57 protein-coding genes (2 of these 57 only partly in view) are annotated in these 53,187 nt (G+C 65.4%); 19 read left to right on the plus strand and 38 right to left on the minus strand.

Going from position 1 to position 53,187, the window contains the following annotated elements; genetic code table 11:
• From AC5P9W_RS08550 to AC5P9W_RS08600, 11 genes are all read right to left on the minus strand, one after another.
• On the minus strand, window positions 1-2,232 hold the 5' portion of the coding sequence (locus AC5P9W_RS08550; RefSeq protein ID WP_495219056.1) for an ATP-binding protein. 93 nt of this gene lie to the left of the window's left edge; the window shows 2,232 of its 2,325 coding nt (coding positions 1-2,232); its start codon is at window positions 2,230-2,232; its stop codon lies beyond the left edge, outside the window.
• Window positions 2,229-2,897 carry a LuxR C-terminal-related transcriptional regulator gene (locus AC5P9W_RS08555; RefSeq protein WP_495219057.1) on the minus strand — a complete coding sequence of 223 codons (669 nt, stop codon included), beginning with the start codon at window positions 2,895-2,897 and terminating at the stop codon, window positions 2,229-2,231. The genes AC5P9W_RS08550 and AC5P9W_RS08555 overlap by 4 nt, the downstream gene beginning before the upstream one ends.
• 180 nt (window positions 2,898-3,077) lie before the next feature.
• Entirely contained in the window at window positions 3,078-3,611 is a 534-nt protein-coding gene (locus AC5P9W_RS08560; protein ID WP_111102735.1) for a lipocalin family protein, read from the minus strand.
• A gap of 8 nt (window positions 3,612-3,619) precedes the next feature.
• Complete coding sequence (locus AC5P9W_RS08565) at window positions 3,620-4,693, minus strand: SAM-dependent methyltransferase (protein ID WP_021201796.1); 1,074 nt, start codon at window positions 4,691-4,693, stop codon at window positions 3,620-3,622.
• On the minus strand, window positions 4,690-5,475 hold the full coding sequence (locus AC5P9W_RS08570; protein ID WP_021201797.1) for a DUF1295 domain-containing protein: 786 nt from the start codon (window positions 5,473-5,475) through the stop codon (window positions 4,690-4,692). Before AC5P9W_RS08570 ends, AC5P9W_RS08565 begins: the two co-directional genes overlap by 4 nt.
• On the minus strand, window positions 5,472-6,017 hold the full coding sequence (locus AC5P9W_RS08575) for a DUF2878 domain-containing protein (RefSeq protein ID WP_019659667.1): 546 nt from the start codon (window positions 6,015-6,017) through the stop codon (window positions 5,472-5,474). Before AC5P9W_RS08575 ends, AC5P9W_RS08570 begins: the two co-directional genes overlap by 4 nt.
• Before the next feature lies 1 nt (window position 6,018).
• Entirely contained in the window at window positions 6,019-7,278 is a 1,260-nt protein-coding gene (locus AC5P9W_RS08580; protein WP_495219058.1) for a class I SAM-dependent methyltransferase, read from the minus strand.
• Complete coding sequence (locus tag AC5P9W_RS08585; protein ID WP_010485792.1) at window positions 7,275-8,042, minus strand: DUF1365 domain-containing protein; 768 nt, start codon at window positions 8,040-8,042, stop codon at window positions 7,275-7,277. The genes AC5P9W_RS08580 and AC5P9W_RS08585 overlap by 4 nt, the downstream gene beginning before the upstream one ends.
• Window positions 8,039-9,316 (minus strand): NAD(P)/FAD-dependent oxidoreductase, encoded by a 1,278-nt coding sequence (locus AC5P9W_RS08590; protein WP_021201799.1) that lies wholly within the window; start codon window positions 9,314-9,316, stop codon window positions 8,039-8,041. Before AC5P9W_RS08590 ends, AC5P9W_RS08585 begins: the two co-directional genes overlap by 4 nt.
• A gap of 1 nt (window position 9,317) precedes the next feature.
• Window positions 9,318-10,268, minus strand: a complete 951-nt coding sequence (locus tag AC5P9W_RS08595; protein ID WP_053496655.1) for an acyl-CoA desaturase — start codon at window positions 10,266-10,268, stop codon at window positions 9,318-9,320.
• An 81-nt stretch (window positions 10,269-10,349) separates the two neighbouring features.
• Window positions 10,350-11,117 carry a hypothetical protein gene (locus AC5P9W_RS08600; RefSeq protein WP_111098342.1) on the minus strand — a complete coding sequence of 256 codons (768 nt, stop codon included), beginning with the start codon at window positions 11,115-11,117 and terminating at the stop codon, window positions 10,350-10,352.
• A 131-nt stretch (window positions 11,118-11,248) separates the two neighbouring features.
• On the opposite strand from AC5P9W_RS08600, the gene AC5P9W_RS08605 reads away from it, so the two are divergent.
• The 3 genes from AC5P9W_RS08605 to AC5P9W_RS08615 are packed head-to-tail and all read left to right on the plus strand — an operon-like array spanning window position 11,249 to window position 13,247.
• On the plus strand, window positions 11,249-11,872 hold the full coding sequence (locus AC5P9W_RS08605; RefSeq protein WP_021201802.1) for a sigma-70 family RNA polymerase sigma factor: 624 nt from the start codon (window positions 11,249-11,251) through the stop codon (window positions 11,870-11,872).
• The gene (locus AC5P9W_RS08610) at window positions 11,869-12,543 is read left to right on the plus strand and encodes a ChrR family anti-sigma-E factor (RefSeq protein WP_021201803.1); all 675 of its coding nucleotides are present in this window, start codon (window positions 11,869-11,871) and stop codon (window positions 12,541-12,543) included. The genes AC5P9W_RS08605 and AC5P9W_RS08610 overlap by 4 nt, the downstream gene beginning before the upstream one ends.
• Before the next feature lie 11 nt (window positions 12,544-12,554).
• Complete coding sequence (locus AC5P9W_RS08615) at window positions 12,555-13,247, plus strand: Rossmann-fold NAD(P)-binding domain-containing protein (protein WP_031269078.1); 693 nt, start codon at window positions 12,555-12,557, stop codon at window positions 13,245-13,247.
• 2 nt (window positions 13,248-13,249) lie between these two features.
• Here the strand turns inward: AC5P9W_RS08615 and AC5P9W_RS08620 are convergent, their stop codons facing one another.
• Genes AC5P9W_RS08620 through AC5P9W_RS08630 form a run of 3 tightly spaced genes read right to left on the minus strand, consistent with a single transcriptional unit; the run spans window position 13,250 to window position 18,343 of the window.
• Window positions 13,250-15,649 (minus strand): hybrid sensor histidine kinase/response regulator, encoded by a 2,400-nt coding sequence (locus AC5P9W_RS08620; protein ID WP_021201805.1) that lies wholly within the window; start codon window positions 15,647-15,649, stop codon window positions 13,250-13,252.
• Window positions 15,642-16,109, minus strand: a complete 468-nt coding sequence (locus AC5P9W_RS08625) for a response regulator (RefSeq protein ID WP_019659676.1) — start codon at window positions 16,107-16,109, stop codon at window positions 15,642-15,644. Before AC5P9W_RS08625 ends, AC5P9W_RS08620 begins: the two co-directional genes overlap by 8 nt.
• Complete coding sequence (locus AC5P9W_RS08630) at window positions 16,106-18,343, minus strand: ATP-binding protein (RefSeq protein ID WP_021201806.1); 2,238 nt, start codon at window positions 18,341-18,343, stop codon at window positions 16,106-16,108. Before AC5P9W_RS08630 ends, AC5P9W_RS08625 begins: the two co-directional genes overlap by 4 nt.
• Before the next feature lie 249 nt (window positions 18,344-18,592).
• Between AC5P9W_RS08630 and AC5P9W_RS08635 the strand changes: the two genes are divergently transcribed.
• On the plus strand, window positions 18,593-18,886 hold the full coding sequence (locus AC5P9W_RS08635) for a hypothetical protein (protein WP_031269080.1): 294 nt from the start codon (window positions 18,593-18,595) through the stop codon (window positions 18,884-18,886).
• A 10-nt stretch (window positions 18,887-18,896) separates the two neighbouring features.
• On the opposite strand, the gene AC5P9W_RS08640 is transcribed toward AC5P9W_RS08635, so the two are convergent.
• Window positions 18,897-19,382, minus strand: coding sequence for a TspO/MBR family protein (locus tag AC5P9W_RS08640; protein ID WP_111102699.1), 486 nt, complete (start codon window positions 19,380-19,382; stop codon window positions 18,897-18,899).
• A gap of 72 nt (window positions 19,383-19,454) precedes the next feature.
• Entirely contained in the window at window positions 19,455-21,650 is a 2,196-nt protein-coding gene (locus tag AC5P9W_RS08645) for an AsmA family protein (RefSeq protein ID WP_495219062.1), read from the minus strand.
• Between the two features lie 133 nt (window positions 21,651-21,783).
• Here AC5P9W_RS08645 and AC5P9W_RS08650 point away from each other — a divergent pair, with 133 nt between their 5' ends.
• Both AC5P9W_RS08650 and AC5P9W_RS08655 read left to right on the plus strand, forming a co-directional pair.
• Window positions 21,784-22,263 carry a GNAT family N-acetyltransferase gene (locus AC5P9W_RS08650; RefSeq protein ID WP_180832630.1) on the plus strand — a complete coding sequence of 160 codons (480 nt, stop codon included), beginning with the start codon at window positions 21,784-21,786 and terminating at the stop codon, window positions 22,261-22,263.
• Window positions 22,264-22,858: 595 nt separating this feature from the next.
• Window positions 22,859-23,218: a DUF3653 domain-containing protein gene (locus AC5P9W_RS08655; RefSeq protein ID WP_080352922.1), complete on the plus strand. Its 360-nt coding sequence runs from the start codon at window positions 22,859-22,861 to the stop codon at window positions 23,216-23,218.
• A 37-nt stretch (window positions 23,219-23,255) separates the two neighbouring features.
• Here the strand turns inward: AC5P9W_RS08655 and AC5P9W_RS08660 are convergent, their stop codons facing one another.
• The 5 genes from AC5P9W_RS08660 to AC5P9W_RS08680 form a co-directional block, all read right to left on the minus strand.
• Window positions 23,256-23,735, minus strand: coding sequence for a hypothetical protein (locus AC5P9W_RS08660; protein WP_088430497.1), 480 nt, complete (start codon window positions 23,733-23,735; stop codon window positions 23,256-23,258).
• Between the two features lie 567 nt (window positions 23,736-24,302).
• Window positions 24,303-24,887 carry a hypothetical protein gene (locus tag AC5P9W_RS08665; RefSeq protein WP_495219065.1) on the minus strand — a complete coding sequence of 195 codons (585 nt, stop codon included), beginning with the start codon at window positions 24,885-24,887 and terminating at the stop codon, window positions 24,303-24,305.
• A gap of 30 nt (window positions 24,888-24,917) precedes the next feature.
• Window positions 24,918-25,691: a DarT1-associated NADAR antitoxin family protein gene (locus AC5P9W_RS08670; RefSeq protein ID WP_414715489.1), complete on the minus strand. Its 774-nt coding sequence runs from the start codon at window positions 25,689-25,691 to the stop codon at window positions 24,918-24,920.
• Window positions 25,612-26,259, minus strand: coding sequence for a DarT ssDNA thymidine ADP-ribosyltransferase family protein (locus tag AC5P9W_RS08675; RefSeq protein WP_080352925.1), 648 nt, complete (start codon window positions 26,257-26,259; stop codon window positions 25,612-25,614). The genes AC5P9W_RS08670 and AC5P9W_RS08675 overlap by 80 nt, the downstream gene beginning before the upstream one ends.
• 248 nt (window positions 26,260-26,507) lie before the next feature.
• Window positions 26,508-27,209: a hypothetical protein gene (locus AC5P9W_RS08680; protein ID WP_049414796.1), complete on the minus strand. Its 702-nt coding sequence runs from the start codon at window positions 27,207-27,209 to the stop codon at window positions 26,508-26,510.
• Window positions 27,210-27,379: 170 nt separating this feature from the next.
• Here AC5P9W_RS08680 and AC5P9W_RS08685 point away from each other — a divergent pair, with 170 nt between their 5' ends.
• Window positions 27,380-28,135, plus strand: coding sequence for a hypothetical protein (locus tag AC5P9W_RS08685; protein ID WP_329915330.1), 756 nt, complete (start codon window positions 27,380-27,382; stop codon window positions 28,133-28,135).
• Between the two features lie 60 nt (window positions 28,136-28,195).
• Here the strand turns inward: AC5P9W_RS08685 and AC5P9W_RS08690 are convergent, their stop codons facing one another.
• Window positions 28,196-28,720 carry a transporter gene (locus tag AC5P9W_RS08690; RefSeq protein WP_495219068.1) on the minus strand — a complete coding sequence of 175 codons (525 nt, stop codon included), beginning with the start codon at window positions 28,718-28,720 and terminating at the stop codon, window positions 28,196-28,198.
• Window positions 28,721-29,311: 591 nt separating this feature from the next.
• Between AC5P9W_RS08690 and AC5P9W_RS08695 the strand changes: the two genes are divergently transcribed.
• Both AC5P9W_RS08695 and AC5P9W_RS08700 read left to right on the plus strand, forming a co-directional pair.
• Window positions 29,312-29,668, plus strand: a complete 357-nt coding sequence (locus tag AC5P9W_RS08695) for a hypothetical protein (RefSeq protein ID WP_005416543.1) — start codon at window positions 29,312-29,314, stop codon at window positions 29,666-29,668.
• On the plus strand, window positions 29,669-30,139 hold the full coding sequence (locus tag AC5P9W_RS08700) for a hypothetical protein (protein ID WP_375367882.1): 471 nt from the start codon (window positions 29,669-29,671) through the stop codon (window positions 30,137-30,139).
• 30 nt (window positions 30,140-30,169) lie between these two features.
• On the opposite strand, the gene AC5P9W_RS08705 is transcribed toward AC5P9W_RS08700, so the two are convergent.
• The 9 genes from AC5P9W_RS08705 to AC5P9W_RS08745 all read right to left on the minus strand — a co-directional run bounded on the left by AC5P9W_RS08705 (window position 30,170) and on the right by AC5P9W_RS08745 (window position 38,753).
• A complete protein-coding gene (locus tag AC5P9W_RS08705) occupies window positions 30,170-30,805 on the minus strand; it encodes a nucleotidyltransferase family protein (protein ID WP_456115625.1) in 636 nt (211 codons plus the stop codon).
• On the minus strand, window positions 30,781-31,842 hold the full coding sequence (locus tag AC5P9W_RS08710) for an XdhC family protein (RefSeq protein WP_456115624.1): 1,062 nt from the start codon (window positions 31,840-31,842) through the stop codon (window positions 30,781-30,783). The genes AC5P9W_RS08705 and AC5P9W_RS08710 overlap by 25 nt, the downstream gene beginning before the upstream one ends.
• 9 nt (window positions 31,843-31,851) lie before the next feature.
• Window positions 31,852-34,056 carry an aldehyde oxidoreductase molybdenum-binding subunit PaoC gene (gene paoC / locus AC5P9W_RS08715; RefSeq protein ID WP_495219069.1) on the minus strand — a complete coding sequence of 735 codons (2,205 nt, stop codon included), beginning with the start codon at window positions 34,054-34,056 and terminating at the stop codon, window positions 31,852-31,854.
• Entirely contained in the window at window positions 34,056-35,006 is a 951-nt protein-coding gene (locus AC5P9W_RS08720) for an FAD binding domain-containing protein (protein WP_111128484.1), read from the minus strand. Before AC5P9W_RS08720 ends, paoC begins: the two co-directional genes overlap by 1 nt.
• Entirely contained in the window at window positions 35,003-35,650 is a 648-nt protein-coding gene (gene paoA / locus AC5P9W_RS08725; protein WP_019336581.1) for an aldehyde dehydrogenase iron-sulfur subunit PaoA, read from the minus strand. Before paoA ends, AC5P9W_RS08720 begins: the two co-directional genes overlap by 4 nt.
• 309 nt (window positions 35,651-35,959) lie before the next feature.
• Window positions 35,960-36,475: an Ohr family peroxiredoxin gene (locus AC5P9W_RS08730; RefSeq protein ID WP_111128481.1), complete on the minus strand. Its 516-nt coding sequence runs from the start codon at window positions 36,473-36,475 to the stop codon at window positions 35,960-35,962.
• A gap of 47 nt (window positions 36,476-36,522) precedes the next feature.
• Window positions 36,523-37,290, minus strand: a complete 768-nt coding sequence (locus tag AC5P9W_RS08735; protein ID WP_456115622.1) for an SDR family oxidoreductase — start codon at window positions 37,288-37,290, stop codon at window positions 36,523-36,525.
• Between the two features lie 126 nt (window positions 37,291-37,416).
• Window positions 37,417-38,448, minus strand: a complete 1,032-nt coding sequence (locus tag AC5P9W_RS08740; protein ID WP_134729277.1) for a LysR family transcriptional regulator — start codon at window positions 38,446-38,448, stop codon at window positions 37,417-37,419.
• Window positions 38,445-38,753: a sigma factor-like helix-turn-helix DNA-binding protein gene (locus AC5P9W_RS08745; RefSeq protein WP_456115621.1), complete on the minus strand. Its 309-nt coding sequence runs from the start codon at window positions 38,751-38,753 to the stop codon at window positions 38,445-38,447. The genes AC5P9W_RS08740 and AC5P9W_RS08745 overlap by 4 nt, the downstream gene beginning before the upstream one ends.
• Before the next feature lie 89 nt (window positions 38,754-38,842).
• Here AC5P9W_RS08745 and AC5P9W_RS08750 point away from each other — a divergent pair, with 89 nt between their 5' ends.
• The 3 genes from AC5P9W_RS08750 to AC5P9W_RS08760 all read left to right on the plus strand — a co-directional run bounded on the left by AC5P9W_RS08750 (window position 38,843) and on the right by AC5P9W_RS08760 (window position 40,739).
• Window positions 38,843-39,322 (plus strand): carboxymuconolactone decarboxylase family protein, encoded by a 480-nt coding sequence (locus AC5P9W_RS08750; RefSeq protein ID WP_134729273.1) that lies wholly within the window; start codon window positions 38,843-38,845, stop codon window positions 39,320-39,322.
• Window positions 39,323-39,377: 55 nt separating this feature from the next.
• A complete protein-coding gene (locus tag AC5P9W_RS08755; RefSeq protein ID WP_125436986.1) occupies window positions 39,378-39,782 on the plus strand; it encodes a cupin domain-containing protein in 405 nt (134 codons plus the stop codon).
• A gap of 75 nt (window positions 39,783-39,857) precedes the next feature.
• Window positions 39,858-40,739: an RNA polymerase sigma-70 factor gene (locus AC5P9W_RS08760; protein ID WP_329915348.1), complete on the plus strand. Its 882-nt coding sequence runs from the start codon at window positions 39,858-39,860 to the stop codon at window positions 40,737-40,739.
• Between the two features lie 114 nt (window positions 40,740-40,853).
• Here AC5P9W_RS08760 and AC5P9W_RS08765 read toward each other — a convergent pair whose 3' ends face one another.
• Window positions 40,854-41,774: an MBL fold metallo-hydrolase gene (locus AC5P9W_RS08765; RefSeq protein WP_164230081.1), complete on the minus strand. Its 921-nt coding sequence runs from the start codon at window positions 41,772-41,774 to the stop codon at window positions 40,854-40,856.
• Between the two features lie 481 nt (window positions 41,775-42,255).
• Here AC5P9W_RS08765 and AC5P9W_RS08770 point away from each other — a divergent pair, with 481 nt between their 5' ends.
• Both AC5P9W_RS08770 and AC5P9W_RS08775 read left to right on the plus strand, forming a co-directional pair.
• A complete protein-coding gene (locus AC5P9W_RS08770) occupies window positions 42,256-43,209 on the plus strand; it encodes an alpha/beta fold hydrolase (protein ID WP_005416558.1) in 954 nt (317 codons plus the stop codon).
• Window positions 43,210-43,446: 237 nt separating this feature from the next.
• Window positions 43,447-43,758, plus strand: coding sequence for a hypothetical protein (locus tag AC5P9W_RS08775; RefSeq protein ID WP_005416559.1), 312 nt, complete (start codon window positions 43,447-43,449; stop codon window positions 43,756-43,758).
• Between the two features lie 43 nt (window positions 43,759-43,801).
• On the opposite strand, the gene AC5P9W_RS08780 is transcribed toward AC5P9W_RS08775, so the two are convergent.
• The 3 genes from AC5P9W_RS08780 to AC5P9W_RS08790 form a co-directional block, all read right to left on the minus strand.
• Window positions 43,802-44,083, minus strand: coding sequence for a hypothetical protein (locus AC5P9W_RS08780; protein ID WP_005416560.1), 282 nt, complete (start codon window positions 44,081-44,083; stop codon window positions 43,802-43,804).
• A 281-nt stretch (window positions 44,084-44,364) separates the two neighbouring features.
• Complete coding sequence (locus tag AC5P9W_RS08785) at window positions 44,365-44,634, minus strand: hypothetical protein (protein ID WP_065196287.1); 270 nt, start codon at window positions 44,632-44,634, stop codon at window positions 44,365-44,367.
• Window positions 44,635-44,690: 56 nt separating this feature from the next.
• Window positions 44,691-44,906 carry a hypothetical protein gene (locus AC5P9W_RS08790; RefSeq protein ID WP_134955596.1) on the minus strand — a complete coding sequence of 72 codons (216 nt, stop codon included), beginning with the start codon at window positions 44,904-44,906 and terminating at the stop codon, window positions 44,691-44,693.
• A gap of 154 nt (window positions 44,907-45,060) precedes the next feature.
• Here AC5P9W_RS08790 and AC5P9W_RS08795 point away from each other — a divergent pair, with 154 nt between their 5' ends.
• Window positions 45,061-45,342: a hypothetical protein gene (locus AC5P9W_RS08795; protein ID WP_164093106.1), complete on the plus strand. Its 282-nt coding sequence runs from the start codon at window positions 45,061-45,063 to the stop codon at window positions 45,340-45,342.
• On the opposite strand, the gene AC5P9W_RS08800 is transcribed toward AC5P9W_RS08795, so the two are convergent.
• Complete coding sequence (locus AC5P9W_RS08800; RefSeq protein WP_456115618.1) at window positions 45,339-48,020, minus strand: excinuclease ABC subunit UvrA; 2,682 nt, start codon at window positions 48,018-48,020, stop codon at window positions 45,339-45,341. The genes AC5P9W_RS08795 and AC5P9W_RS08800 overlap by 4 nt on opposite strands.
• A gap of 177 nt (window positions 48,021-48,197) precedes the next feature.
• Between AC5P9W_RS08800 and AC5P9W_RS08805 the strand changes: the two genes are divergently transcribed.
• The 3 genes from AC5P9W_RS08805 to AC5P9W_RS08815 all read left to right on the plus strand — a co-directional run bounded on the left by AC5P9W_RS08805 (window position 48,198) and on the right by AC5P9W_RS08815 (window position 49,273).
• On the plus strand, window positions 48,198-48,476 hold the full coding sequence (locus tag AC5P9W_RS08805) for a hypothetical protein (protein ID WP_021202427.1): 279 nt from the start codon (window positions 48,198-48,200) through the stop codon (window positions 48,474-48,476).
• Window positions 48,477-48,599: 123 nt separating this feature from the next.
• Window positions 48,600-48,854 carry a hypothetical protein gene (locus AC5P9W_RS08810; RefSeq protein WP_111101965.1) on the plus strand — a complete coding sequence of 85 codons (255 nt, stop codon included), beginning with the start codon at window positions 48,600-48,602 and terminating at the stop codon, window positions 48,852-48,854.
• A complete protein-coding gene (locus tag AC5P9W_RS08815) occupies window positions 48,851-49,273 on the plus strand; it encodes a low affinity iron permease family protein (protein WP_021202425.1) in 423 nt (140 codons plus the stop codon). The genes AC5P9W_RS08810 and AC5P9W_RS08815 overlap by 4 nt, the downstream gene beginning before the upstream one ends.
• A 30-nt stretch (window positions 49,274-49,303) precedes the next feature.
• Here AC5P9W_RS08815 and AC5P9W_RS08820 read toward each other — a convergent pair whose 3' ends face one another.
• On the minus strand, window positions 49,304-50,794 hold the full coding sequence (locus AC5P9W_RS08820; RefSeq protein ID WP_456115640.1) for an FAD-dependent oxidoreductase: 1,491 nt from the start codon (window positions 50,792-50,794) through the stop codon (window positions 49,304-49,306).
• A gap of 224 nt (window positions 50,795-51,018) precedes the next feature.
• Here AC5P9W_RS08820 and AC5P9W_RS08825 point away from each other — a divergent pair, with 224 nt between their 5' ends.
• On the plus strand, window positions 51,019-51,267 hold the full coding sequence (locus tag AC5P9W_RS08825; protein ID WP_021202423.1) for a hypothetical protein: 249 nt from the start codon (window positions 51,019-51,021) through the stop codon (window positions 51,265-51,267).
• Here the strand turns inward: AC5P9W_RS08825 and ligD are convergent.
• Window positions 51,256-53,187 carry the 3' portion of a DNA ligase D gene (gene ligD, locus AC5P9W_RS08830; protein ID WP_456115617.1) on the minus strand. It continues 618 nt past the right edge of the window, so 1,932 of the gene's 2,550 nt are visible here — the last part of the coding sequence; its start codon lies beyond the right edge, outside the window; it ends in the stop codon at window positions 51,256-51,258. The two genes, AC5P9W_RS08825 and ligD, sit on opposite strands and share 12 nt — an antisense overlap.

Consider the following 53,187-nt stretch of genomic DNA (forward strand, 5'->3'; position numbering starts at 1 on the left):
CTGCTGCCCCAACTCCCACAGGGCGGCCGCGGTGCCGGCCTGGTCGATTGCCCGGCACATCTGCAACGTGCCCTGCAGGCGGTGCGCATGATGGCGCAATGTCGCGGCATCGGCGTCCTGCAGGGACTGTTCGATGCCGGCCAGCTCATGGGCGATATCCGCAGCGAAATCCGGGTCGGCGCCCCGCGCGCTACAAGGCGCGGCAGCGTGCGCCGAAGGCGGAAGGCCCAGCGCCTGCAGCAAGTCTGCCACCTGCAGCGGCTTGACCAGGACGGCGTCGAATCCGGCCCGGCGACAGCGCGCCACGTGCCGGCGCCCCATGCGGGCGGACAGGGCAATCACTCGCAGGGGCGCCTTTGCCCGCGCGCGCAGCTGCTGTGCCAAGCCGTAGCCGTCCCGGCCGTGGAGCCCGATATCCAGCACCACCGTGCCGCGCGGTCGCAGCGCCTGTTCGGCCAACGCGGTTTCCGCATCGGCAACCGCGCACACATCGGCACCCAGCCGACGCAGTTGCTCTGCCACGACGCGCCGGCTGAGTGCATGGTCCTCGACCAGGAGCAGCTCTGTGCCCGTCAACGGCGCCTGCTGCGGGCGCTCGATGGTGGGCGGATCGCGAGGGACAGCGCGGACCGGCAGTCGCAGGGTGAAGCGACTGCCGCGCCCATGTACGCTGTACGCGGACAGGTTGCCGCCCATGGCAATGGCCAGCCCGCGCGCAATCGTCAGGCCCAGGCCAGTGCCGCCGCACTTCTGGCCATCCTCTCCCTGCTGGAACGGGCGGAACAGTAGCGGCAGTTGCGCGGGGGCGATACCGATGCCGCTGTCGATCACATCCAGCAACAGCTCCCTGGCAGACGGGATGGGTGACAGCTGCAGGCGCACTTCGATGCCACCGGCATCAGTGAACTTCAACGCGTTGCCCAGCAGGTTGTCGACAATCTGGCGCAGCCCGTCAGCATCGAGTGCGACCGTCGGCGCGGGGTCGGGCGTGCAATCAAGCTTGAGGGACAATCCCCTGCGCAGTGCCTCCGGCCGGATCGCGTCCAGTGCATGGGCACAGAGCTGGCCGACGTCGCAAGGTACGACGTGGGGCCTGAAGCTGCCGCTGGCCAGACGCGAGAACGCGAGCGAGCGGTCGAGCAGCCCGCGCAGCGCGTGGCCGGCGGCACGCGCGGCCGCGAGCAGGTCGTGCTCTCTCCTGGACAGGCGCGACTGGCTCAGCAGGTCGATCGAAGCCAGTATCGTCTGCGCGGAATTGCGCACTTCGTGGCTGATCATTCCTGCCGCGCGCCCAAGGCGTTGCTCCGCGCGACCGATTCGCCAACGTAGTGCCTGCCAGAACATGGTCAGGCCGATGAGTATTGCGGCCACATACAGCAGCCAGGGCAGGTGCAGGGCGCGCACCCGGTCAAGCGCGTTCTCGACGGGGGCGGGCAGCATCTGCTGCGCCCACAATGCCAGCAGGCCCGCGTGCTCTTCGAGCGTGTTGTCGTGCAGTGCCTGGTCGATGCGCGTCAGCAGCTGCTGGTCCTCGCGGCGCACGAGCAGGTGCAGATCGGTGGAGAAGTCGCTCTCGAACGGATGAAGCTGCAGTTTGCCCGCGAAGTGCCGCCGGATCATCGCGTGCAGTGTAGCTTCCAGGCCGATCGCAGCATCGGCGATGCCGTTGTCCACGGCGGCCAGGGCTGCATGCCGATCGGGCAAGTGCAGCAGGCGGACCTGCGGATGGTGGGTTGCCAGCCAGCTGGCATAAGGGCCGCCGCGAATCACGGCCAGCACCTGCGCCTTCACGCTGCCGACGTCACGTGGCGCGTGCTCGCCTTTACGCACGGCCAGGACCGTCTTGCCGCCATCGAAGGCGCCGGATGCCATCAGGCCGGGGCAGGGCCGTGGGCGATGCGCCGGGCCGCCCATCACCAGCACCAGATCGGCCTCGTGCCGGCAGACTGCAGTGACCGCTGCCCTCGTGCTGGTGTAGGCGATGTCACGGAAGCGCAGTCCGGAATGGTCAGCCACGAGCTGCGCATAGCCGTGGGCGAGGGTCGGGAGCGGGATCGAGTCCGCCAGTGGTGCAGGCAGCGGGCGCAATGATGGCGCGGTGGCGACCCGTACTTCGCGACCCGCCGGCCACGCCTGCAGATGTGCATCCTCGGCCGAGGCTGCTGGCAGCAGGATCAGGACCATCAACGAGGTGACAAAGGTATGCAACCGGAGGCGAACACGGCGCCTCATCGGAGGTTCCGCTGCTCTCGCAGTGCATAGATCTCCACGTCATTGCGCAGCCCGAGCTTGCGCAGGGCGGCCACCTTCTGGGTGCTGACCGTCTTGACGCTGCGGTGGCGGCGCAATGCGATCTCCGACACGGTCAGGCCGGACAGGAGCAGGCCCAGCACTTCGCGTTCATTGCGACTGAGTTCGTCGCGGCAGGCCGGGACCAGGCAATCGGCCGGCAGGCGGCACAATCCCTGCGATACACGCACGATGGCCTCGGACAGCATCTCCAGCGGCTCGGATTTGCTGACAATGCCGCTGATGCCGGCCGCCAGAAGGTGGTCCACGCGGGTTGTTGGCGTCAGCGTGGCGAAGGCCAGCAGGGGCACATGAGGAAAGCGCTCCCGCAGCAAGGGAACCAGCTCATCACTGCTGCGGTCGCCAGGCGCCAGGGTGAGATCGATGATGGCGACATCCACTGCCAGCTTGCGCAGGCAGCCGATGAACGCGTCGCTGTGGGTGTGGCTGGCGACAATGTTGAAGCGGACGTCGCGGCACAGGTGCAAGGCGGTGCCGCGGCGGACGACTTCGTGATCGTCTAGCAGTGCGAGCCGCAGACGGCGCGGTGCAGGGTATCCATTCATGCGCTGGGAGGTGATCGGCGCCCGGGAGGGCGTGGCGACCATTCTGGCGCTGCTGCCGCGCCGGGCACCGAATTTGCTGGATTTTTGCGATTATTCCTAAGAGTCAATGTGCGCGAACCATCAATCCAGGGGTGTTAATTGATGTAATGGATCGCCACGCCCGAATCCAGGCCCTTCAGAAGTTGGCGGGCGATGCCGCCCAGCGCAAAGGGTCGTGGCGTGTCATCGGACCGACTGCGGCACGCGTCTGAGCTTGCGGGTGTCATAACCCATGGCCGCAATCCGTGCGACCGCCTGCTCATAGTCATGCTCGGACACCTGTGGTGTGCGGGCCATGTACCAGACGTAGTCGCGCTTGCTGCGCGCCACGATGGTCTGGTGGTAGCTCTCGTCGAGCCAGGCAATCACGTACTCGGCCTGGATTGGCCAGATGAACTGCATGCCCCAGATCGCGCCATTGCCTTCCTTCTCCACACGACCGATGGGATGCATCGACTTCTGCGGCGCATCGAAGCTGCCCTTGCGGTAGGTGAAGGTGGTCTGGATGCGCCCGTCGGGACGAAGTGCGTAACTCTCCACCGCGTCGAAGGCCTCGCGTTCGGGGCGCGACGGGATATGCGCGATCACGTACCAATCGCCCATGAAGCGCGGCACATCCACGGATGGCGGGCGCGGCAGCGGGCGGGTGTCGCTGGAACTGCAGCCGGAACCGAACAGGCCGACCGCGATCAGGGGAAGCAGCGAGAACATGCGCATGTTGCACCTCAGCGGGGTCGGAACAGATAGTGGGCCACCAGCCACTGCTGGCCGTCGTCATAGCCAAACAACTCGGCACAGGCCATCCAGAACATCCGCCAGCGCTGCCACCAGACCTTCGCTGCAGCCTGGCCATAGGTTGCGATCAACACCGGCATCACCTGCTGGCGGGCCGCATCCTGGTTGGCCAGCCAGTGGTCGGCGGTGCGCTGGTAGTGGGTGCCGTCCAGCAGCCAGCGCTGGTCGAGCCGCAGGTCGCGCTGGAAATGCAGCAGGGTGTCAGCTGCCGGCATCAGCCCGCCGGTGAAGAAGTGCCGCCCCATCCAGTTGTCGCCGCCGTCTGTCTCGAACGGATACATCAATGTGCGATGGGCGAAGATGTGCACGAACAGCGCGCCGTCCGGCTTCAACCACCGAGCGATGCCCGCCAGCAGGCGCTCGTAGTTGCGCACGTGTTCGAACATCTCCACCGACACGCAGCGGTCGAAGCGTGCCGCAGGCAGCTCAAGCTGGTTGACATCGCGGGTGATCACCTCGACGTTGTGCAGCCCCCTGGCTTCACACTGCGCCATGATGTGCTGGCGTTGGCTGTGCGAATTGGAAACGGCGGTGATGCTGGCCTGCGGGTAGCGTTCGGCCATCCACAGGGTCAGTGAGCCCCAGCCGCATCCCAGTTCGAGAATCTGCTGGCCATCGGCCAGGCCTGCGCGCTGGCCGTACAGTTCCAGCATCGCGTCCTCGGCCTGGTCCAGCGTTTCGCGCCCGGTGGGGTAGTAGCAGCTGCTGTACTTCAGTCGCTTGCCCAGGCAGGCCTGGAAAAAGGCAGCTGGCACTTCATAGTGCTGTCGGTTGGCTGCGTCGGTGTGCAATGCGAGTGGGCTGTCGGCCAGCTCGGCGATGCGCCGGCTGAAGCGCGCCGACTGGCCTTCGATGCCACCCTCGCTTTCCTCATGCAGGCGTTGCGCGCACAAGCGGCGGATGCCCGCACGCAGCGCCGCATCGGGGACCAGCCCGCGTTCGGCCCAGGCGATCAGCCCGGTTTCCGCATCTTCGGCTGGGTTCAGTGACGGGATCGCGCTCATGCGGAATGCTCCTTGGAAGAACGGGGAAACCAGGGAAAGAACATCGGTGTGCTGCGCTGGTAGGCGCGATAGTCGTCGCCGCGGCTGCGCAGCGCCTGTTTCTCGGTGAATGGAATGCCGCTGAGGTAGCGCAGGAACACGTACATCAGCAATGGGCCGGCCCACGCCAGCCACCACAGTGGAGAACCGACGGCGAGCAGCACATAAGTGAACCAGTGCAGCCACTCGAAGAAGTAGTTGGGGTGGCGGGAATAGCGCCAGAGCCCTTCGCGGCAGGTGCGGCCCTTGTTTGCCGGGTCGGCACGGAACCGGGCCAGCTGCCGGTCGGCCAGTGCTTCGCCGCCGACGCTCAGCAGCCACACCAGCGCGGCGGCCACGGCCCACCACGTCATGCGGCTGCTCGGGTTGGCGGCCACTGCGACAAAGGGCAGGGCAAACAGCAGCACCAGCAATGCCTGCGCCATGAAGAAGCCAAAGATCTTGCCCTGGTGGCCCTGCCAGTGTTCGCGCAGATAGCGGTAGCGCCCGTCTTCCGGTTCGCTACGGACCCGGTGCCAGAGGTGCAGGGCCAAACGGCTGCCCCAGAGGCCGCCGAGCACGCCCAGCGCGATCCGCGGCACCGTCGCGCCGTCGCCGAGCAGCGCCAGCAACAGGGCCGATGCACCGACGCCCTTGGCCCAGAGCACATCGACCACGCCGATGTTCTGGTGGCGGCGCTGCCAGGCCCAGCCCCAACTCATCATCAGCAAGGTGTACAGCAGGACCCACAGGAGATGGTTCATGAAGGAACTCCAGCCAGGGGCGGCGAGCTGGCTCGTGAGCCGCGACGGGCGCAGTGGCACAGCAGTGAAAGCGCGATGCACCAGCCCGCACCCAGTACCAGCAGGCCCTGCCATGCCGGCACAGCGAACCGCACTGCATCAAAGCCACGTGCCGCGGACAGATAGGCCAGCGGTGCCAGCAGCAGGCCGAACAGCGCCGGCAGGGCACGGTGGCGCAGCAGGAAGCGCATCGAGGTCGTCAGCGTCATCGCGAACGCGGCCCACAGCGCCATGATCCACGGCGGAGGCGCCCAGGCGAGCGGGGCGGCGGCGTAACGAACGGTGCCGGTCGCAGCGGCGCTGGCATCGACCAGCCAGGCGCAGGCCAGCGCCAGCACCATCAACCGAAGGTCCAGCCGTGGTTGCGGCGACGTCAGAAGCTGGCTGCCGATGTAGAGAGAGGCTGCCAGCAACGCCGGCCACTGCCAGCCGCGCCCGGCGCCGGCCACGGCGCACAGCCAGACCAGCTGGTTGCCAAGCAGATTGGCCCAGAACCGGCGCATCTCAACTGCCTTGGCCCAATGAGGCGCCCGGGCGATGCCCCGGGCGCGCCATCAGCAGATGGGAGACCCCGATCGAGCGCTCCAGGAAGCCGCCCTCGCAATAGGCCAGGTAGAACTCCCACAGGCGGCAGAAGCGCGTATCGAAGCCCTGCGCCTGCACGTCGGGCAACCGGACGAGGAAGCGCTGGCGCCAGGCGCGCAGGGTCAGCGCGTAGGAGTGGCCGAAGTCCTGCTGGGCGATCAGCTGCAGGTCGCTGGACCGCGTTTTGGCGGCCATGATCGCGTTGATCGACGGAATGAAGCTGCCGGGGAACACGTAGCGCTTGATGTAGTCGACGCTGCGCCGGGCCTGCTCGTAGCGATGGTCCTCGATGGTGATGGCCTGCAGCAGGGCAACGCCATCAGGCTTCAACAGGCGCTGCAACGTCGCCATGTAGGTGTTCAGGTATTCGGCGCCGATGGCCTCGATCATCTCGATCGACACCAGCTTGTCGAACTGGCCCTGCAGGTCACGGTAGTCCTGCATCAGCAGCGTGACCTGGCCTTGCAGGCCTGCGGCGCGCACGCGCTCTGCCGCCAGCGCATGCTGTTCTGCGGAGATGGTGGTGGTGGTGACGTGGCAGCCGTAGTGCTGGGCGGCGTGCAGCGCAAAACCACCCCAGCCGGTGCCGATCTCCACCACGCGGTCGCCCGGTTTGAGCTTCAGCTGCTGGCAGATGCGGTCCAGCTTGCGCCGGGAGGCGGATTCCAGCGACTCGTCTTCTTTGTCGAACAGGGCTGAGGAATACATCAGGTCCGGTGACAGGAACAGGGCAAAGAAGTCGTTGCCCAGGTCATAGTGCGCGGCTATGTTGCGGCGGCTGCCCTCGCGGCTGTTGCGGCGCAGGCGGTTCCAGCCCCGCAACAGCCAGCCGCCCAGGCGGGCCGGGCCACGCTCCATGCCGTCGAGCAGGTCGCGATTGCGTACCAGCAGCCGAATCAGCGCCACCAGGTCATCGCAGTGCCATTCGCCCTGTATGTAGCTTTCACCTGCACCCACACTGCCTTGCGCTGCAACCTTGCGGTAGAACGCCGGGTCATCGATGGTGACGGTGACATGCAGTTCGCCATGCGCATCGCCCAGCCAGACTTCGCCGAGTGCATCACGCACGCACAGGCGGCCGTCGCGCATGGGGGCAAGCTGGGCCAGCAGGCGGCGGCGCAGGAATGCATCCAGGGCGCGGGGACGTGGCAAGGCGACCAGGGGAGTCATCGAATTCATCGTGGTTTCTCGGCAAGAGCAGGGTGGTCGTGCACGGGGTTGCGCTTCAGCCACAGCCGCAGCGCGTGCCAGTGGATGGCGGCCACCACCTGCGTGGTCATCAGGGGGTAGCAGGCCAGTACCCGGGCCAGCCCAGGGCCGTCCAGCACCCTTCGCTGCATGGACTGGGTGGCGTCGAACTGCCGAACGCCGTCGCGCCAGACCTGCATGTGCACGCGAAGATCATCACCAGGTGCGTTGAACCGCCAGTCGTAGCGGCAGTCCATCGGCATGAAGGGTGAGACGTGGAAGGATTTGTCGAATGTCCAGCGCAGTGATGCCCCGTCGCCGGTGGCCGCAGCTACCGGCAGCACATAGGCGTGCCGCTCCTTCCACGGGGTATTGGTGATCTCGGCGACGATGCAGTCCAAGGTGTTGCCATCGGCCCGGTAGCAGTAGTAGAAGCTGACCGGATTGAATACGTGCCCGGCGAAGCGAAGATGGGTGAGCAGGCGCACCGGGCCGGTGGGCCGATAACCCAGGGTAGCCGCGGCATGGTCGCGCACCGCATCGGCCAGTGGTTGCGCAGGGTTGCCGAAGTAGTCACTGCGGCGGAACTCGGCCAGGTTGCGGCGATTGACCGACCACAGCCAGCGCCCGGCGAACACGGTCTCCAGCTCGTCCAGATCGAGCAGCAGCTGCGCGATCGGATAGCGGAACGCGTGGGGCTGCGGATGATGCCGTCGGTGCATCACCTGCCCGAAGTAGAGTGCGCTGGCACTCACGCTGCCACCTCGCCGGGTGCGATGGTGTCGCGGTGCGGGGTGCACTCGCGCATCGCGTCCACCACGCGGCGGGCGCTGCGGATGCCGTCTTCGTGGAAACCCCAGCCCCAGTACGCGCCCGCGAACCAGGTGCGGCGGCGGCCCTGCAGCTCAGCCCAGCGCTGTTGCGCGCGTACCGCTGCGTGGTCGTGGACCGGATGGGCATAGTGCAGCCTGCGCAGTACCTTGGCCGGATCTATCGCCTCGCTGCGGTTGAGGGTCACGACCAGCGGGGTGTCACCGGGCAGGCCCTGCAGAAGGTTCATGCAATAGCTGACCGTACAGGGCGCGCCTGGCTCCTTGGGAACGTGTGCATTCCATGCGGCCCATGCCTTGCGGTTGCGCGGCAGCAGCGATGCGTCGGTATGCAGTACTGCTTCGTTGGCCTGGTAGCGGATGGCGCCGAGCACGTCGCGTTCGACCGGATCGGCGTCACGCAGCAGGGCCAGCGCCTGGTCGCTGTGGCACGCCAGGATGACCTCGTCAAAGCCCTCCACGCCGGCCGAGCTGTGCACGCGCGCGCCCCACGGCATGCGCTCGACCGAATGGACCGGACATTCCAGCCGCTCGCGTACCCGCCAGCGGGCACGCAGGGCATCGACATAGCGTGCCGAGCCACCGCTGACTACCCGCCAAGGTGCGCGCCCGGTCATCTGCAGCATCTGGTGGTTGGCCATGAACTGGGCCAGGTAGCGGGCCGGGAACTGCATGACCGTGTCGGTCGGTGACGACCACAGCGCTGAAGCCATCGGCAGCAGGTGCTCGTCGATGAACGCAGCACCGTAGCGCTGGCTGCGCAGGTACTGGCCCAGTGTCGGGCCTTCGCCTTCGGCAAGCAGCAGCGGTGCATCCCGGTAGAACCGGCGCAGGTCGGCCAGCATTCCCCAGAAGCGTGGCGAAACCAGATTGCGACGTTGGCAGAACAGGCCATCCAGCGACGTGGCGTTGTACTCGACGCCACTGCGCTCGCTGTGCATGGAGAAGCTCATGGTGGTCGGCTGCGAGGCCACACCCAGTTCTTCGAACAGTGCCGTCAGCAGTGGGTAGTGCAGGGGATTGAACACGATGAAACCGGTATCCACCGCCATGCGCGTGCCGTCCACCTGCACGTCATGGGTGTGGGTATGTCCGCCCAGGTAATCGTTGGCCTCGAACAGCGTCACTTCGTGTTCGCCGTCCAGCCACCAGGCACTGGCCAGGCCAGCGATGCCGGAGCCGATGATCGCGATGCGCATGTCAGTACCTCGCCTTGGCCAGTACCCACTCGGGGATGGGCTTGAGCCCCTTCACCAGGCCCATGGCCGCCATTGCGCGCAGCCCGTACCAGGTCAGGTCGATCTCCCACCAGCGGAACCCCTGGCGGACGGTGCCGGGGAAGAAATGGTGGTTGTTGTGCCAGCCCTCGCCGAAGGTAAGCAGCGCCAGCCAGAGGTTGTTGCGGCTGTCGTCACGGGTCTCGAAGCGCCGCCGGCCAAAACGATGGGCCAGCGAGTTGATGGTGACGGTGGCGTGGAACAGCACCACGGTGGAGATGAAGAAGCCCCACACCAGCAACTGCGGGCCAGAGGTGTGCAGCCCGGGCGCCCAGCGCTCCAGGCCGGCGCCGAGTGCGTACAGCGCAGCGGCCAGCAGTACCGGCACCGCCGTATCGAAGCGGTCCAGCCAGCGCAGCTCCGGGAAGCGCGCCAGGTCAGGCACGCGCGATAGATCCGTGGCGAATGCCTCGCGGGTGAGGAACCAGCCCATGTGGCTGCGCCAGAAGCCGCCTTCGCGCGGCGAGTGCGGGTCCAGTGGCTGGTCGGCATGCCGATGGTGATGGCGATGGTGGGCAGCCCACCACAGTGGCCCGCGTTGCACGCTGGACGCGCCGATCACCGCGAACACGAACTGCACCGTTCGCGATGCCTGGAACGTCCGGTGCGAGAAGTAGCGGTGGTAAAAGGCGGTGATCGCAAACATGCGCACTGCGTAGAGGGCTGCGGCGACGATCACTGCCGTCCACGAGATACCTACCCAGATCACCGCGATGCAGGCCAGGTGCATCAACGCGAACGGTACGGCGCGCAGCCAGTCGATGCGTCCGGGCTCGCCAGCGGCGTGGTCCGCAGCGCTGCCGGTGTCGACCCAGCGCTTCAGGGTGCGCAGCAGGCGCCAGCGTCGGCGGGGAAGGGGCGCTACAGAGGCCATGGCGGATCTCGGCGGGTGTCGTGTCTTCCTCTACGCAGCAGTGCGCGCAATGGATGCGGCCGACTGTGGAAAATTCCGGCTTCACTTGGGCATCACGCTGCAGCGTTCGACCAGCGGTTGCGCCCAGGCCTGTTGCCATTCGCTGGCGGGCCGCTCGGCCACCGGCGAGCTGAAGCGCACCGTGACCTGTGGGTAGGTGCCGCGGGTATCGCGCAGGTTGCTGGTTCCGCGGAATTCCAGCAGGCGGCGGTCGGCGCTGGCATAGACCAGCGACAGGCGCGGCGCGATGCCGCCGTACCACGTGTCCAGACTGACCTCGATGGCCTGGGCGTCGATGCCCTGCCAGCGAACAGGGCCGGTACGCCGCACCTGCACCGGGAAGAAGCGCTGCCGCCCCGGCACCAGGAAGGGCAGGCTGATGCGTTCACCTCGCAGCAGCGCTGGCCAATGCTGGCGCACCGCGGCGTCGAAGCCCGTGTCGATCACCGCATCCGGTGCCAGCTCAAGCCGACGCTGACGCAGTTCGCTGGCGGCATCTTCTTTCCAAGCGATCGACACCGACTCGCCACTCGCGTCGACTTCAGCGGTTTGCCCACTACGGCTGTCCTGCAGCGAATAACCCCGGGCCTGCGGGCGGGCGCTGGCCGGCAGATGCTTGCGGGCGAAGGGGCGGCCATCCGGGCACTGATAGAGCACCCAGCGCTCGGCGCCCTCCGATGGGCCGCGCCGCCAGTGCACTTCACGATAGAGCAGATCGCCCTGCGCCGAGGTGGCCACGCCCTCGTTGCGCAGCCAGGGCGCCGCCAGCACGGCATGGGGCAGGCACAGCAGCAGCCAGGCAGTGCGCATGGTGTTCATCCGGTAGGGAGGCTCAGGTCATACGGTGGCCGTGGCTGCTTGGATGCGCAGTGCCTGCTGCATCCAATGGCCACCCCTGCGCGTAGAGAGGACAGACCTTCACCTGCCCGCCGCTCACGCAGATGTACCCTGACGCCGCCAGCACCCTCCTCAACTTCGATACCGCACGCACCGTGTCCAGTTCCCAGCAGCCGAGCAGCGAGCCGACGAACTGGGCCGATGACATGGACAGTGTGGCGCGGCTGCGCGACCGCGACTGCTTCATGCGGATCTATGACTACTTCATGCCGCGGCTGTGCGTGTATCTGCGTGGCCTGGGGGCACCCGACGCCGTGGCCGAGGAAATGGCGCAGGAGTGCCTGCTGCGCCTGTGGTTGCGGGCGGCCGAGTATGATGCTGCCCAGGGCGCGCTGAGTACCTGGCTGTACCGGATCGCGCGAAACCTGCAGATCGACCGCATCCGTCGCGAGCGCAGCTGGATGCAGGTGCAGGCAGCGGTGGAAGACGCCGCGGCCGTGGACGTGATCGAGCGCAGCAGTGCCGAGCAGTTCGCCGACCAGGCGCGCCTTCGCCAGCGCATCAACGAGCTGCCCGCCGTGCAGGCGAGGCTGGTGCGGATGTCCTATTTCGAGGCGAAGAGCCACAGTGAGATTGCCCAGGCGCTGGGCATGCCGCTGGGGACGGTAAAGTCACACCTGCGACGTGCGTTCCTGCAACTGCAGGCCAAAGTGGGAGGTGCGCCGTGAATCCGCACCACCACCTGCACGAATCCACGCTGATGAGCTATGCCGCCGGCGCGCTGCCGGCGCCGTTGAGCATCGTGGCCGGTGCCCACCTCGAGCAGTGCCCCCACTGCCGCCAGCGCCTGCGCGATGCCGAGGCAATCGGCTCGGTGTTGCTGGAGCAGACCCAACCGCCCGCTGCCGACGGGCGTCGCGAGCAGTTGCGCGAGGCCATGCTGATGCAGCTGGCCTCGGAGGCGCCGAGCGCCATCGCCGGAACCAGGCGCCCTGTGCCGAGGGAGCGGCCCGAGGCCGACCCCGACAACCTTCCTGCATCACTGCACCCGTACTTCGGCGCATCGCTCAGCGAGCTGCGTTGGCGCTGGATGGCGCCCGGCGTGCATTGCATCCGTGCCGAGCAGATGCCCTCGCTGATCATGCTGAAGATTGCTCCGGGCAAGTGCCTGCCCATGCACAGCCATGGCCGCAGCGAACTGACCCAGATCCTGCGGGGTTCGTACAATGATGCGCTGGGGTTGTTCGCATCGGGTGACGTGGCAGATCTGGACGAAGACGTGGAGCATCAACCGGTGACCGCGCCCGGTGTCCCCTGCATCTGCGTGTCAGCGCTGGATGCGCCGCTGGTGTTCAGTGGCTGGCTGGCGCGGAAGATCCAGCGTTTCGTGAAACTCTAGCGGGGATGACGATGGCCGGGACGGGCGCATTACGGATTCTGTTGACCGGTGCCGCAGGCCTGGTCGGGCAAGGTGTGGCGCTGGCCTGCCACCGCTCACCACAGGTGTCCGGCCTGACAGCGCTGGTCCGCCATCCGGGAAGTCTGAGCGGCGCCGGCAGCGAACTGATCGTTCCGGACTTCCTGCGTATCCAGGACCGGTCGGATGAACTGGCCGGGTTCGATGCCTGCTTCTACTGTGCCGGGGCGCCACCGGTTGGCACGGCAGAGGCCGAGTACCGACGCGTGACCCTGGACACCACTCTGGCGGTGGCCCTTGCCTGGGCGGCTGCGAATCCCGAAGGGTGCTTTCTGTATGTATCCGGTGCCGGCGCGGACCCTCGGAGCCGGCTGATGCCGTTGAGGATCAAGGGCGAGACCGAAGTCGCATTGCAGAGCCTGCCGGTGCGCACCGTGATGCTGCGCCCGGGCGGTGTCAGGCCGGTCCCGGGCACCGGCACCCGTCATGCCCTGTTGAAGCCCCTTTACTGGGGCGGTGCGCCATTGATGAAACTGGCCGGTGCGGTTGCACCTTCGTTGGTGACGAGCAACCTGGCACTGGGCCAGGCGATGATTGCCTTGGCCGTCAGGGAGCATCCACCGGCGACGGTGGAGTGCGCGGACATCAACCGGATCGCGGCCGGCGGGCGCGATCCGGCGTCCTGACCTCAGTGTGGCGCTGCCTCCAGCGCGGTGCGCACGGCCGTCGCCAGATCACTTCGGGTGAACGGCTTTGGCAGCAGCGCAACGGCCCGCCCTTGGCTGCCCACCTGGTCGTGGTCACGGGGATAGCCCGACGTGAAGAGCACGGCGACCTCCGGCCAGCGTTCACGGACTTCCCGCACCAGCTCCCAGCCCGACATGCCGGGCATCACCACGTCCGAGAACAGCAGGTCCACCCTGGTATCCGGGCGTTCCAGCAGCCGCAGTGCGGAAGGGCCGTCGTGGGCTTCCAATACCCGGTAGCCCAGCAGCCGCAGTGCATCCACCGTGTGGGCGCGGACATCGTCGTTGTCCTCGGTCACCAGGATGGTTTCCTCGCGCGGCGAATAGCCTGCCAGGCCGGTCTGCGGAGTGCGCGCCTCGCTGGGCAACGGCAGCAGTGAACGCGGGAACATCATGGTGATGCTGGTGCCGCCGCCTTCCACCGAATCGATCAGCACGTGGCCGCCTGACTGCTTGACGAACCCGTGCACCATCGACAGGCCCAGGCCGGTGCCACGGCCAACCTGCTTGGTGGTGAAGAAGGGTTCGAAGACCCGGGCGAGCGTCGCCGCATCCATGCCGTGGCCGTTGTCGCGCACCCGCAGCATCACGTACTCGCCCGGCGTTGCATCCGGGAACAGCGCGGCATAGTCGTGGTCCAGATGGCTGTTGTCGACTTCAATCACCAGCCGCCCGCCATGCGGCATCGCATCGCGGGCGTTGACCGCCAGGTTCAGTACGGAGGCCTCCAGTTGGCTGATGTCGATCTCCACGCACCAGATGTCCTCCGCGCTGCGGATCTCCAGCTGCACCAGTTCACCCAGTGCACGCTGCAGCATGTCGTGCATGTCCAGCAGGCGGACATTGAGGTCAGCGGCCTGGCTGCGCAGCGGCTGGCGGCGGGCAAACGCCAGCAGGCGCTGGGTCAGGCTGGCGGCACGGCCCACCCCCTTCAGCGCATTGTCCAGCGCACGGCCCACCAGCGCACCGGCCTCGCCAGCCCTTTCACTGAGCAGCATGGCGTGCTCGACATTGCCGGAAATGACGGTCAGGATGTTGTTGAAATCATGCGCGATGCCGCCGGTGAGCTGACCGACCGCCTCGATCTTCTGTGACTGGCGCAGCGCGTGCTCGGCCTGCAGGCGTGCGGTGGTTTCGACGGCCTCGGAGACAACGGCGGTGACCGCCCCTTCGGCGTCGAGCAGCGGACGGAACGAGAAGTCGAAGCTGCGGCGGCCGGTCGGGAGCTCCAGCTCCAGCGCATGCAGTGAACTGCGGCCCTGCGCAGCGTCTCCGACGGCGCGGTCGATCGCTGCGCCCATGCCCTCGGTGGTGGCGAACCAGACCGATTCGGCGAAGTGCTGGCCAACAATGTCCTTCTTGTCTGCAAGTACAGCGGCCAAGGAAGCGTCATTGGCATCGACCACGCATCCGCGCAGATCCAGCAGCACCTGATGCTGGAAGCTGGACTCGAAGATCGCCTGCAGGCGGCGCTTGCTGGCGCGCAGCTCGGCCGTGCGCGCCTGCACCTGCTGCTCGAGCAGCTGGTTGTCCTCACGCAGGGCCAGCTCGGCCTGCTTCAGCAGCGAGATGTCGCTGCCCAGGCAGATGTAGCCGGCCACGCTGCCATCGGCGGCATGCTCCGGCACGCATTCCATCTGTACGAAACGCGACTCGCCACTGCGATGGACGAGCTCGACCTGGAAGCTCGTGCGTTCGCCCTGCAGTACCCGTTCAAGGCTGGGCAAGGCGTGTTCGAAAGCGGAGATGCCGCTGACATCGCGCGCGGTCCGGCCCAGCAGCTCGGCCAGGCTGACTCCATGCCAGTCCAGGAACGCCTTGTTGGCGAACCGGTAGCGATGCGCGTTGTCGAGCTGGGCGATCAGCGCGGGTACGGCATCGGTGACCTGCTGCAGCTGCGCCTGGCTCTCGTTCAGCGCCGCCTGGGCATGCATCAGCTGGGCGCGTTCATGGGCTTCCTGGCGAGCGCGGCGGATCGCATCCGGCAGGCGTTGCAGGCGCTGCTTGACGACGTAATCGCGCGCGCCACGGGTCAGCGCCTGTACGGCCAGCTCTTCCGTCAGTGTGCCGGAGACGAAGATGAAAGGGGTCTGTGGAATCCGCTCGCGCGCCAGCGCGAGGGCCGCATCGCCATCGAATCCGGGCAGCACATGGTCGGCCAGGATCACGTCGAACGCACGGTTGTCGATGGCCTCGATGAACGCATTGCGCGTCCACAGGCGCTCGACCTCGAACTCCAGGCCGGCACGCCGCAGCTGTGCGGTGATCAGCTCCGCATCAAGCGCGCTGTCCTCCAGCATGAGGATGCGCAGGCGCTCGCTGCGGCGCGATCCATCACGCATTGTGCTGCCCCGAGCCGCTGGGCCGGTGCGGTGGTGGCTGGTTGGTGATGCCCCAGAACATGCCCAGTCCTTGGATGGCGTCAAAGAACTCCTTGAAGTCGACCGGCTTGACCACGAATGCGTTGACGCCCAGTTCGTAACTGCGCACCAGATCCTGCTCCTCGCGCGAAGAGGTCAGCATCACAACCGGGGTGCTGCTCAGGTACGGGTCGCCACGGACCTGCTCCAGTACCTCCAAGCCATTGACTTTGGGCAGCTTCAGGTCCAGCAGCACGACCACCGGACCGCCGTGCATGGCACCGGCGAACTTGCCTTCGCAGCGGAGGTAATCCAGCGCTTCGGCGCCGTCGCGTACATGGATGACATCGTTCAACAGCTGGCAGCGCTCAAGCGCGGCCATCGTCAGCTCTGCATCCTTGGGGCTGTCCTCTACCAGGAGGATCGGCCGCAGGTCCCTCATGGGTGTTCTCCTGTGGAGCGGGGTAGGGTGAAGTGAATGGTCGCGCCCTTGCCGGGCTCGCCCTCGGCCCAGGTGCGGCCGCCATGGCGGCCGATGATGCGGCGGACATTGGCCAGGCCGATGCCGGTGCCTTCGAACTCTTCGACGTGGTGCAGGCGCTGGAACACGCCGAACAGCTTGTCCACGTAGCGCATGTCGAAGCCGCAGCCGTTGTCGCGCACGAAGAAGTGGTCTTCCTCGTCGTTTCGCTCGTGACCAACCTCGATCACTGCATGTTCGCGCTCGCGGGTGAACTTGATCGCGTTGGCCAGCAGGTTCTGCCAGACCAGGCGCAGCATCGTCGGATCGGCTTCAACCTCCGGCAGCGGTGCGAGCGTCCACTGCACGTCGCGGCCGGTGTAGTCCAGGGCCAGGCTCCGGCGCACATCCTCGGCCAGCGCGGTCATGTCCAGCCGCACACGCCCCAGCGTGGAGCGTCCCATCTGCGAGAAGCTGAGCAGGTCATCCACCAGCGTGCCGGCGGACTTGGCCGATTCCACGATCGTGTCCAGGAAGCGGCGCTCGGTATCGTTCAGGCGTTCGCCCGCCGAGCTGCCCAGCAGCTCGGAATAGCCGACAATGTGACGGAAGGGAGCGCGCAGGTCGTGGCTGACCGAATACGAGAAGGCTTCCAGTTCCTTGTTGCTGCGGAGCAGCTGCTCGTTCAGTTCGGCCATTTCCTCGGCCTTGCGCAACACGATATCGACGATGGCCGTGCGCATTTCGTGTGCCGCTTCGCAGTCAGCGTCGCTCCACGGCAGGCTGCGCTGCTGCACGGTCTCCTTCCAGGCCTCGAACGAGTTGCGCGGGGACAGCGCAACGCCCGGTGCGGCTTCCTTGCGGGGATCGCCACCCCAGCGCACGGTACGCACCACTTCCGGCCGGAACCACATCAAATAACTGTCATGCAACTGCGAAATGGACACCGCCAGCAGGCCGCTGGCCACATCGGCCAGGTGCGCGGCAGGCGACCAGTTGGCTGCCAGGTGATCGGTGCAGTAGGTTTCCTGACCGCCCTGCTGCGCGGCCAACCAGTTCGCCAGGGCCAGCACGTCGCTGGCGGAAGGGCACTGGCCAACACGCAGGCAATCGCCTTTGTGAACGATCGCCGCGCCGGCCGCGCCGGTCAGCGACAGCAGGCTGGCCTCGTCCTGGCGCAGGGCCGCCATGAAGTCCTCGTCGCCGGCCATGCGACCCAGCAGCTTGACCAGTATCGAGCGCCGCGCGACGCGCTCTTCGATCGCACGCGCCCGCTCCTTCAACGCGATCTGCAGCGACAGGATCTGGCCCATGAGCTCGCAGGCGGTACGCACGTGGTAGGGCAGGCGCCGTGGCTGCACGGTGTGGCAAGACACCAGCCCCCACAAGCGGCCTTCATGCACCAGCGATACCGACATCGATGCGCCGGTCCCCATGTTGCGCATGTACTGCAGGTGGACCGGCGAGACGCTGCGCAGCACGGCCAGGCTCAGGTCGGTGGCTGGTGCGTCGCGATGGTCGTCGGCCCGCATCAACGGCGCGGGGGTGTAGTTGTTGTCCGCGATCAGGCGCACCCGGTTGCGGCGGTAGAGTTCGCGGGCCTGCGCAGGAATGTCCGATTCGGGGAAGCGCAGGTCAAGGTAGGACGGCAACAGGCCGTTGCCATCCTCGGCCACCACGATGCCATTCCAGCCGGCATCGAACTGATAGACCAGGGTGCGGTCAAAGCCGGTCAGCCGGCGCATGTGCGCGGCAGCCAGCTGGCAGAGGTCTTCCACGGTGCCGGCCGACTCGATCCCGGCCATCAGCTCGCGGATGGCCGGATACAGTTCTTCCAGCGAGCCGGGCTGGCCGGGAACCGGCGCTTCCAGCTCGACCAGCAGATCGGTGGCGGAGCGGTGCACCAGCAGTTGATGGCGGCCATGGCCATCCAGATGCACGGCACCGACATGCGCGCTGCTGCCGACCGTCGCCTGCTGGAACAACGCCTGGAACGGCGCCAGCGCACCGCCAAGCACCTTGCTGACATGCTGCGCCAACGGCTCGCCGAACTGCTGCAGCAGCCCCGGATGGCTGATGGCGCGCTCGAGCACCTGCAGGGACTGCGGCTCAACGACCAGAAGCACACCGTACGGCTGGATCGCGCCGGGGGTATGGATCGGTTCGCGCGCGCAGCTGGACGAGGTGGTGTCGTGCGCGGATTCAGCAGAAGGCATCAAGGGCAGGGCTCATGGTTCGTGGATGGCTGGATAGCCCAGTGATACATCCGTATCCATCAATGGTGAAGCAAAATCGTGCATCCGCCTACCAGTGTGTGCGTGTGAAGCGTGTTTCTGTCCAAGCTGAATTCTTCATGTAAAGACCAGGTCGAACACTTGCAGTTTTCGCGGAGAGTACATCTGCGCTGCACATCAGCTCGACAGGTCATTGCCTAGGGTGGGTCCACTTCCCTGAGCGACCGCCCCGTGAATCTGCAGACCGTGCCCTTGCCCCCGTATCGCATGCTGCCTGACAGCTGCCAGTTCGAACTGCTGGATGTGGATGCGCTGCAGGACCCTGCCAGTGGCCGGTTGCTGCATCTGTACTCGCTGGTGGCCCGTTGCCTGTCCTGCGAGACGATCTTCAAGGCAGAGGAAGGGCAGGGCCTGGTCAGCCATACTGCGGCGCGGGTGGTGCGATGCCCCACCGGCTGCGGACAGCAGGCCTTCAAGCCGGCCCTGCTGCGGAGCTGGCACCGGCAGGCCGCGGCCCAGGCGTGACCGGCAGAGGTCACAGCAGCCCGGGATTGGCTCGCCATACCGCGAAGTTGAGCGCTGAAGCGAACGAGATCCAGGCCAGATAGGGAAGCAGCAGCGCCGCCGCAATCGGACGGACGCGCGCAAACGCGACGGTTGTTGCGCATACCAGCGCAACCAACACAAGAATGTCGGCGAAGGCCAAGGCGCCCAGCTTCCAGCCGAAGAACAGCCAGCTCCACAGCGCATTGACGGCAAGCTGCACCAGGTAGAGCATCAGCGCCGGTCGTGCTCCACGCCAGCCGCGTTCGCGCCAGACCAGCCACGCGGCAATGGCCATCATGGCGTAGAGCAAGGTCCACACCGGACCGAAGACACTGGCCGGTGGTGCCCACGGGGGAAGGGCGAGGGTGGTGTAGAAGCTTGCCGCGGATGCCGACGCCCACGCCCCCAGAGTGGCCGCGATGAAGGTGATCGCCATCCATCCCAGAAGCCCGAAAACCTGTGAACTCCGCTTCATACCGTGCAGCTCCATGATGCGCTTGATTGCGTCTACGCACTGACGCCGCAAATGGATGCAGGCCGCCAGCCTTCAGTCCGATGAACCTGCGGCGCCCGTTCCCTGGCTCGCTGGCAGCAGGGAAGGCCGCTGATCAAACCACTCGCGTGCCTTGGCCAGGTGCCACTGGCGCTGGTCACCGTCCAGCTCGATGCCCGCACCCAGCAGCCCCCAGCGCAGATACAGGTCCCCGCGCTTGCGCTGGTCGAGCAGATCCAGCCGCGCGCGTACCGACAGGCGATCGTTCTCGGCCTGCAGTCCATCGATGACCAGATGGCCTGGGCGCCAGCGCAGCGTTGCCTGTGCCTGTACCTGTCCGGAATCCAGCAGCGACAAGGTCCAGCGCGGGTAGTCGGTGCGCTCTGCGAACAGTGCAAGCAACGGACGGGCGTCGCTGAGATCCAGATCCGTGGCGGCATCGACCTGGAAGGGCGGCTGCGCATCGATGCGGCCACGCTTGAAGGCCACGCGGCCCTTCCATGCACTTGGGCGCTCTGTACCGGCCACCTGCACATTGCGCAGCTCCACGGTGGTGCCGGAGAGATCGAAATGACGTTCATTGAAGTCACCGCGGCGCAGGGTCGCGTTCACGCCGATATCGCCGCCCATTTCCAGTCCCGCCACCTTGGCACTGGCGTTGCGCGCAAACAGCCGGGCCGTGCCATGACCGACGCGTCCATCGGTGTCGAGCGTGGCATCGCCGCTCAGGCTGCCGGTGCCTTGAAGCAGCCGCACCTGCGGCGAGCCGAGGTAGCGGTTGTAGGCCGTCAGATCAGGGATGGTGGCTTCACTGAAGCGCAGCTGCGCGCGTACCCCTTTGCGCAACTCCTGCAGGCGGCCATCGCCGGCCAGGTCCAGGGCCAGGTCACGGCCGTCGAACAGGCGCACGCCCTTGGCATCGGTTGGCTGCGCAGTGAATCGTGGCAGTCGGACAGCCAGCTGTGCCTGGCTGGGGCTGCCGGCCTTCAATACGCCATGGGCACTGGCCGTGCCCGCCAAGCGGACGCCGGCGACCTCGGCCACGGCCGCGGCCGCCGGGATGTCCACGGTGCTGCCTTCGATCAGTTCGCCGTTGCGCAGGCGCAGATCGGCTTTCAGCGTGCCGCCTCCGTCCAGCTGCAGCCACGGCTTGCGGACGAACAGGGCAGGGATCCAGTTGAGCGAAGTGAACGTCCATTCGCCGCGCACTGTGCCCGAACTGCGGTCCAGCAGCTGTGCGGGCTGCTGGAAGGGGATGTCGCGGCCACTGACGTGCAGATCGGCATCCACTTCGCTGCCTGAGCCGGGTTTGGGCGGCAGGCGGGCCTGCAGGCGCAGGTCGTTGGCCACATTGAGCTGCAGGGCCAGCACGCCGCGGTCGGGGGCGCCGTCACCCAGGTAGAGCGGCACCTGCCAGATTGCGCGGTCCCCGGGCTGCAGCTGGCCGTCGATCAGGTGCAGCGCCAGTTGCAGGCGTCCGGGTATGGGCGCGCTGGAGATCTTCGGCGTTGTGGCATCCGTGTCCATGCGCAGGCCCTGGCTGCGGGCGTCGACCTCGAGCTGGGCATGCAGCAGCTTCAGCTTGGCCAGACCAGGCGCCTGGTCCCGATAGTGGCGCGGATAGCTGAAGCGTGCGCTGAGATTCATGTCACCCAGCAACTGCACACCGTCATAGCTGGTGTCCGCGTCGGCGAACGCAACTTCGGACTCGAAGAGCTCCGAAGGCCCGCCGCGTAGCTGCTTGAGGAAGCCCACCGTGCCGTGGCCCTTGCCGATGATCAGCAGCTTGCCAAAGCGTGCGCTGCGGATGCTGTCGCTGTGGATGGCGTCGAAACGCAGGGTCCAGCCGCGGTCACTGCGCGGCGGTGGCGGGATGGCTTCTTCGACGCGGCTGATCTCGGCGGAAACCCCCGTCGCCTGCAAGCGCGGAACCCGCACCTCGCGCTGGAACAGGGGCAGCACCGCCAACCGGGCGCTGGCGCGCTCGGCATGCAGCGCGTAGACCGTGTGGTTCACGTGGCCGCGCATGTGCACGTTCCAGGCGATGACATGGCCGGGCAGCAGCGTGATGGCCGGGCCGGTGGTCATCACGAACTTGTGCGGCTTGCGGTTGGTGACCTGATCGAACAACGGGGTATTGAGGAAGATGTTGCCGGCCAGCAGGTACAGCAGGTAGACGCCCAGCAGGACGTAGGCAGGAACGCGCCACCGTCGAAGCCGGTGCGGGATGTGCACGGAAACAGGAGGCATCTACTGCTCTGAGGGCCGGAATTTCCACAACTATTGCGTAGCCGACGGCGGTGGCGCGTGAAGCGGCTACGGGGCGGAAGCTTGATTCTGGTAGTGTCCGGCCTGGTCACCACCACAGATCTGCAGGAGACGCATGGAGATCCGGCCCGCCCGTGCAGGCGATTTCGGCGCGATGTGGGGCATGTTCAAGACGGCCATTGCGGCGCAGGATGCGCTGCCTTTTGCCTCCTCTTTTGAGGTCGAAACCTTTCGCGCGCATTGGTTCCTGTCGCAGACACCTTATGTGGCCGTTCTGCAGGGCCGAGTGGTGGGCATGTACAAGATGGGCCCGAACTTCCCTGATCTGGGGGCGCATGTGGCCAGCGCCACGTATGTGGTGGATGCGCCGGCACAAGGGCAAGGTGTGGGCCGGGCCCTGGTGGAACACAGCCTGGAGCGGGCGAGGGCGGAAGGGTTCCTGGCCATGCAGTTCAATTACGTGGTCAGTACCAATGGCCCGGCCGTGGCGTTGTATCGGAAGCTGGGGTTTGCGGTAGTGGGGACGCTGCCACAGGCGTTTCGGCACCGGGAATTGGGGCTGGTGGACGTCTTTGTGATGCACCGGTTCCTGTGATGCGATGCGTTGGTCGCACGTGGCCGGCGATATCCAGCCGAGGCTGGCTGCACAGTTCCTGAGGATGTCCCTCATTCTCAGCGCATCGACGCGGGCCCGCGCCTAGATGGCATGGAGCTCGCCGGCATGGAACGAGCCGAATAGCGTGACGCGTCACGGCCAGTGAGCGGCTACGGCTGGGGTGCCAGAACGCGCTCCTGAGGCCTCGGTCGTTGGTGCCGAATCGGCGAAAGCGCTCTTGCCAGGCTGGCGTGCAGCCACGGCAAGATCAGCGGCAAAACTACGCCCGCAAAGCCGTCTTTACCGGCCACTGTCAGATCCGCAAGATCCTTTGCCATTCCTGCAGAGGTTGAGGGAAGTCCAAAGGGCGGTTGGCAGTGATCGAATCACTGACAATCAGGCCGGCGCCTGGAGTGGATCAGGGGCGTGACTGGTGGAGCCTGGATCGGGCAGTGGCGTAATGAACATAATATACATTATGCGAAATGCTGTATCGGTCGGCCGTTGGCTTTGTCGGCTCCGCATGGCAATGGCTGAGGCTCTGGCTTGGCTCTTGCCTGCCTGCTGGTTCCCCCGACAAGGATGAGATTGCAGCATGAGCAAGATCGATCCCCATGATCGCATCGACCTGACCGGCCCTTGGGCCGGTTTCGGATTCCAAGCTGGGCACATGTTCACCCCTGAGGGTCACCAACTTGAGCCTTGCGACATGACCTGGTGGTCCCTGACCTGCAACATCGCGCGGGAATGGCGGCTGATGATGGCTGAGGCGGCTCCCCGGACCGCAGCTGCACGGAAAGCTTCGACCACGGCGAAATCCAGCGTCATCTACCTAGCCGAAGCGCTCAGAATTCGCCGAGAACGACGGTTCTGCGTGCGTGATCCCGGCCCCGGCGCCGAGACGTCCAATGTGGTCTACATGAGTCGTGGGCCGAAACCGCGTCAGCGCGTGTAAGGCTTTGTTCGTAGGGGCGCTGCCCCTACACCCCAGATCATTCAGTGACGGATGCTCTGGGGCGGTAGCTCTCTGCAGTCCGAGTGATATAGCCAGCGGCCCCGATTATTGCCATGTTCAACTTGTGCGCACGCGAATCATCCTTCCGGTGATGCTCGCTCAAGCCGGGCATCGCGCTTAGGAAATCATCGATCTTCCTTTCAAGGATGGACAGGTCCCGTCCATGGGCTAGCTCGTTGCGCGCGGAATTGAGTTTTTCAAGTGCGGGCCAGATGTCGACACTCTTGCCAACCACTCCCTGCGCAAGCTTCAATTTTGTCCAAAAGCTCAACTTAGCCTCAATTACAGCCTCAGGCTCGGAGAATACGGACATAATGATCACTTCAAGTTGCTCTTCTATGAAGAGGTGGCCCTGAAGAAGGTTGTGAGCGTATGGGTGCGGCTTGTTATAGCGCTCAAAGAACTCAGCTCCACGCACGTCACGAAGCTGGTCAGAATCTTCCTTGCTGATAGCCATCTTGCACCTGAGGTTAATTTCACAGTGGTTGTTGCGCGCTACATCGGTTGGAGGCTGGCTGGTTTGCAGGGGCTCCGCGCCCTGCCCTTGAAATCAACGCTCCCGGCAGCGAAGCCAGCCGCCTCTGGGAGACAAAACCTGCTCCCAGCCGTTCGATAGCTTACGCATTGCCTGACCGTCTATGCAGGCCATTCCTGAGCGTTTAGCTGCATCCGTACCCATTGCAGGCAATGCAACAACCTCGGTTGATGGCTTAGGGCGTCCCGCCTGCCTGGACTCGCCTTGAAGGACATCGGCCTCAAGCCCGTCACAAAGCGGGTTCATTCCCGGGTGCGGGTGATTAGGCCAGCGGTACTGGTCACAGTTGAATGGCGTAGTGGTCTTTGCCATCGAGTTGTGGGTCGCGCTGGGCGCTATCGGGATGTGATTTGGTGCAGGGCCCCTGACTGAATGGATCTGCTGCCCTGAAACAGAGCCGGCTGCAGCTAACAACACTCAGAAGATGCCAAGTCGAGTATCCATCCCCTCCTCCTGAGGATGTTAGCCAGCTTCCCGTTGGTGGAATTCCTACGGCGTCACCAATTTGCTGCCTACCAGGATGATCTGTAGCAACAGTAATACTGCATATGCGATCCCCGCGATGCCCGCAAGCGTCAAAATTCGCACCATTCGGTATCGCCAAGCCGGCAACTTCTCGTAGAAATTAAGCTCTACATGCCTCGCCACTGCTTGCTCGCTTCGGCAGCTTTGCATCTGAGGCAGCGCTGAGCCGAATCCAATCACCTCTACCAAAAAGTCTTCGCCTGGCGCCAAGCTCTTGATCCCCACGACATGGCGGCCGTCATGTGTTTGCTCCTGAGAGAATGGGCGCGGAGGCCAAAGGTGCATTCCATCTGGCTTCCACTGCCAAACCACCTCCACTCCATTCAGAGGAATTTTTCCATCGTTCCGAATGAAATAGGAGATGGTGTGCACAGTGATGGCATCTCTCTGCTGTCCCGAGCTATCGGCTTCAGGAGGGATATAGAAGGTAAAGCCATGCCTCTGGGCACAAAGCAGCATAGCGCGCCCCTTGGAGAGCCAGCCGAAAGTCGCTGTTAGCACAGGAGCTAACAACGATGCGATTTCTTTGCTGTGGTCTAGTAAGAACATGTGCATTCCCTGTCGCCGTAATCATCAGCCCTAAATGAGTCGACTTTGAACAGAGGTATCCTCGCGTGCATTGCTTACATGATTGGTATCGACAATGGATAAGAACGCGAATTTGTCTTTAAGAACATCCACCGTCAAAAGACCGCGCCCCCGCAAGGATGCATAGAGCGCTGCGGAATAAGCTTGGCAGTTTACGGATTTTTCCGGATTAAAAGCTATATCAGTAAAGGCTTGATACCTCATCACCTCATCGGCAATTGCGGGCTGCTTGTGAAGTGCGTTGATGTACAACCAATCATAAAACGCGGTCTTGGGCTCCAGTTCCCAGTCGATCCCAAAGAACCGGAAGCCAACCAGTCGACCACTTCGAGTCAGGCGCGGATCTCGCTTGGCATCAATCGATGATGCATCCATCAAGTCAACGTAGGGACCTCCAGACTCAAACACCTTGCTTGCTTGATATGCGCATTCCAAGCTGAACTCGCGGCCACGCTTGACTGTCTTGATCATCAGATTAAAGGCGCTCAAGCTTACTCCAAGAGCGTCGGCTGACTTGCTTGATATCTCAAGTATATCGTCCAGCCCAAATTGCCTATTCGCTTCCGCATGCAGGGATCGAATCGACTTTTGAGACTGAGTTTTCGACATCCCAGGGAACCACTGAAAGTCGACGTGCCTCGTGAGCACGAGCAGGTCGCCACTGAGTGAAGGCGCAAATACTGGCCTAGATGCCACTGTCAGCCACCTGTTTCCAATGGGCGTAGTCCTGGCGGTAGCGGAAAATACTCGCATTGACTGCAACATTTCTTTCGTTCAGCTTTGCGTGCGTAGCAACAAGCCTAGCCTTTACCGCTTGATTCAAAGCAAATACTCCAAGTATGTGCTCTCTCGAAACTCCCTCTAGCATTAGGACTTCAGCTTGTGGATTAGTTGGGTATCTATCGGGGATGCCTAGAGTTGCGCGGCTCACACCATTCCAGTCAGCGTACATGCCCTGAAGGGCTTGTAGCCCCATGCGTTGAGCGATCGGAATGCTTGTCATCGCGGCCGACGCTGCATTGCCAGCGCAGAATGCGACAGTGGGTGACGACAGTACAGCGGGGCTAACCGCCACAATTACCCAGCTTTCGTCGACATCTGCCTGCTTAACCTTGAAGAACATCTTGTAGTTGGGGAAGTCAATTGAAAGACAGACTGCCGATGTCCCGTCTAGCCGTACAGTATCGTTAAACTTAACCCCGCCTTCTCCAGCTAACAGATCCCTAGGTACAAGTCCTCGCTGAATGATGGAAGTCAGATTGCTCTCCCTCGTGAAATGAACCAGATACTTGATACCTCGTTCGTGTACGAACTCCTGGATCGTCGCTGCCATGATGATTTCCTTCTCTGTCATGTGCTGTCAATGATGACCCGGCGGCCAGTGGCTCGACCCCGGCGCGGGCACGTCAGTGCGAACCGCATCTTTCAATTTATCATGCCGCAGTCGATGCGGCGAGCAAAGAACAACCCGCCCTAGTTGAGCCAGAATGAAAGCAATACTTATGAGAGCCTGTGAGAATTAGTTGATATCTATCGTAGGTGTATGGAGCGGCCAGATTTCCGTAGTGCTTACCCCGCGATCTATGAGTCTGATGATGCGAGGATGCCGCAAGCTAGCTTCCCCTTAACCTCCAGGAGCGCAAAGTCCAATGTCTGATAGGCGATTCGTACAGCTGCTGCGTAGCCAGCCGCAACCACAGACAGCCCGATGAACAGGGTTGCTACAGCGATGGCTGGAAAGATGCTCGCCTTTACAGTGTCCAGTGAAATGGCCGGGGATAGCACGCGTGCCGTGACGAGCCAGAACAGGGCGCCCCAAAGGATGCCAGCGAACACATTGAAACGCGCCATTCGCTCGGTCGTTTGAGCTTTCACTAGCTGCACGCCGGAGGACAATCGCTCCAGCTCTGCTTGATCCTTCACAAATTCCTCGATAGCAACTGCAAGCTTTCCAGTAGACGTTGCGGTGACGCCCGCAAGGACCGTTCGAGTAGGAAGACCGAAGTAGACGCTGACAACACTCAGCACCAATGCGGCGATAATCATGACAGGATCGAAAGCGGATTCCATAAGGAAGAATCCACTCATGAAGATGAGCGTGAGGAGGAAGATCCAGAGTAGGCGTTTCCAGATGATGCTGAAGCCACTCATAATTAACCATGGTCCGACTAAAAACTCTTCTGAAAATGCAAGCAGCGGACCCTCCTTCACCCGGAGTGGCGGCCGGTCGACGACCGTGTATTCCGCAAGCCTGACTACTGCCCGGATCTTCTCAAACTCCATTTGCCCTCCGTTTAATCACCCGGTTTTTTACCGCATCGGTAGGCCCGCCCTGCGTCGAGGAGGGGTTGATCCAATTAACGTGACGCGTCACGCCCGATCGCCCCCCGCCCATTGGCGCCCCACCCCTCCCCCACTATAGTGCCAACCCTCACAAGGACGAGGCGGCACACATGCCCTATATCGGAATCGGACTCCACGTACTGGCGGCCATCTACTTCGCGGTGCACGCCATCCGCTCGGGCCAGAGCCTCTACTGGCTCATCCTGCTGTTCTCGTTCCCGCTACTCGGCAGCGTCGTCTACTTCCTGGCGATCTATTTTCCGGAAGTCCGCCACTCGCGCGGCGCGCGACAGGTCGTCCGTTCCGCCAAGCAGCTCATGGACCCGGGCCAGGACCTTCGCAACGCCCGTACCGAACTGGCGCGCACGCCGACCGTGCAGAATCGGGTTCGCCTGGGCATGACGCTGCTGGATGCCGGCCAGGCCGAGGAGGCCAGAATCCTGCTTGAGCAGGCAGCCAGCTCGCCGCTGGGCGACGATCCCTACATCCTGACCGGCCTTGCCCGTGCCCGCCTCGAGTCCGGGCACGCTGCGCTTGCGGTAGAGACGCTGGACGGCCTGTTCGCACGCCACCCGGACGTGCGCCGCAAGCCGGAACAGACGCTGCTTTACGCGCAGGCACTGGCGGCCGCCCAAGTACCCGGAGCCCGCGCCGCGTTCGAGCGCGCCGTCGAATTCGGAAACGATGCGGCCGCTCGCTGCATCTACGCCGAATGGCTGATGGCGCAGCCGCAACCGGACGATCGCGAGCAAGCGCGCAGCCTGTTCGCCAGCATCATCGACGATGCCCAGCACTGGTCGCGCCACGCGCGCAGCCACAATGCCGCCTGGTTGGAACGGACCAAGGCGGCGTTGAAGGGCTACTGACGACCTGGAAGCAGGTGACAGGCTCGAATATCGGGACTTCCAGGAAGCTATGGCAGGGGCCTAGCGCGAGCCCAGCTTGGGGAAGAGCAGCTTGGGGGTTCCGATAAACAGCAGCCATGCACCCAGGGCCGCTCCGTAGGCGAGCACCGTTCCCACAAGGAATGTGCCGAAGAGGCTGCCGGTGAACAGCTGATACAGCCCTTTGCCGCGACCTGCAGCGCTGCCTCCAACAGTCAGCACGATGACCGGCAGCATGATCATTCCGCTGCAGAGGATCAGGGAGAACGCGCCCAGCAACCAGCGCTTGAGTGGCGGGTTCCATGGCATGGGGTAGCCTGCGAGCAGTCGCCTCATCCAAAGAAACAGTACTGGAAAGGCGATCAGGTACATCAATGCCACATACAACCAGGTTCGAGCATCAGCGCTGCCCGCCTCGAAGATGGCTCGCGGGTATACCCCTGTGCGATAGAGCGTTTCTGCGCTTGCCGCCAGCGTCGCGCTAATGATCATCGCAGGCTTGAACAGGCGCGACACCTTGCCCCATTGCGCGTTGCGTAGTTGCTGCCCGTCAATCATGCCAGACATGAAAACCTTCTTGGGCGGATGCGTCCATGAGGTACCAAGGGGCATTGTGCAGATGATTCGCCCCGCCACATGATGACATGCAGCGCCTTGCTTCGCAGATTTCACCTATTAACGTGACGCGTCACACGCAGTCGGCAGCGCATTGCTGGACAGGCATGTCGCATCTGCCTTGCTCACAGCCCCGCCGGGCGGATGCCGACAGCGCGCAGAGCTGCACCACCGACATGGTCGATAGCGTTGCAGCGCAACGCTCCAGCTTCATTGCGCCATATGCAACGATTCTGAAAATGTTGAAAGTGGTGTCGGCATCGGCCTTACTGCATTGGCATCACGCATAGGTCCGCGTATTCCTTGCTGTGCCACCGTGCATCGGTGGTCGGGATTCGAAACCCCGGTTCTACGCTGAAGTAAACGCTTGCCAGCCGGCATCACCCATCAGGTGGTGCCGGCTGGCAATCCGTCGGCCGGCTATGGCGGGCGGTGCGCGGAGGCTTTGTGCCTGCCGGTTTTAGCGTAGACCGGGTTTCGAACCTCGCACCGTCCGCCACCTTTATCGGTGGCGGCTTCTGCATGCACGCAAGGAGCCCAGCCATGACCCAGCCCCACTCCCCTGCCCCGCACCCGATCAATGACGCGCCCGCAAATGGCTCTGCGCTTGATCAGAACACCCTCATCGCCCTGCTGCACAGCATCGGCTCCGGCGCCGCCTCCGATGGTCAGCCGTGGCCTGAACGCCATCAGATGCCCGGCCGACGCATCGCCTTGGCGGATACCGATTGCTCGCTGGCCGGGCTTCGCGTGGTCCTGGAGATTCTGCTGGCCGCGCAGCGCGCCCGCGAAAATGGCGAGCTGGAGCAGTACGTTGGCCCGCGCGTGATGGAGGGGCTGATCATGGCCGGAATCGGCCTTACCGCACACGCCAGTACCCGACTGCATCCGGAGGGTTGAGTGGCCTGGTGGCGCTGGGCGGCCACCGCGCTCTGTCTTGTGGTGGTGGTTGCGGCACAGACGCAGTGGCTGGCACCGCCCAAGCCCTCGCCTATCGGTTTCCACAGCATCCCCGGCGATCGCTTTCTGCAGTTGCGCCGCCAAGCCATGCAGTTCGTGGAGGCTCGGCCACGACAGGGCTTCCAGTTCGTTGAGCGGCATCGAGATGCCGAGTTCCAGGTTCATTGCCGAGGCATACCCGTGCTGTGGCTGGAGAGGCGCTCGCACCATCTGCTGTTGCAGGTCTCACTGGACGCGAAGCAGCGGGCGCCTGCCGTTGTGCGGTTGCGGGCGCTCCTCGAATGGCAGTTGGAGCCGTTGGATTACCTGGAGCAGGTACTGGCTGACGTGCCGGAACCTGTTCTGTTGGATCGGGTGCTGCAGATGTTCGGGGGCGAGGTACCTGAGGGCGCGCGATGTGGCCCACACTAGTCACCTGCGCGACAGGCATTGGCCCAGCGATCATGCGGGCCACCCCTCGGCATCGATCCAGCCCGCATCGCGCACGCGCGCAAGATCTTCTGGCGTATCGATATCCAGGCCCAGTTCCGGTGCCTGTAGGACATGCACCGTATCGACGGGAAGTTGCCGCAGGCGCGCTCCAAAGCCGCGGTCACCGGTTGCACGCGCAGAGTTGAACCATGCACGCGGCACTACTGCGGGAATGCCAAGCAAATTTCCGTGGCGGGTACCCGCGCACCCTGACGCCGAAGCGCGGGCACCCGAAAGCAGCGCCTGCAGATGGGAGCGCTCGATTGCGGGCTGGTCGCATGCCACGACCATCACCGCAGTCAACGTGGGCAGCAGGTGTGCGCCGGCAACCTGCAGGCTGCTCGCCAGGCCGCGTTCCCAGTGGTTGTTGGTTACCGGAGTGGCGTCCAGCCCGGCAATGCTGGATGTCACGGCCTGTGCGTTCGCGCCCACCACGACCAGCACCTGCGCTGGCGCGAGCTCGCGCGCCAACCGCACCACGCGATGTACCAGGGTCTCGCCCTGCCGGGTCAGAAGCTGCTTGGGCTGGCCAAGTCGGGTGCTCCCGCCGGCAGCCAGCACGACGACCGCATGCGCGTCAGTCACCTGCCGTGCGCGCTTCGCCATTGCTGCAGCTGCGCGGCGATGCTGAGCGAAATCGCCTCTGGCCCTCGGCCGCCGATGTCCAGGCCGACAGGTGATCGAAGTCTCGGGGAAAGGCGGTGGCGCTGATCCGGTGTCAGCAACTTGAACAGGTCCTCGCGCCTTCGCCGCGGACCCAGCAGTCCAATGAACATAACTTTGGTATCAGCCAGGGCCACCAGCGCCTCCCGGTCCAGTTCGAAATCGTGATGCATCACCAGTGCCGCGTCGCACGGGTCGCCATGAAGGGCCTCGGCCGGGCTGGTCTGAAGATGCGCATCCGCGCACTGCCCGGCTGAGGCCCAGCGCGCTCGCCGTTCGGCCACGCTGACCCGCCACCCCAGGCCCCGCAGTAACGGAACCAGCAAGGGCGTTTCCGGACCGCCCCCCAACACCAGGGCCCGCGGAAGCCGGGGCAACGGCAGACGCCACGCACCCTCGCCAAAGGGCTGCGTACCATCCATCGTATGCAGCTGCCACGCCTGCTCGTGATGGCCGGCACGGAAAATGACCTGCCCCGACGTGCGAAGGTCGCGCTGGAGTGACACACCCTCGCGCAACCAAGCCTCGATGACGTCGTCGATGCCGGCCATGGCACGCAATGGCAGGAGCGCAATCCGCAGCCGGCCGCGGCACCCGAGCGCGGACCCACTCAACAGGTCGTCGTCACTGCGGGTGTCGATCTCGATCCAGTCGACCCGCCCTGCCGCGCTCACCTGCTCCGCGCGTCGCGCGAGCTCGGGCTCCAGGCATCCGCCGCTCAGCCAGCCGACCTGGCTGCCGTTGCAGAACAGCACCATGTCGCCGGCACCGGCGTAAGTGGAGCCATCGGTTTCCAGCACCAGCGCGAGCACGGCGTGCTCCCCCGCGCGCACGCGCGTCAAGGCCGTCTCGAGTACGCCGCGCGGGCTGCCTTCGGCGAGGAAGCCCGGCGCTGCCGACAGGTGCTCGGCAAGATCGCAGGGCTCCCCTCCGCCTGCGGCGGAGGCCTCCAGAGTGGGCGAGGCTGCGGGTCGGTCCATGCGCAAGGGTCAGCCCACGTCGGGCAAGCCGGGCAGCAGCTTGTCCAGGGTAATGGGATAGTTGCGCACGCGCACGCCGGTTGCGTTGTAGACCGCATTGGCGATCGCGGCGCCGACCCCGCAGATGCCCAGTTCACCCACACCCTTGGCCTTCATCGGCGAGATCACCGGATCCAGCGTGTCGAGGAAGACCACTTCCTGGTACGGGATGTCGGCGTGCACGGGAACCTCGTAGCCGGCCAGGTCATGGTTGATGAACAAGCCCAGCCGTTTGTCGACCACCAGCTCCTCCATCAGGGTCGCGCCCGCACCCATCACCATCCCGCCGATGACCTGGCTGCGTGCGGACAGCGGATTGAGGATCCGGCCGCCATCGCATACGGCAAGCATGCGGCGGATGCGCGTCTCTCCCGTGTAGGCATGCACGGCAACCTCGCAGAAGTGCCCTGCATAGGTGCCGACGTCGTAGCCTTGCTTGAATTCGCCGAAGGCAATGCCGTCCTCCGCCGACAGTGTCCCCGCCTCCGCCAGCTTGATCGTCCGCCCACCCGCCTGGATGCGGCCATTGGCGAAGTCTGCGGTGTCGCCGTCGAAGCCCAGTTTCTCGCCCACCTTGCGGCGCAGGCTGACGCACGCCGCGTACACGCCTGCGGTGGAGCTTGCCGCGCCCCACTGGCCGCCGGAACCAGCGGAGGCGGGATGACGGGAGTCGCCGAGGGTCACCTGGACCCGCTCCAGCGGCACGCCCATGGTCTCGGCTGCCGTCTGCGCGATGATCGTGTAGGAGCCGGTGCCGATGTCGGTCATGTCGGTCTCGACAATCACCCCGCCCTGGCCGTCAAGCCGGACCCGCGCCGCCGACTTCATTGTCGGTGCGCCGCGATAGCCCGCAGACACGCCCATGCCGACCAGCCAGTCCCCTTCCCTGACCTGCGCCGGCCTGGGGTTGCGCTTGTTCCAGTTGAAGCGCTCCGCGCCTTCGCGCAGGCAGCGCACCAGGTTGCGGTCGGAGAACTTCTTGGACGGATCGCCGGGCACGACCTCGGGCTCGTTGAGGATGCGGAACGCGATCGGGTCGAGGCCCAGCTTCTCGGCCATTTCGTCCATCGCTACTTCCAGCGCCATGTGGCCCGGTGCTTCGCCCGGTGCGCGCATCGCATTGCCTTCGGGCATGTCGAGCGTGGCGATGTAGTTGGCGACCAGGCGGTTGGCGCCTGCATAGAGCTTGGGCGTCTGCAGGGTGCCGTTTTCGCCATCCTCGCCGTTGATGTTGCCCGACCAGTTCTCATGGGCGATGGCGGAGATCCGGCCGTCCTTTCCGCAGCCGATCCGGATGCGTTGAATTGTCGCGTGCCGGTGGGTGGTGTTGTTGGGCATCAACGGGCGTTGCAGCGCGATCTTCACCGGTCGCCCGATCTGCTTGGCCGCCAACGCGGCCAGCACCGCGTCGGCACGGATGAACAGCTTGCCGCCGAAGCCGCCGCCGATGTAGGGCGAGTCCACGCGCACCTTGGCAGGATCAATGCCGAGGATCGCCGCCATGCCCTGCCTGGCCCAGTCGATCATCTGGTTCGCCGTCCACAGCGTGAGCGTGTCACCCTCCCAGGCGGCGATGGTGGCGTGCGGCTCCATCATCGAATGACTTTCGTCGGAGGTGTGGTAAGTCTCGTCGAGCTTGACCGCGGCGCTCGCGTAGGCGGTGTCGAAATCGCCGAGCGTCTGCCGGTCGGGCTTGCCACCGCGCCCCTTTGCCAGCGGCGCGGAAGGCGCCAGGGCGGGGAAATCGAAGCGCCCCTTGCCGCGCTCGTAGCGGGTGCGGATCAGCGCCGCGGCGGCGCGGGCCTGCTCGAAGGTCTCTGCCACCACGCAGGCGATGGCCTGGTGGTAGTGAGCCACTTCGGGTCCGCCGAACAGCGGCGCATTGTTCCAGTTCGATTTGCCGACCGGCTTGGTTTCCGGTGCGGTGATGACCGCCAATACGCCGGGCGCGGCACGTGCGCGGGAGGCATCCATCGAAATGATGCGCCCCTTGCCGATGCCCGCACCGACGATGTAGCCGTAGGCCTGGTTCGGCGCCACGTCATGGCGCTCGTAGGCATAGGGGGCGGTGCCGGTGGTCTTGCGTGGACCGTCGATGCGCGGCGTCGACTTGCCGACGACCTTGGCCTTGTCGAACAGGTTGTCGCCGGCGGGGGCGTTGAATTCAAGGGGCATCAGCGCTCTCCTTCCACCAGCACCGCTGCGAGAGTGCGCTCGGCGAGCGCGATCTTGAACGCGTTCTCCGGCGTCGGACGGGCACCGGCGAACACCTGCCGGGTCGCGGCCTTTACGCCGTCGCGCAGCAGCGGTTCGGCTGCCTCGACGCGCCACGGTTTCGGCGCGACCCCACCGAAGGCGAACCGCGCCGAGCCGTCACGCTGCACGACCGCGGCGACCGACACCAGTGCGAACGCATAGGACGCGCGGTCCCGTACCTTGTGGTACACGTGCCGACCGCCCAGGGGTTGTGGCAGCGTGACGTGGGTGATCAGCTCACCGCGCTGCAGCACGTTGTCCTGCTGCGGCTTGTCGCCGGGGGAACGATGGAAATCGGCAATCGGGATGCTGCGCGTACTGCCGTCACCCCTGACGGTCTGGATCGAGGCGTCCAGCACCCGCAGGGCCACCGCCATGTCGCCCGGATAGGTCGCGATGCAGCTGTCCGAGGTGCCGATCACGCCCATCTGCCGGGAGAACCCCTCGAGTGCGCCGCAGCCGGATCCGGGCAGGCGCTTGTTGCAGGGCAGATTGGGATCGTAGAAATACGGGCAGCGCGTGCGCTGCAGCAGGTTGCCGCCGGTGGTGGCTTTGTTGCGCAACTGCCCGGAAGCACCTGCCACGATCGCGCGGGTCAGCACCGCGTAGTCGCGGCGCACGCGCTCATGCGACGCCAGTGCGGTATTGGTGACCAGCGTGCCGATGCGCAGGCCGCCTTCGTCGGTGGGTTCGATCCTGTCCAGGCCGATGTCCTGCACGTCGACCAGGTGCGCTGGCGTCTCGACCTCAAGCTTCATCAGGTCGAGCAGATTGGTCCCTCCAGCCAGGAATTTCGCGCCCTCGGTACCGGCGACGGCCCTGGCGGCCTCGGCCGGGGATTTGGCGCGTTCGTAACTGAAGGCCCTCATGAGCGCCTCCCTGCAGAGGTCACGCCAGCGACCTCTGCCATCGCCTCGGCAATATTGGAATAGGCGCCGCAGCGGCAGAGGTTGCCGCTCATGCGTTCGCGCATTTCCATGTTGGTGGCCTGGGGCCGTGCGCTGACATCCGCCTGCACATGGCTGGGGACACCCCGCTTGATCTCGTCCAGTACCGCCACCGCCGAACAGATCTGCCCCGGCGTGCAATACCCGCACTGGTAGCCATCATGCTTGATGAAGGCGGCCTGCATCGGATGCAGGTCATCGGGGGTGCCGAGGCCTTCGATGGTGGTGATGGCATCGCCCTGGTGCTGTACCGCCAGGCTGAGGCAGGCATTGATGCGCTCACCATTGACCAGCACGGTACAGGCACCGCATTGACCGTGGTCGCAGCCCTTCTTCGTTCCAGTCAGCTTCAGATGTTCGCGCAGGGCATCGAGCAGCGTTGTCCGGGTGTCGAGTTCAAGCTCCCGCCGCTCGCCGTTGACGGTCAAGGCCACCGTGCTGATGACCGGCGGCCTGGGCGGCGGGGGCGCGGCCAGTTCGGCGGCGAGCGATGATGCCCCCGGTGCGGCGGACATCGCCACGGTCGTGACGCCGCCGGCGATCACCTGGCGACGCGTCAACTTCATTCCTTCATCACAACTTGGCACAGGGACCTCCTGGCGTTCGGGGAAACCCCGTGGCTGGATGGACGCGCTCACACTACCGAAGGGCCACTATGCCCATCTGCGGGGTACAGATCTGTGAAGTCGGCGAAATGTACGACCCTACCGAGGCAGGCAACCAGCCTGAGTGCCAGAAGAACATGTTGTAGCAAGTCCGAAGAAATCGACTGCATCCAGCCCTTTCAAAGGCACCCGGACTCATTCCCAGCCTGCAGGCCAACTACGGCGGGCTTGTCTGAGTTGCCACTTCCCATGGTCGAGCATGGCTCGACTCTACAGAGGCGGAGCCTGCGGGCCGACCCGAACATGCACCGCATGGCTGATGCCACGATGGAACATCTTGGCGTATGGGCAGACGCGTTCGGTGTTGCGCACCAGTTCGCAGGCGAGGTTCTCATCCATGCCGGGAAGATGTACCACGATCTCGGCCGACAGCAGGTACAGCCCATCTGCCGGATCACGGGCGAAGGTGACCGCCACCTCGATGCTGGGGTTGTGCAGCAGCAGGCCGGCACGCGCGGCCACCAGCACCATGGCGCCGTGGAAGCAGCCGGCATAGCCCGCAGCCAGCAGCTGCTCGGGATTGGCGCCGCCGCCAGGCCCGCCGAGCTCCGGCGGCAGGCGCAGGTCCACCGCCAGTGCACCGTCGTCCGATCGCACGACGCCGGACGCCCGCCCATGCTGGGCCTGGCCTCCGCTCACCCGCACGCGGCCGGTGTACAGCGGCTTCACGTCGTCGCCCTGGTAGCGGTCCAGCATGGCAGGCGAAGGCGGCTTCAGCTCGGTCATTGCACGGCTCCATCAAACGCAGCTGCGGCAGGCGATCGATTCGCCGCTCAGGCAGGCTGCCGCTGCAACAGACCGGACTGCTGCAGCCAGGCTTCGAAATCGACCTGCCCCAGCCACGCGTGGCCCGCGGGCACCAGCGTCTCGGTCTGCAGCGGCGCGCCGAAGTACAGTGCATCGGCGTCCGCCACCACCTGCCGGGAATCACCCGTCAGTTGCAGATAGCGCCTGGCCAGATCCGCCATCGCGCTGCGCTGCGGCCCGGCGATCTCCAGCACGCCATTGGCTGGCGCCTGCTGCGCGATGCGTGCCACCGCTTCGGCAACATCCTCGGCGGCAATCGGCTGCACGTCGGCGGCCGGCAGCCGCACGGCCGTCCCGTCGCCGGCGGACTGGATGATGCCCGGCAGGAACTCGAAGAACTGCGTGGAATGGATGATGGTGTACGGCAGGCCCGAGTCGCGGATCAGCCGCTCCTGGGCGATCTTGCCGCGGAAGTAGCCACTGGCGGCAAGCTTGTCGGTGCCCACAACAGAAAGCGCGACATGGTGGCGCACGCCGGCACGGGTGGCGGCCGCAAGTATGTTGTGGCCGGCGGTCACGAAGAACGAAAGCACTGCTGCGTCTTCGAACGAGGGCGAGTTGGCCAGGTCCACCACCACGTCGACGCCGTCCATGGCGGCATCCAAGCCCTTGCCGGTCAGTACATCCACCCCGGTGGAGGGCGCTGCCACCACGACCGCATGCCCGGCGACACGCAGGCGCTCCACCACCTTGCTGCCGATGCGGCCGGTACCACCGATGACGAGGAACTTCATTGCGTGTCTCCTGGTATGTAGAGGGGCTGCCGGGTGTGGCCGGGCGCAGGCATCGTAGGTGGCGCGGGCGCGAGGCAGTAGGTCCGTGACCGGCCGCGCACTGTTGCCCGGCACGCACCAGTACGCTCAGGCCAAGGCAGGCTGTGCGCCTGGCTTCAGAGGGGTGGCCTGCTGGCGTGCTTCCCAGTGCGAGATCACATCCAGTTCGAGCGCGCGCACCCGCTGCGTGCTGAAGTCGATGAAGGCACGCACGCGCTTGGGCAGCTGGCGGCGGCTGAGGTAGCACAGGTAGTGGCCGCGATCGAGCGGCGCATGCCGATCCAGGCAGGTCACCACCCTGCCCGCCCACAGCGCTTCACGCACCTGATAGCTGGGCAGCTGGGCGATGCCCAGCCCGTCGATGACGGCCTGCAGGGCCAGGTCGGCATCGTTGAACACCAGTGCAGCAGGCGGCTGAAGGTGTACTTCGGCACCGTCGACACGGAATTCCCAGGGCTGCATGCGTCCGCCCGGCAGGCGCCGCCCGATGCAGGCATGCGTGGGCAGCGTGTCCACCGACGCGGGAAGGCCGTGCACCTGCGCGTACGCCGGTGATGCACATACGACCAGCTGCATCGGCACCAGCTGCTTGGCAATCACTTGGCTGTCTTCCAGTAGGCCGTCGCGAAACGCCACGTCGATGCGATCACCGGCCAGGTCGGGGGCCTGCTCGTCCAGCAGCAGCTCCACGGATACCTGCGGGTACTCGGCACGGAAGGCTGCCAGCAAGGGCGCAATCACCCGACGGCCGAAGCCGTGGCTGGCACTGATGCGCAGGTGCCCGCGCGGCGGGCCCTCGCGCAGGTCGCGCATTTCCTCCAGCGCCTGCAGGATGCAGGTCACGCCCGGGTTGCAGCCCTCCAGGAACAGCTCGCCTTCGCGGGTGAGCGTGGTCGAGCGCGTGGTGCGCAGGAACAACCGCACGCCCAGCTGGCTTTCCAGCTTCTGCACGCTGCGGCTGACGGCCGAGCGGCCGATGCCGAGGCGGTCGGCCGCGCGCGCGAAGCTGCCCTCGGACGCCACTGCAATGAAGGCCAGCACGCCGGCGTAGCTGGTGGAGAAGGACGCATTGAGCGCATCGTGGCCGTCGCTGGCCAGGCGGGGCGTTGCGGCGTTCATGGGTGGCCTGGCTCCGGGCGGGCACGTTGTGCGTGCAGGTGGCTCCGCGCCAGCTTCAACCGTTGCCTGCACGCGGCAAGATCGAGCCCCAGCAGGGGCACGATGTCCTCGAATCCGGCACCCAGCACGTCGTGCAGCAACAGTACCGCACGTGCATCGGGCGGCAGTTCGCGCAATGCGGTGAGGAAGGCCTGCCAGACCTGTTCGCTGGCAGGGCGCGATGCGGTGCGCAGGTGCGATGAGGTGTCCATGCCCGGCAGACGGCCGAGCATCGGCCGCTGTGACAGGACATTGGTGTTTTTCATGCAACAGCGTGCGGCCCGGCCCCCGCCTACCGGCATTGCGAATGCGGGCCTAGCCTCGCTGTGCCCTTCACACGCTACAGGAACACACCATGACCGCACGCCTGGATTACGCCGCGCAATCCCCCGAACTGTTCAAGAAGCTCGGCCTGTACTCGCATGCCGCCCACACCGCCTCGATCGAAGCGGCCATCATCGATCTGGTCAACATCCGTGCATCGCAGCTCAACGGCTGTGGCTTCTGCCTGGACATGCACGTGAAGGAGGCCACCCTGCGTGGTGAGCGCCCCCTGCGCCTGCATCACCTGGCGGCATGGCGTGAATCGACGCTGTTCAGCCCGCGCGAGCGCGCCTGCCTGGCCTGGACCGAAGTACTGACCCAGCTGCCGGCGCAAGGCGTGCCCGACGAGCTGTACGCGCGCGTGCGCGGCCAGCTGTCCGATCAGGAAATGGTCGACCTGACCCACGCGGTGATGGCGATCAACGCATGGAACCGCGCCAACGTTGCCTTCCGTACCACGCCCGGCACCCTGGACGCGGCCTTCGGCCTGGACAAGGCCGGTCTGGCCTGACCCTCCCGCCGCTGCCCCATGCTGCGGCCCTCCTCTACCGCTTTGGAGACCTGCCATGCGTCGCTCTGTTCTGGTCCTGTTTGCGCTGCTGCCACTGTGCGGCGCTGCCGCCACCCCGCCCTCTCCTGCGCCCCAGCCCCTGGTGCGCGAGGTGATGACCCGCGCCCTGCCGGAGCAGCCCGGCAAGGAGGCGCTGATCCTTACCGTGGAGTACCCGCCGGGTGGCGCCGATCCTGTCCACCGCCACGATGCCCATGGCTTCGTCTATGTCCTGGAAGGGCGGATCGTGATGGGTGTGGCCGGCGGCAAGGAAGTCACCCTTGGCCCGGGTGAGGCCTTCCATGAAGGCCCGGCCGATCTGCACACCGTAGGCCGCAACGCCAGCGCCACCGAGCCGGCGAAGTTCGTGGTGTTCCTGATCAAGGACATCGGCAAGCCGGCGGTGCTGCCGCCGCACTGATCGCACGTCCGGCGCTGGCACCAACGACAGGTTCCCGGGTGTCACAATCCGGGGACCTGTCCCGTCTACGCTGGCATGGACGAATCCACTGCGCTGTTCTCACGCCTCCGCCCACGCCTGTTCGGCGTGGCCTACCGCATGCTTGGGTCTTCGCACGAAGCCGAAGACGTGGTGCAGGATGTCTGGCTGCGCTGGCATGGCACCGACCAGTCACAGATCGAGAATCCGGAAGCCTGGCTGGTGGCGACCACCACCCGTCGCGCCATTGATGGCCTGCGCCTGGCCCGGCACGCGCGCGAACACTATGTGGGCATGTGGTTGCCCGAGCCGCTGCTGACCGATGACACCGCCACGCCCGAGTACGTGCTGGAAACCGCCAGCGATCTGTCGGTCGCCTTCCTCAGTGTGCTGGAACGGTTGGCCCCGGATGCGCGTGCGGCTTTCCTGCTGCACGACGTGTTCGATCAGGATTACGCCGTGGTCGCGCGCACCCTGGACAAGACGCAAGCCGCCTGCCGGCAGATCGTGCATCGTGCGCGCCAGCAGCTCCGGCAGGAACGCCCGCGCTACAACGTCCCGCAGGACGTGCACCAGAAACTGCTGCGCCGCTTCGCCGAGGCCGCGTCCAGCGGGGATTTCCGCACGATGAAGGCCTTGATGGCCGAATCGGCCGAGCTGGTGGGTGACGGCGGCGGTATCGTCACCAGCTTCCCCGGGCCGATGGTCGGGGGTGCACGCATTGCCCAGCTGCTGTATGCCCCGCACCTGCGGCGCAGCGCGCAGTTGCGGATGGTGCCGGCCATGCTCAACGGACGGTTGGGACTGCTGCGCTATTTCGATGGCGAGCTGGAGGCGGCGATGGCCTTCGAGACCGATGGCGAGCGGATCACGCAGATCCTGGTGCAGCGCAATCCGCACAAGCTGCAACGTTTGGCCCACCCCACCGCCATCCAGTAGATCCACGCCAGGCGTGGATGGCGTCCGTTGTTGGCCTCGCCCTTGCGGGTTTCGAGCGGGGCGCCGACGCGCCCCGTCGAAAACTCGTGCTTGCGCTGTATCCGCAGGATCCGATCAGAAGTCCCAGAACACCGGCACCCAGCGGAACGTCTCGCCGTCCAGCGACACCCGGCCCACTGACGGGAACGGAAGATGCGTGGCCACCAGCAGTTCGCCGGTGCCGGCCAGGTCCTTCAGCAGAGCGACGCGAACGCGTGCGGATTCCTCCGGATCGTGCTCAAAACCGTTGTGCCAGTTCGGCTGGTCGAAGCCGACCGCGAACACCGCGTCACCGGCAAAGGTCAGGGCCTGCCCCGCGGACGCTACGCGCACCACGCAGTGGCCCGGGGTATGCCCACCGGTACGGCGGGCCGTCACGCCCGGCGCGATCTGCTGTTCGTCCTGGAAGGTGTGCACATAGCTGCTGTACTCGGCCCAGAAGTGCTTGGCCGTGGCGCGCAGTGCATCGGGGAAGCCCTGCGGCATGTTGGTACGGCTGAAGTCCGGCGACTTCCAGAACTCCACTTCCGCGGCTGCGACGTGGATTTTCAGGTCCGGGCGCAGCCGTTCCTTTACGCCTTCAACCAGCAGGCCGCCGACGTGGTCCATGTGCATGTGGGTAATCACCACGTCGGTGATTTCGCCCAGGTTGATACCGGCAGCACCGAGGCGGCGGATCAGCTGGCCGGCGCGCGGCAGCTGCAGGTCCGGGTCCATGCCCAGACCGGCATCGATGAGGATGGTGCGATCACCGCTGTGCACCACCATCACGTTCAATGCCCAGTCGAAGGCATCCTGGGGCAGGTACATCTCTTCGAACCATTCGGCACGGTCGGCGGCCGGCACGTTGTGGCCGAGCATCTGGGTGGGCAACGGCAGGACGCCATCGCTGATCACCAGCACTTCGACGTCGCCCACTTTCAGGGCGTAGCGCGAGGGCACCAGTTCATCGAGGGCGGGAGCAATGGGCGCGGCGGTGTTTTCCATACTGAACATGAGGGATCTCCACGAAGAGCCATTTGGCGGGCAGCAATGCAAGGCTGGCGCGAACGAATCCGGGCGCTTGCCCATGGCGCAGGCCGTGACATTGCCAGGGCACGGTTGCCTGGCAGGCCAGCGCTGCGGAGTTCATGGGAAGACGGGCCACTGCGCGGGCAATGGGCCCGGAACACGGCAGGTGCCGTGTGGGATCAGCCTAGGCAGCACGCCGCAGGTGCGGTAGCGCCGTGAAGGGGTACGTCATGTTGCGTTCCGGGAAGCAATGCGGAACCGGCTGCAATGCCACCATTGCAAGCGCCTCTGGCTCGTTCGGTAGTGCGCAGGCCCAGGTCGGGCAGCTTCGGATGATCATCCAGTCGACCCCACTGTGGGTCCGCGCAATCAGGACGATCTATCAAGAAATTCGGACTTGTCATATCCCAGATGCCTGATTGCTGGCGCAAAGTACGTCTCACCACCCACCCATGAGAGTTCCCGCATGAACACCTTCGCCCGTACCCTGGCCGTTGCCACCCTCGCCCTCTCGGTCCAGGCCGGCCTGTCCGCGCAGGCCGCCGAACCGGCCACGCCGGCGGCAGTCACCAGCATCGCGCGCACCGCCAGCTACATCACCACCGCCGATGGCGTGCAGCTGTACTACAAGGACTGGGGCCCGAAGAACGGCCCGGTCGTGACCTTCAGCCACGGCTGGCCGTTGAACTCGGACAGCTGGGAATCGCAGATGATCTTCCTGGCCAACCACGGCTACCGCGTCATTGCCCATGACCGTCGCGGCCACGGCCGTTCCAGCCAGCCGTGGGATGGCAACGACATGGATCACTACGCTGATGACCTGGCCACGGTGATCAATACGCTGGACCTGCACGATGTGACCCTGGTGGGCTTCTCCACCGGTGGCGGCGAAGTGGCGCGCTACATCGGCCGGCATGGCACCGGGCGGGTGAAGAAGGCCGTGCTGATCAGCTCGGTACCGCCGTTCATGCTGAAGACCGCCGACAACCCGAACGGCCTGCCGATCGAAGTGTTCGATGGCATCCGCAAGGCACAGATGGATAACCGCGCGCAGCTGTACAAGGACATTCCGTCGGGCCCGTTCTATGGCTTCAACCGCCCGGGCGCGAAGGTGTCGCAGGGGCTGATCGATGCGTGGTGGGCACAGGGCATGCAGGGCGGCCACAAGAACACCTACGACTCGATCGCTGCGTTCTCGGCCACCGATTTCCGCGCAGACCTGAAGAAATTCGATGTGCCCACCCTGGTCATCCACGGTGACGACGACCAGATCGTGCCGATCGACATCTCGGGCCGCCAATCGGCGAAGCTCATCAAGGGCGCAAAGCTGATTGTCTACCCGGGTGCGCCGCACGGCCTGACCGACACCCACAAGGACAAGGTCAACCAGGATCTGCTGGCGTTCCTGCAGGAAAAGTGAGTGTACGGGGCTCCGTCGTGATGGCGGAGCCCTTCCTGCCCAGAGGCAGGGCCGGCACCGGACGAGCGCCGGCTGCCACGTCAGTGCACGATTGCGGCCGTGGGATTTCAAGCCAGTCATGGCGCGCGGTGTGCACCTTGATGAAGGGTTAACCTCCAACAAAGCACACTGCGCTCTCACGGCTCTTCTCCGGCGCAGAATCCTTTGCTCCCGTGTCCAGCCCCAGACGACACGGCCATGCATCCTCCCAATGCCTTCCGGATCCACGCGATCCAGCCCCTTCTTGCGCGCAATGGCGCCATCGTTCGCCTCGATCAGTTGCGATCGACCTGCAAGAGCTGCGGCTTGCGCTCCTCAATGACCCAGGACGCCGGCATCAAGACGAGTCCATTGGGCACGACGCTCACGTGCCCCGCGTGCGGTGCCACGGGGCTGATGGACGAGGTGGAGATATGGCACCACTGGCTCGAACAGTGCCGGCGGGAACGGATGCTGGCGCTCTTCGATCCCGCACCTGACGAACCTCTGGAGCCTGATGGCCCCGAATGAGAGCGACGCATGGGCTGTCCGGCCGGCGCCTCAGCGCCGCGCCTCAACCGTCGCCGGGGTGACGCCCTGCCAGGCTACCCATCGTGAAGGCGTAGCCCGCCTCCTCCAGCAGCGCTCTCATGCGCAGCTCCACACGCCGGGGGGAAAGCAGGCTGTTGGGCGCGTACAGGGCATAGACGTAGCCTGCGCCGTCGATGATCTCGCGGCGCACGGCGCACTCATTGGATTCGGCAGCCTCGGACCAGACGGACATCAACCTGGCGGGACTGATGGATTGGCCGTTGCGAAGACGGAAGAACAGCCAGCGCACTCCCAGGGAACGCACCGGATTCAACCTAGCCACTGCGAACCCCCGATGCGCCGGAAAAGGTCCCTCAGGACCTCTGGATCCAAGCGTGGATGCTCGTCTTTCGAAGAGCGCGGAAGGTCGATACGTGCGGCGCCGTTCACCAGCGCGGGCAGATCGGACTGAAGGTCGATCCACCACCCCGTGGGCAGCCGGAGCCCCGTGCCCGTTCTATCGTAGATGCAGATCGGAAAAGTCATGGCGTTGCTCCTGGATGACCCGAGCATACGCCTGCGCGATGTCAGGTCTGGATGCGACGCCTAGGAAGATGCCGCATCGACGCGCTTTGCGCATTCGAATACGTGTGCTTCGTCCTGCTGGACCCTGCGGAACGACTCCAGCCAGCCGAACGCTGCGCCACGATTGTGAATCGTTTCGCCAAGCCTTCCGGTCAGGCACCGTGCGCACTCCATCCCGCCAGGACTGGGCGCATCGCAGCAACGGCATTGCGCCATCGTCGTCGTTCTCTCCGGGCGGCACTGGTACATGATCTTGGTCATCAGGCTGATCGCCTGGCTTTGCGAGGACATGCGCGCTCCCTGTCTGCTGCGGAAGCAGCCGCTCGGTGCGCGGCTCCTCCTGTTCCTCAGCGGCGGGTATCGCCGCCGAGACCGCCCTTCTTTTCATCCGCTGGCTTCGGGCTCTCGCTATCCTTGTTGTCCTGCTGCTGTTGCTGTCCTTGCTTGCCGGGCTCCTCCCCGCCGGGTTCGCCCCCCTCGCCCTGCCCCTGCTGTGCAGGCTGTTCTGCTTCAGCGGACGCGTTGGAGCGGTCATTCCTGTTCTGTTCGGGGACGCTGTTCATTTCGATTCTCCGCCGCAGCAAGTCTGCTGCCGATTGACTGTGGGCCTGTTGCCGTTACGGGAACGTGCCGGCAAGCGCGTTGTATGAACGGTTGTGATGAACAGGCTCCCGGCAGCGAGCGTGTAAAGTGAGGTTTCGAACAGGGGTAGGCGCCGTGAGCCACGGAAGAAGCAAGCACGTTGTCGATGTGGAGCGCGAGCTGGCCCACTGGGAAACCGCCTTCAATCTGGGTGCGCTGCCCGCGATGAGTTTCCGGCACGAAGTGGCGCCGGTCATCCGGCTTGCCTGCGATATCTATGTGAGATATCCGCACGGTACCCGGTCAGCCTGGATGGACGATCTGCAGTGCCGCCTTGCGAAACGATCAAGCCTACGCGGCCACCCTGGCGCGGCAGAGATTGCCGATCGTTGCTGGACGCTGCTGTCCTGCGGCTAGGCGCCTCCTGCCGGATGATTCCGCTCGCGCACACCCTGCCCCAGCTCGGATGCCAGGAACGGTGCCGTCCTGCTGCCCTTGGCGTGGGCCACCTGATGCGGCGTCCCAGCCGCCACGATGGTGCCGCCCGCGCCGCCTGCGCCCGGACCGACGTCGATCACCCAGTCGGCCTGTGCGACAGAACGCATGTCGTGCTCGATCATCACCACCGTGTTGCCTGCGTCCACCAGCCGCTGAAGCTGCACCAGCAGCCTGTCGGCGTCTGATGCATGCAGGCCGGTGGTGGGTTCGTCCAGCACGTACAGCGTGCGCCCGCGCTGGCTGCGCTGCAGCTCTGTGGCCAGCTTGATGCGTTGCGCCTCACCCCCTGAAAGCTCCGTGGCCGGCTGGCCCAGCCGCAGGTAGCCCAGGCCGATCTCCTGCAGCAACTGCAGCGGGCGGGCGATGGCCTCTTCTTCGGCGAAGAACGCATGGGCCTGGTCCACCGTCATCTGCAGGACCTCGGCAATGTTGCGGCCGTTCCACTGCACCTTCAGCGTGGCCTCGTTGTAGCGGGCGCCATGACAGGTGGGGCACGGCGCATAGACGCTGGGCATGAACAGCAGTTCGACGCTGACGAAACCCTCGCCTTCGCAGGTCTCGCATCGCCCCTTGGCTACGTTGAACGAAAAGCGGCCCGCATCGAATCGGCGACGGCGCGCGTCGGGTGTCGCGGCGAACAGCTTGCGCACGTGGTCGAACAGGCCCGTGTAGGTAGCCAGGTTGGAGCGTGGCGTGCGGCCGATGGGCTTCTGGTCCACCTGCACCACGCGCTGGATGGCGTCCACGTCGCCGGCCAGCTGGCCCCGCGTTGCTTCGATTACGGTGGGTCCTTCGGCAGGTGCGCTGTCGGCGCCGTCGTCTGCCGTCTCATGCCCGAGGTGCAGCAGCATCAGCTCGGGCAGCGCCTGCGCCATCAGGCTGGATTTGCCCGATCCGGAAATGCCGGTCACTGCAGTCAGCAACCCCAACGGCACCTGCGCATCCACACCGTGCAGGTTGTGGCGGTGGATGCCTTTCAGCGCCAGCCAGCTGTTGGCACTGCGCTGCCGGCTGGCCGGCGCGGGCACCCGGTCGAACAGGTACTGCGCCGTGCGCGAATCCTGAACGTTGCGCAGGCCGTCGGGCTCGCCACTGTAGAGAACGCGTCCGCCATGTTCCCCTGCCTGCGGGCCCACATCCACCAGCCACTGCGCGCGGCGCATCAGCTCCAGATCATGTTCAACAACGAACACCGAGTTACCGCCGTCGCGTAGGCGTTCCAGCGCGTCGTACAGCGCCTGGCTGTCGGCCGGATGCAGGCCGGCCGACGGTTCGTCGAGCACGTACAGCACGCCGAACAGCAGCGAGCTGAGCTGCGTGGCCAGGCGCAGGCGCTGCAGTTCGCCGGCCGACAGTGTGGGCGTGGCGCGGTCCAGCGAGAGATAGCCCAGGCCGAGCTCGCGAAGTTGCCGTACCCGCGCCATGACCCCGCCCGCGAGCCGTTGCGCCGCCAGGCGCTTTTCCTCTGACAGGGCTGAGGTCAGGCGCACGTCAGGGGCGCCTTCGTGGGTCGCGCGGCCACTTGCTGCCCGCTTGGCGCGATCGCTGGGCGTTGCACGCCTGCTGGTACGCGCGCCGTGGCTGTGTGCACTGAAATCGCCCTGCGCGATGGGCTCGAGCAACGCCGCCAGCTGGTCCAGCGGCAGCCGCATGAACTCGCCGATGTCCACGCCGGCGAAGGTGACCGAGAGCGCTTCCGGCTTCAGGCGCTTTCCCTGGCAAGCGGGGCACAGCCGGCCTTCCATGTAGCGGGAAACACGCTTGCGCATCAGCGCGCTCTGGGTGTTGGCAAAGGTGTGCAGCACGTAGCGGCGTGCGCCGGTGTACGTACCCATGTAGCTGGGCTCCAGCTTGCGCTTGAGCGCGGCGCGGGTCTCGGCCGGCGTGAAGCCGGCATAGACCGGCACCGTGGGCGTTTCCTCGGTGAACAGGATCCAGTCGCGGTCCTTCTTCGGCAGCTTCTTCCACGGCACATCGATGTCGTAGCCCAGCGTGACCAGAATGTCGCGCAGGTTCTGGCCATGCCATGCCGGTGGCCAGGAGGCGATGGCGCGCTCGCGGATGCTCAGCGATGGGTCCGGCACCATCAGCGCTTCGGTCACCTCGTAGACGTGCCCCAGGCCGTGGCAGGTGCTGCAGGCACCCTGTGGGGTGTTGGGCGAGAAGTCTTCGGCGTACAGCATGGGCTGGTGGGCCGGGTAGGCCCCTGCCCGCGAATACATCATGCGCACCAGGCTGGACAACGTCGTCACGCTGCCCACCGATGAGCGCGCATTGCTGGCACCGCGTTGCTGCTGCAGGGCGACCGCCGGTGGCAGCCCGTCAATGGCATCCACGTCGGGCACGCCGGCCTGATCGATCAGGCGTCGCGCGTAGGGCGCGACGGATTCGAAGTAGCGCCGCTGCGCCTCGGCGAAGACCGTGCCGAAGGCCAGCGAGGACTTGCCGGACCCCGACACGCCGGAGAACACCACCAGTGCATTGCGTGGAATGGAGACATCGACATTCTTCAGGTTGTGCTCGCGCGCACCGCGGACCTCGATGCAGCCGCTGGCTGCGGCAGCACATGACGATTCGCCAAAGGGGGTGTTGGACATCTCAGCATTCCTGCATTCGGTGGGCGGATCGCGCATGGTGCGCCCGAGCGGCCATTGTCGCCGCTGTGGAGTGAATGGCGCGAGGGCGCCGGAGGCGGGATGTTGTCTTCACCTCCCCTTCGTACGGCGTTGCCCAGCCAGGGGCTAGCGTGGGGTGCCCACACATCGGAGGCCCTCATGCATCCCGACGTACTTGGCTGGGCCGCCACGGCGGTGCTGATGGCAACCCTGATCCGGCAGATGGTGAAGCAGTGGCAGTCGTCCCACCCGGAAGCCGTATCCAGGTGGCTGTTCGCGGGCCAGATGACCGCTTCTGCGCTGTTCACGGTGTACAGCGCGATGCTGGGGAGCGTGGTCTTCGTGGTGACCAATGCGATGCTGCTGTTGACGGCGGTGGTGGGCCAGGTGATGGCGTGGCGCCGCCGCGGCCGACGCCGGGCTCCTCCACCCTGCTGATTGTTAACGCGTGTTGCCTGAAGGTTTGACATCACGTTGCCCCACTCTTGATGGGGCCGCTCACACCGCACTCCTATGCTGGGCCCGCCACCTGAGGGGTGGTGATCAGCCTGGAGATGCACCATGCAACGCGACCAGAAAGACCTTCCCCATCCGGACCAGGAGGCACAGCGCCCCGATCCTGTCAGTCCGCTGCAGGCGAGGCTGCACAACCGCCGCAATCATGACGAGGCGCTGCAGGAAACCTTCCCCGCCAGTGACCCGATCTCCCCCTTCGTCGCTGCGCCAACGCCGGAAGAGCAGGACAAGCGCCTCGAGGAGCGGGTCAAACTGCCAGACCGACACATGGATGAGGAGGCCGCGGGAGGTGACCAGTGATCCGGCGCGGTTTCGCCCGTGTCGCGGCCGCGACGGCGCGATTGTCCGGCAGCCTGGGGGCATTCGTCGCAGCGCTGGGGGTGATCATCGCCTGGGCTGCCAGCGGGCCGGCCTTCCACTTCAATGACACGTGGCAGCTGGTGGTGAATACGGGAACGACCATCGTGACCTTCCTGATGGTGTTCCTGATCCAGCATACGCAGAACGCCGATACCGCTGCGCTGCACATCAAGCTGGACGAACTGATCCGCGTGAGCAAGGACGCCAACCAGGAGTTGTTGAACCTGGAGTCGATGGAGCCGGCCCATCTTGAAGAGATACGCCAGCGTTACGAGGCACTGGCCAGGACCGCTGCAGACATCAAGTCCAAGAAGGAGCGCTGCATGCCCAGCGATGCGGACGCGGCCGCCGAAGCCTGAGGTCGCGGCTCCGGCGGCTACCTGCGCCCATCACGGCTCTGGTGTGAGGCCCTGCCTGGCAGGGCCTTCCAGCAGCGCTCCGGTGGCCGAAAAGCGGCTGCCGTGGCAAGGGCAGTCCCATGTGCGCTCATGGCCGTTCCATTGAACAACGCACTTCAGGTGCGGGCAGAGCGCCGACATGGTGTGCAGGCGCCCGCCCTCGTCGCGGTAGACCGCAGTGCGCTTTCCATCCACGTCCAGCAGTGCGCCGCAACCACGGGCCAGCTCACTGGGCGAGCGCGAGGGCGCCGTGGCAAGCCGATCTCCCACCATGTGCCGCGCCACCGTGGCGTTGGTGCGGGCCCAACCAGAGGCCGAGCGCACCGGGGTGAAACGCATGGGGCTGAGCAGCTGCTCGATCTCGCTGGTCGTGCCGAGGATTCCCTCGGTAATCGCACGCGCGGCCACGCCCGCCCAGGTCAAGCCGTCCGGCCCATAGCCGGTAGCCACCCAAACATTGTCGTGCGCGCTGCTGCCGATGTAGGGCAGCTGGTCGGCTGCACGGAACTGCTGCGCGGACCAGCACAGCGGCTCTCCCTGCACGGTGAAATTGCGATGCGCGTCGGCGACCAGATGCTGGGCTGGATCCATCGGCGGCGTTTCGCCGGTGCGGTGGGTCTCGCCGACCAGCACCAGCCAGTCACGGCCATCAGTACCGCGCACCCCGCGCAGCGATCGGTGCCGATCGGCAATCCAATGAATGCCTGCCGCGGGCGGCGTGGCAACCGGTACCGCCACGCCGTATTCGCGGTAGACCTCCATCTCGGCCTGCACCAGGTTGAAACCTGCTGGCGAATGGGTGGCCAGCACGAAGTGCCTGGCGTGGATGCGGGCGCCGTCGGCCGTCGCAACGCCGGCGGATGCCTCGATGCTGTTGATCCGGGTCCAGTCGTGGATGCGCACCCGGCCCGCCAGATGTCGCGCCAGCTCAATGCAGAACGCCGCCGGATCCAATTGCGCCTGATCTGCAACGCGGAAGGCGTGGCCCAAGGTGAACGGCAACCCGAACTGGTGGTGTTCGCACTGAAGGCCGACGCGCTGATAGGCCTGCAGCTCACGCTCGAATCGCGCAGTGACCTCGCGGGTGCGTTCCTGCATGCCGTACTGCATGGCCACGCGCTCGAAGCCACAGCGCAGATCGTAGCGGTGAACCAGTGTTTCGATGGACCGCAGCGCCTGCTGCCGCCACTGCACGACACGGCTGGCCGTGTCGCCGCCCCAACGGGAGATCAGATCGGCCAGCCGGGAGACGGGCGCGTAAAGATTGCCGGTGGACATCACCGTATTGCGCCCGCCGATGGGCCCCGCATCAACCACCAGCACATCCAGGCCGCTATCGGCCAGGCGGGCCGCTGTCAGCAGGCCGGTCATGCCGGCGCCCACCACCAGCACGTCCGCCTGCGTGGTTCCGGCAAGTGGACGGAAGCTGTTCGAATCGCTATCACGGGACCATAGGCTGGCGCGCAGTAACGGGTCGGTCATGAAATGCACCCTTGCAGAGTCAGCTGGAAGCCTTCCCTGATACGCCGCCGGGGGTGAAACAGCCGTGGTGCGACCGTGCAGAAAATCCTCACACACGTAGCCGTAGCGATGCCGAGCAGGGGGTGGCTGAACATCGCGTAGACGGCACGCCTGCGTCCGCTGTGCGGCCCACAACACCCTCCTTGCGGTGCGGTTGCCAGCTTGCCCGGAAGGAGGAACCCGCAGTGAGCACGCACCTGGGGCTCGACCTGATCATCGCGCAACTGGAGGAAATGCTGCCGGAATGGGCGGCGTTCTACCCCGAGCAGCAGTTCATGCGCATGCTCGCCGAAGCGCTGGACTACATTGCTGCCAGTGCGGACCCGGAGGCCCGGCTGTACTGCGTGATGCGCACCGGGCACCTCCATCTGTGCAGCGGAGAGATTCCGTGGCCGGCGGGCCATGGAGGCCCTGGCCGTTTGCTACGGGTCTGACTGCGCCCATCGCGCGAGATTCTGTTTCACTTGCCCGATGCCGGCCCACGGGTCCTTGCGGCGTCGTTTGAGCTTTGCCGGCACATCCTTGATCGTGAACCCGTCGGCGCGCTTGAGTTTTGACAGATCACTCCATGCAATCGGCAGCGCCACCGGCGCCCCCGGCCTGGCCCGCAGCGAGTAGGACGCGACCGCCGTTGCACCGCGCCCATTGCGCAGGTAGTCGACGAAGATCCGCTTGTTGCGCAGGCTTTTGGTGGCCGTTGCCACGAACCGCTGGGGCTCGGATTGCGCCAGCGCTTCGGCGAAGCCTCTGGCGAAGCGCTTGGTCAGGTCCCAATCACATCCCGGATCGAGCGGCACGACCACGTGCAGGCCCTTGCCGCCGGATACCCGCAGGAACGACTCCAGTTCCAGCTGCGCCAGTAGTTTTCGGATGTCGGTGGTCGCTTTCCTGACCTCGGCAAAGGGAACGCCGGGTCCTGGATCCAGATCGAACACCACCCGGTCGGCCTTGTCGGGCGTTTCGGCGTGGGTGCCCCACGGGTGGAATTCCAATGCGTTGAACTGCACCAGTTCCAGCAGGCTGGCCGGGTCACGCACCACCAGGTAATGCGCGTTTACCCCGCTTTCTTCCTTGAGCTTTACTGCGTCGACCAGCTCCAGCCCGGCCGTATGGTGTTTCTGGAAGAAGCAGGGCTTTGTGGCGCCACTGGGGCATCGGATGATCGAGAGCGGGCGGTCAATCACCTCGGGAAGCAGGTGCTCCATCACTGCCGTGTAGTAATCCCACACGTCCTGCTTGGTGTAACCGTCGCCGGGGAACAGGATCTTGCCCGGCGAGGACAGCGATGGCGGCGCGCGATCCGCCACCGGTGCCAGCCTGGTCTTGCGCGCAGGCCGCGGGGGTGCCGGTGTGCGCGCCGCCGCCAGGGCCGTTCCAGCGCGATCGGAATCGGCGAGGTCGCCGATATCCTTGTCCGCGCGCACCGCCTTCAGCGACGCCTGGCGCAACAGCTTCTGCCCGCCGATCCCGCGGTAGAAGACCTCCACCACGAATCGCGGCTCGAACCAGGTCGCAGCGCGCAGGTCGGTGTCCTGGGTGGGCACGTACGCGGTTGGCTTGCGGCCGCCACCGCCCTTGATGCGCTTGCTGATGTCGCCGATCAGCTCGTCCGAGAACCCGGACCCCACCCGGCCGACGTAAAGCCAGCCGTGCTCCGCATCTGGACGGGCCAGCAGCAGCGCGCCGAAGCCGGCACGGCTGCCTTTGGGTGCGGTGTAGCCCACCACCGCAAACTCGTCACTGGCCAGCTGTTTGGTCTTGCGCCAGTCATCACTGCGGCCGCTGTGGTAGCTGCCGTCGGCGCGCTTGGAAATGATGCCTTCGAAATGCTGCTCACCGGCCAGGCGATAGGCCTCGTCGCCGTCGCCCTGCACATGGGAACTGAACGCCAACGGGCTGCCCTGCCCTTCCAGCAAGGACTGCAGCAAGGCCTTGCGCTCCAGGAGCGGCGCATCGGCGACGTCCACGCCATCAAGATGCAGCAGATCAAACAGGGCATACGTCAGCACGCCCTGGCGCTCGCCGGAGAGCGTGGCCTGCAGCAGGTTGAAGTCCTCCTTGGTGCCGGCGCCGGCGATGAGCTCACCGTCCAGTGCGGCTGAAGTCAGGCCCAGCGCCGCCACCGCGTCACGTATCTCGGGGATCTTGCCGGTCCATTCCAGTGCATTCCGGGACCACAGCTGCACCTTGCCCTTGGCGACCGTGGCAAGGATGCGGTACCCGTCCCACTTGATCTCGTGGACCCACTGCTCGCCCTGGGGCGGCGCGTCTCCCAGCTTGGCCAACTGCGGTTCGAATGGACCGGACGGCGCTGCGGCCTTTCTTGCCTTGCTGAGCGCCAGCGCCTTCTTCGC

Source organism: Stenotrophomonas sp. YJH_SMC_33, assembly GCF_059372295.1.

What these genes read in the sequence shown, in the direction of transcription:
- AC5P9W_RS08630 (WP_021201806.1), bottom strand. Translation starts at nt 18,343, where the DNA reads ATGCCTTCTGCTGAATCCGCGCACGACACCACCTCGTCCAGCTGCGCG.
- AC5P9W_RS08800 (WP_456115618.1), bottom strand. Translation starts at nt 48,020, where the DNA reads ATGTCCAACACCCCCTTTGGCGAATCGTCATGTGCTGCCGCAGCCAGC.
- AC5P9W_RS08770 (WP_005416558.1), top strand. Translation starts at nt 42,256, where the DNA reads ATGAACACCTTCGCCCGTACCCTGGCCGTTGCCACCCTCGCCCTCTCG.
- paoC (WP_495219069.1), bottom strand. Translation starts at nt 34,056, where the DNA reads ATGCCCCTTGAATTCAACGCCCCCGCCGGCGACAACCTGTTCGACAAG.
- AC5P9W_RS08765 (WP_164230081.1), bottom strand. Translation starts at nt 41,774, where the DNA reads ATGTTCAGTATGGAAAACACCGCCGCGCCCATTGCTCCCGCCCTCGAT.
- AC5P9W_RS08620 (WP_021201805.1), bottom strand. Translation starts at nt 15,649, where the DNA reads ATGCGTGATGGATCGCGCCGCAGCGAGCGCCTGCGCATCCTCATGCTG.
- AC5P9W_RS08580 (WP_495219058.1), bottom strand. Translation starts at nt 7,278, where the DNA reads ATGAATTCGATGACTCCCCTGGTCGCCTTGCCACGTCCCCGCGCCCTG.
- AC5P9W_RS08570 (WP_021201797.1), bottom strand. Translation starts at nt 5,475, where the DNA reads ATGAACCATCTCCTGTGGGTCCTGCTGTACACCTTGCTGATGATGAGT.
- AC5P9W_RS08600 (WP_111098342.1), bottom strand. Translation starts at nt 11,117, where the DNA reads ATGCGCACTGCCTGGCTGCTGCTGTGCCTGCCCCATGCCGTGCTGGCG.
- AC5P9W_RS08655 (WP_080352922.1), top strand. Translation starts at nt 22,859, where the DNA reads ATGAGCAAGATCGATCCCCATGATCGCATCGACCTGACCGGCCCTTGG.
- AC5P9W_RS08555 (WP_495219057.1), bottom strand. Translation starts at nt 2,897, where the DNA reads ATGGTCGCCACGCCCTCCCGGGCGCCGATCACCTCCCAGCGCATGAAT.
- AC5P9W_RS08775 (WP_005416559.1), top strand. Translation starts at nt 43,447, where the DNA reads ATGCATCCTCCCAATGCCTTCCGGATCCACGCGATCCAGCCCCTTCTT.
- AC5P9W_RS08735 (WP_456115622.1), bottom strand. Translation starts at nt 37,290, where the DNA reads ATGAAGTTCCTCGTCATCGGTGGTACCGGCCGCATCGGCAGCAAGGTG.
- AC5P9W_RS08730 (WP_111128481.1), bottom strand. Translation starts at nt 36,475, where the DNA reads ATGACCGAGCTGAAGCCGCCTTCGCCTGCCATGCTGGACCGCTACCAG.
- AC5P9W_RS08565 (WP_021201796.1), bottom strand. Translation starts at nt 4,693, where the DNA reads ATGAGCGCGATCCCGTCACTGAACCCAGCCGAAGATGCGGAAACCGGG.
- AC5P9W_RS08710 (WP_456115624.1), bottom strand. Translation starts at nt 31,842, where the DNA reads ATGGACCGACCCGCAGCCTCGCCCACTCTGGAGGCCTCCGCCGCAGGC.
- AC5P9W_RS08790 (WP_134955596.1), bottom strand. Translation starts at nt 44,906, where the DNA reads ATGAACAGCGTCCCCGAACAGAACAGGAATGACCGCTCCAACGCGTCC.
- AC5P9W_RS08605 (WP_021201802.1), top strand. Translation starts at nt 11,249, where the DNA reads ATGTACCCTGACGCCGCCAGCACCCTCCTCAACTTCGATACCGCACGC.
- AC5P9W_RS08665 (WP_495219065.1), bottom strand. Translation starts at nt 24,887, where the DNA reads ATGTTCTTACTAGACCACAGCAAAGAAATCGCATCGTTGTTAGCTCCT.
- AC5P9W_RS08690 (WP_495219068.1), bottom strand. Translation starts at nt 28,720, where the DNA reads ATGTCTGGCATGATTGACGGGCAGCAACTACGCAACGCGCAATGGGGC.
- AC5P9W_RS08670 (WP_414715489.1), bottom strand. Translation starts at nt 25,691, where the DNA reads ATGTTGCAGTCAATGCGAGTATTTTCCGCTACCGCCAGGACTACGCCC.
- AC5P9W_RS08755 (WP_125436986.1), top strand. Translation starts at nt 39,378, where the DNA reads ATGCGTCGCTCTGTTCTGGTCCTGTTTGCGCTGCTGCCACTGTGCGGC.
- AC5P9W_RS08805 (WP_021202427.1), top strand. Translation starts at nt 48,198, where the DNA reads ATGCATCCCGACGTACTTGGCTGGGCCGCCACGGCGGTGCTGATGGCA.
- AC5P9W_RS08640 (WP_111102699.1), bottom strand. Translation starts at nt 19,382, where the DNA reads ATGAAGCGGAGTTCACAGGTTTTCGGGCTTCTGGGATGGATGGCGATC.
- AC5P9W_RS08785 (WP_065196287.1), bottom strand. Translation starts at nt 44,634, where the DNA reads ATGTCCTCGCAAAGCCAGGCGATCAGCCTGATGACCAAGATCATGTAC.
- paoA (WP_019336581.1), bottom strand. Translation starts at nt 35,650, where the DNA reads ATGAAGTTGACGCGTCGCCAGGTGATCGCCGGCGGCGTCACGACCGTG.
- AC5P9W_RS08625 (WP_019659676.1), bottom strand. Translation starts at nt 16,109, where the DNA reads ATGAGGGACCTGCGGCCGATCCTCCTGGTAGAGGACAGCCCCAAGGAT.
- AC5P9W_RS08660 (WP_088430497.1), bottom strand. Translation starts at nt 23,735, where the DNA reads ATGGCTATCAGCAAGGAAGATTCTGACCAGCTTCGTGACGTGCGTGGA.
- AC5P9W_RS08705 (WP_456115625.1), bottom strand. Translation starts at nt 30,805, where the DNA reads ATGGCGAAGCGCGCACGGCAGGTGACTGACGCGCATGCGGTCGTCGTG.
- AC5P9W_RS08575 (WP_019659667.1), bottom strand. Translation starts at nt 6,017, where the DNA reads ATGCGCCGGTTCTGGGCCAATCTGCTTGGCAACCAGCTGGTCTGGCTG.
- AC5P9W_RS08560 (WP_111102735.1), bottom strand. Translation starts at nt 3,611, where the DNA reads ATGCGCATGTTCTCGCTGCTTCCCCTGATCGCGGTCGGCCTGTTCGGT.
- AC5P9W_RS08740 (WP_134729277.1), bottom strand. Translation starts at nt 38,448, where the DNA reads ATGAACGCCGCAACGCCCCGCCTGGCCAGCGACGGCCACGATGCGCTC.
- AC5P9W_RS08695 (WP_005416543.1), top strand. Translation starts at nt 29,312, where the DNA reads ATGACCCAGCCCCACTCCCCTGCCCCGCACCCGATCAATGACGCGCCC.
- AC5P9W_RS08615 (WP_031269078.1), top strand. Translation starts at nt 12,555, where the DNA reads ATGGCCGGGACGGGCGCATTACGGATTCTGTTGACCGGTGCCGCAGGC.
- AC5P9W_RS08645 (WP_495219062.1), bottom strand. Translation starts at nt 21,650, where the DNA reads ATGCCTCCTGTTTCCGTGCACATCCCGCACCGGCTTCGACGGTGGCGC.
- AC5P9W_RS08590 (WP_021201799.1), bottom strand. Translation starts at nt 9,316, where the DNA reads ATGCGCATCGCGATCATCGGCTCCGGCATCGCTGGCCTGGCCAGTGCC.
- AC5P9W_RS08685 (WP_329915330.1), top strand. Translation starts at nt 27,380, where the DNA reads ATGCCCTATATCGGAATCGGACTCCACGTACTGGCGGCCATCTACTTC.
- AC5P9W_RS08680 (WP_049414796.1), bottom strand. Translation starts at nt 27,209, where the DNA reads ATGGAGTTTGAGAAGATCCGGGCAGTAGTCAGGCTTGCGGAATACACG.
- AC5P9W_RS08675 (WP_080352925.1), bottom strand. Translation starts at nt 26,259, where the DNA reads ATGGCAGCGACGATCCAGGAGTTCGTACACGAACGAGGTATCAAGTAT.
- AC5P9W_RS08810 (WP_111101965.1), top strand. Translation starts at nt 48,600, where the DNA reads ATGCAACGCGACCAGAAAGACCTTCCCCATCCGGACCAGGAGGCACAG.
- AC5P9W_RS08760 (WP_329915348.1), top strand. Translation starts at nt 39,858, where the DNA reads ATGGACGAATCCACTGCGCTGTTCTCACGCCTCCGCCCACGCCTGTTC.
- AC5P9W_RS08745 (WP_456115621.1), bottom strand. Translation starts at nt 38,753, where the DNA reads ATGAAAAACACCAATGTCCTGTCACAGCGGCCGATGCTCGGCCGTCTG.
- AC5P9W_RS08650 (WP_180832630.1), top strand. Translation starts at nt 21,784, where the DNA reads ATGGAGATCCGGCCCGCCCGTGCAGGCGATTTCGGCGCGATGTGGGGC.
- AC5P9W_RS08750 (WP_134729273.1), top strand. Translation starts at nt 38,843, where the DNA reads ATGACCGCACGCCTGGATTACGCCGCGCAATCCCCCGAACTGTTCAAG.
- AC5P9W_RS08820 (WP_456115640.1), bottom strand. Translation starts at nt 50,794, where the DNA reads ATGACCGACCCGTTACTGCGCGCCAGCCTATGGTCCCGTGATAGCGAT.
- AC5P9W_RS08595 (WP_053496655.1), bottom strand. Translation starts at nt 10,268, where the DNA reads ATGGCCTCTGTAGCGCCCCTTCCCCGCCGACGCTGGCGCCTGCTGCGC.
- AC5P9W_RS08720 (WP_111128484.1), bottom strand. Translation starts at nt 35,006, where the DNA reads ATGAGGGCCTTCAGTTACGAACGCGCCAAATCCCCGGCCGAGGCCGCC.